The following is a 55,228-nucleotide window of genomic DNA, read 5'->3' as shown; positions in this document are numbered from 1 at the left end:
CCTATAGTGGCTACAGGGTCTTTACTTGGCAACAGGCACCTTTACGGACGCGACAGAATGAGCGACTCCATCCACACCCCGCACAAACACGACCATGACCATGACCATGACCATGATCATGAACCGAAGAAACTCACGCCTGTGCATAACCATGGCGGTTCCTGCTGCGCCGCCAGCCCAGCCCCCGCGCTGGTGCAACTGAGCGAAGCGCCTACCGCTGGCTCGCGCTTGAGCACCTTCCGCATCGAAGCCATGGACTGCCCCACCGAGCAGACGCTGATCCAGAACAAACTGGGCAAGCTCGCCGGCGTGCAGCAGCTGGAATTCAACCTGATCAACCGCATCCTCGGCGTCACCCATGACCTGCCGAACACCGCGCCGATCATCGACGCCATCAAATCCTTAGGCATGCAGGCCGACCCTATCGAAGAAGGCACACCTGCCGCCGAGCCACCGGCCAAGAAACATTGGTGGCCGCTGGCAGTGTCCGGCGTAGGCGCGTTGGGCGCCGAAGTGCTGCACTTTACGGGGGCCGCGCCCACCTGGGTGGTTGCCATTGTGGCGCTGGTATCGATCCTCAGCGGCGGCCTCACCACCTATAAGAAGGGCTGGATTGCCCTGAAAAACCTCAACCTGAACATCAACGCGCTGATGAGCATCGCGGTCACGGGTGCCGTGCTGATCGGCCAGTGGCCCGAAGCGGCGATGGTGATGTTCCTGTTTACCGTGGCCGAGTTGATCGAAGCCAAATCCCTGGACCGTGCGCGCAATGCCATCAGCGGCTTGATGCAAATGGCCCCGGAGCAGGCCACGGTGCAGTTGGCCGATGGTAGCTGGGTCGAAAAAGAAGTCAAAAGCATCGAACTCGGTGCCATCGTTCGGGTAAAACCCGGCGAGCGCATTGGCCTGGACGGTGAAGTCACCGCCGGGCAGTCCACCATCGACCAGGCGCCGATCACCGGCGAAAGCCTGCCGATTGAAAAGACCGTGGGCGATAAAGTCTTCGCGGGCACCATCAACCAGGCCGGCTCCCTGGAATACAAAGTGACGGCGGCCGCGAATAATTCGACCTTGGCGCGCATTATCCACGCCGTGGAACAGGCCCAGGGCGCCCGCGCGCCGACCCAGCGTTTCGTCGACAGCTTCTCGAAAATCTACACCCCGGCGGTGTTCCTGTTTGCCTTGGGCGTAGCGGTGATCCCGCCGCTGTTCATGGCCGGCGCGTGGTTCGACTGGATTTACCGCGCCCTGGTGCTGCTGGTCGTGGCGTGCCCCTGCGCCCTGGTGATTTCCACCCCGGTGACCATCGTCAGTGGCCTCGCTGCCGCCGCGCGCAAAGGCATCCTGATCAAAGGCGGTGTGTACCTGGAGGGCGGCTACAAGCTCGATTACCTCGCGCTGGACAAGACCGGCACCATCACCCACGGCAAGCCGGTGCAAACCGATTACCTGGCGCTGTTCCCCAACGTCGAAGACCGCGCGCCGGCCCTGGCCGCCAGCCTGGCCGGGCGTTCCGACCATCCGGTGTCGCTGGCGATTGCCAATGCGGCTGTGGATAAAAACCTGCCAAGCCACGTTGTGGATAACTTCGAGGCCCTGGCCGGTCGTGGCGTGCGCGGCGATATCAACGGCGAAACCTACCACCTGGGCAACCACCGCCTGGTGGAAGACCTGGGCCTGTGCTCGCCGCAGCTGGAAGAGAAACTCTTCGCCCTGGAGAAACAAGGCAAGTCGGTGGTGCTGCTGCTCGACAAATCCGGCCCGCTGGCGCTGTTCGCCGTGGCCGACACGGTCAAGGACAGCAGCCGCGAAGCCATCGCGCAATTGCATGAGTTGGGCATCAAGACCCTGATGCTCACCGGTGACAACACCCACACCGCCCAGGCGATTGCCGCCCAGGTTGGCATCGACCAGGCCCAGGGCGACCTGCTGCCCACCGATAAACTGCAAGCCATCGAAGCCCTTTACGGCCAAGGCCGCCGCGTGGGCATGGTCGGCGACGGCATCAACGACGCCCCGGCCCTGGCCCGCGCCGAGATCGGTTTTGCCATGGCCGCAGCCGGTACCGACACCGCCATCGAGACCGCCGATGTGGCGCTGATGGACGATGATTTGCGCAAGATTCCGGCATTCATTCGTTTGTCGCGGCAAACGTCGAGTATCCTCAAGCAGAACATCACCCTGGCATTGGTGATCAAGGCGATCTTCCTGGTGGTCACCTTCTTGGGCATGGCCACCATGTGGATGGCGGTGTTCGCCGACATGGGCGTGGCCCTGCTGGTGGTGTTCAATGGCCTGCGCTTGTTGCGCAAATAGACGATGAGAGGGTGGCGTGCTGAGTGCCGAGTTGAAGGCGTTTTTTATGGTCGCGCGTTTGGGCAGCATTACCCAGGCGGCGAAAAAACTCGGCCTGAGCCAGCCCACGGTCACCACCCAGATTCGCAACCTGGAAGGCCAGTACGGCGTTGAGCTGTTCTACCGTGGCGGCCGCCGCCTCACCGTCAGCGACGACGGCGCGCGGTTATTGCCGATGGTCAAGGCGTTGCTGCAGCAGGAAGCGGACATCGAGTTCTTCCTGCGCAACAATGGCCAGGTCCAGGGTGCCCTGCGAATTGCCGCAACGGCGCCGTATTACATCCTCGATCTGGTCAAAGCCTTTCGTGAGCGCCTGCCCCAGGTGGAAGTATCGGTGGAAATCGGCAACTCCCAGCAAGTGCTCGAAGCGCTGGACGACTACCGCGTCGACGTTGCCGCTTCCTCGCAACTGCTGGAAGACCCGCGCCTGATCCGCCGCGTACTCGGCACCGACCCCCTGGTGCTGGCGGTGCATCGCAACCATCCCCTGGCCAAACGGGATCACGTGCCGCTCACCGCATTGGCCGGGCACACCTTATTGATGCGTGAAGCGGGCTCCACCACCCGGCGCCTCACCGAAGAGTTGCTGCAGGGCGCCGGCGTGAGCCATGGGCCGCTGCTGGAAATCGGTAGCCGCGAGTCGATTCGCGAGGCGGTGCTGCGCAATATCGGCATCAGCATCATCGCCCGCCAGGAAGTGCCCCATGACCCGCAGCTGCGCGTGCTGACTATCGAGAATGCGCCGCAGATTCCGGAGTATCTGTATTGCCTCAAGGAGCGCAAAGGCGCGCGGCTGCCGGCGGCGTTTCTGGGGTTGGCGCAGGAAATGTCGCCGCTCTGAGGTTTTGGGGTGGCTTTTGGGGCCTCATCGGGGCAAGCCCCCTCCCACATTTTGACCGCATTCTCATGTTGGAACTCGGTCAACTGTAGGAGGGGGCTTGCCCCCGATAGCGGTACACCCAAATCCACCAATACCACTATCGCCGCGTTTTGCCTTTCTGCCACATCAGGGACGCATTGCCCCCCTAGCATGGCCTTCATCCGTTCGATGAGGTGCCACCATGAACACAGCCCTGACCCAACCCGGCGCGCCGATGAAGGTGCGTGGTATCCAGAAACGCTTCGGCGCCTTCACCGCGTTGGACAACGTGTCCCTGGACGTCGCCGCTGGCGAGCTGGTGTGCCTGCTGGGCCCGTCGGGTTGCGGCAAGACCACCTTGCTGCGCTGCATCGCGGGCCTGGAGCGCCAGGACAGCGGCGAACTTTACTTGGGCAACCGCGACGTTTCCCTACTGCCGCCCCAGGCTCGGGACTACGGCATTCTGTTCCAGTCCTACGCACTGTTTCCCAACCTCAGCGTTGAAGCGAATATCGGCTACGGCCTCACCGGCAGCGGCCGCGATGAAGTGCGCCAGCGTGTCGGCCAGATGCTCGAACTGGTAGGGCTGGTCGGCAGCGAGAAAAAATACCCCGGCCAACTTTCTGGCGGCCAACAGCAACGCGTGGCCCTGGCCCGCGCCCTGGCACCGGCGCCTTCGTTGCTGTTGCTGGATGAGCCGATGTCGGCCCTCGACGCCCGTGTACGCGAGCACCTGTGCACCGAGCTGCGCCAACTGCAACGGCGCCTGGGCATCACCACCTTGATGGTGACCCACAACCAGGACGAAGCCATGCTGATGGCCGACCGTATCGCCGTGATGAACAACGGCAAGGTCGAGCAATACGCCACGCCCCAGGAGATCTACGACCGCCCGGCCACGCCATTCGTGGCAGAGTTTGTCGGCCAGGGTAACTGGCTGCCGTTCAGTCGCAACAGCGCCAGCCACGCCCAGGTGGGCGGGATGAACATGCGCCTGGCCGACGATGCCGGCGTGGCCAGGTCCGGTCGGCTGTTCTGCCGCCCGGAAGCCATCAGCGTCAACCCGCCGGTGCATGAAGAAAACCTGTTCCCGGCCAAAGTGCGCGAGATCACCTTCCTCGGCAACCGCTGCCGCATGAGCTTTGAGCTGGAGCAACTGCCCGGCCATCCGCTGCTGGCCGAGCTGGCCCCGGAGGCCATGCCGCGCCTGGGCGCCCAGGACATCTGGGTAGCCTTGCCGCCGCGCAGCCTGCAGGTGTTTGCCTGAGATGGCCGCGGTGATGACGCTGCCGCGCCAGGTGTCCCGCGCCGAACTCGGTGATCGCATTTTCGTCGTCGGCGGCAAGCTCTTGTGGCTTGTGCTGCTGGGTATCGCCGTATTGCTGCCGTTGTTGGCGATCTTCTGGCGCGGCTTCAGCAGTGAAGCCGGGCAGGGCGGTGGGCTGGTTGCCGCGCGGGAATTGCTCGCCAGCGATAACTTCCACTGGTTGCTCGGCAATAGCCTGAAAGTTTCCCTCAGCGTGGCGGCCATCGTCGTACCGCTGGCTTACCTGTTTGCCTACGCCCTGCAACGCACACTTATCCCCGGTAAGGCCATCTGGCGCGGCCTGTCACTGCTGCCGCTGATGGCGCCGTCGATGTTGCCAGGCATTGCGCTGGTGTACCTGTTCGGTAACCAGGGCCTGTTGCGCGGTTTGCTCTCGGACAATATCTACGGCTTCTGGGGCATTGTTCTCGGGGAGGTGATTTACACCTTCCCACACGCCTTGATGATCTTGCTGTCGGCACTGTCCCTGGCGGATGCGCGCCTGTTCGATGCGGCCTCAAGCATGGGTGCCAGCCCGGCGCGGGCGTTTCGCAGCATTACCTGGCCGGCCACGCGCCAGGCGGTGTTCGCCGCGTTTTGCCTGGTGTTCACCCTCACCATCACCGACTTCGGCGTGCCCGTGGTGGTCGGCGGCGACTATCAAGTATTAGCGCTGGAGGCCTACAAGGCGGTGGTCGGCCAGCAACAATTTGGTCGTGGCGCGTTGATCGGCATGGTGTTGCTGTTGCCAGCGCTGTTCAGCTTTGCGGTGGATGCCTGGTTGCGCCGCCGGCATGGCGACTCCATGAGCGGCCGCGCCCAGGTGTTCCAGCCGGCGCCGTCGCGCACAAGAGACGCCTGCTACCTGGCCCTCGTGCTGCTGATCTGCGCCGTGTTGCTGCTGGTGTTCGGTATGGCGGTGTACTCCTCGCTGGTCAAATTCTGGCCGTACAACCTGTCGCTGTCCCTCAGCCACTACCAGTTTGAAGACACGGCCGGTGGCGGCTGGCTGGCCTACCGCAACAGCCTGACCATGGCCCTGTGCACGGCATTGGTCGGCAGTGTGCTGATCTTCACCGGCGCCTACCTGATGGAAAAGACCCAGGGGCAAAAGAGCCTCAACCTGGCGTTGCGCATGCTCAGCTTTGTGCCGATGGCCGTGCCGGGGTTGGTGCTGGGCCTGGGCTATGTGTTCTTTTTCAACCTCAACGGTAACCCGCTGCATGTGTTCTACGGGACCATGACGTTGCTGGTGGTGTGCACGATTGCTCATTATTTGACCACCGCACAGATGACCGCCACCACCGCGCTGCGCCAACTGGACGCTGAATTCGAAGCCGCTGCCTTGTCCCTCAAAGCACCGCTCTACCGCCATTACTTGAAAGTGACGGTGCCGATCTGCCTGCCGGCGCTGCTGGACATCGTGCGCTACCTGTTTGTGTCGGCGATGACCACCGTGTCCGCCGCGATCTTCCTCTACAGCCCCGACACCATCCTCGCCGCCGTCGCCGTGTTGAACATGGACGACGCCGGCAACGTCGGCGGTGCGGCGGCCATGTCGACCCTGATTCTGTTCACGTCGGCCGGCGTTTCGCTGCTGCTGGCGTGGGCCTCACGTGGCGCGTTGCGCCGCTCCCAAGCCTGGCGCCAGACCGCGCCCGGCCAATAAACATCCCTAAGGAGGTGCTCCATGTTCAAGCCCCTGGCGCTGGTCGCTGCGGTACTCACTGCATTCAGCCTGAATGCCTTCGCCAAGACCGAGCTGACCGTGTACACGGCCCTCGAAGCCGAGCAGTTGAAGAGCTACAAAAAGGCCTTTGAGCAGGCCAACCCTGATGTCGAGATCAAGTGGGTGCGCGATTCCACCGGGATCATCACCGCCAAGCTGCTGGCCGAGAAAGCCCGCCCGCAAGCCGACGTAGTCTGGGGCCTGGCCGCCTCCAGCCTGGCGATCCTCGACCAGCAAGGCATGCTGGATAACTACGCACCCAAGGACCTGGACAAGATCGGCAAGAACTACCGCGACGCCGCCAACCCACCCGCCTGGGTCGGCATGGATGTGTGGGCCGCAACCATCTGCTTCAACACCGTCGAAGCCGAAAAACAGGGCCTGACCAAGCCGGTGAGCTGGCAAGACCTGACCAAGCCTGAGTACAAGGGCAAGATCGTAATGCCCAACCCGGCGTCTTCGGGCACCGGCTTTCTGGACGTGAGCGCTTGGTTGCAAACCTTCGGCGAGAAGCAGGGTTGGCAGTACATGGACGACCTGCACCAGAACATCGGCCAGTACGTTCACTCCGGTTCCAAGCCGTGCAAGCTGGCGGCGTCGGGTGAGTTCCCGATTGGTATTTCGTTTGAATACCCGGCGGTGCAGCTCAAACGCCAAGGCGCACCGCTGGACATCATCCTGCCGAAAGAAGGGCTGGGCTGGGACATCGAAGCCACTGCTGTGATCAAGGGCACCGCCCACGCCGATGCGGCTAAAAAGCTCGCCGACTTCTCCGCCAGCCCTGCCGCGATGGAGTTGTACAAGGAAAACTTTGCCGTGCTCGCCCAGCCGGGGATTGCCAAGCCGCAGACTGAGCTGCCGGCCGATTATGAGCAGCGGTTGATCAAGAATGACTTCTCCTGGGCCTCGAAAAACCGCGATAGCATTTTGACCGAGTGGCGCAAGCGGTATGACGGTAAGTCGGAGAAGGTGGCGGGTCAGTAAATTCTCGGGTTGGGCTGATGGCCTCATCGGGGGCAAGCCCCCTCCCACATTTGAAAGCGTTCGCAGATCAAAGGTGGGAGGGGGCTTGCCCCCGATGGCGGTCTTGAAAACAGGACATCACTTAATGACACAACTGCTGATCATCGGCGCCGGCATCCTCGGCCTCTCCCACGCCTACGCCGCCGCCAAGCGCGGCCTCAAGGTCAAGGTGTTCGAGCGCAGCGCCACGCCGCTCGGCGCCTCGGTGCGCAATTTCGGCCAGGCATTGGTCACCGGGCAACCGCCCGGGCCGATGCTCGACCTGGCACGCCAGAGCCGTGATATCTGGGGCCACTGGGGGCAGGCGGCCGGCATCCAGCTCAAGCGCAATGGCTCCTACCTGTTCGCCCGCACTGAAGCCGAAGAGCATCTGCTCGAAGCTTTCTGCGCCGGCCGCGCTCGGGAGCACGGCTACAACGTCGACCTGCTGCAAGGCGCGGCACTCAAGGATGTGTACGGCGGCCAGTTCCGTCATCACCGCGCCGCGCTGCATGGCAAGGACGATCAGCAGCTGTATTCCCGCGAGGCGATCCCGGCGCTGATCAATTATCTGGCTCAAGAGCTGAAGGTGGAGTTTCATTTCTCCACCCTGGTGCGCGACGTGGAGCCTGGCCAGTTGCACAGCACGGCGGGCAGTTTTCGTGGCGAACAGATCATTGTCTGCTCCGGCCACGACTACCAAACCCTGCTGGCCGAGCAGATAGCCGAACTCAACCCACAGATTTGCCGCCTGCAAATGCTGCGCGCCCGCCCGGCGGTCAACCTGAACCTGCAACATGCCTTGCTCACGGGCCTGAGCTGCGTGCACTACGGCGCCTTCGCCGACCTGCCGCAAGCTGCGCCGGTACAGGCGCAGATCCTGCGTGAGGCACCGCACCTGCATGAACACGGGATTCACCTGCTCATCAGCCCGACGCCCCATGGCGAGTTGATCATTGGCGATTCCCACCATTACGGCAGCGATGCCTCGCCGTTCAACGCCGAGCAGGTCGATGACTGGATGATCGAATTGGCCGAGCAAACCTTGGGCTGCAAGATCCAGGTGGTCGAGCGCTGGCAGGGTGTCTACGGTTCACGTGGGCCGGGGCCGTTTTCATTCCTGCGCGCGGCGCCGGGCGTCAGTGCGGCGTTGATGCACACAGGTGTGGGCATGAGCGTGGGGCCGGCGCTGGCCGAACGCAATATCAGCGCACTGTGGGGAGATGCGTGATGAGCCCGGAACAGGCGATTGCCGAAGTCTTCGGCTTGTATGAGCAGCACGGCACGGCGGATTACATCGGCGAGCCGGTGTCGCAGATCGAACATATGTCCCAGGCCGCGCAGCTTGCCATGGCCGAGGGCTATGACGATGAAGTGGTGCTGGCGGCGTTTTTCCACGATATCGGGCATATCTGCAGCAGGGGCGGTGAGAACATGGGCGGTTATGGGGTGGTCAGCCATGAGCGGCTGGGCGCGGATTACCTGCGCCGCGCGGGCTTCAGCGAACGCATGGCCAAGCTGGTGGAATACCACGTGCAGGCCAAGCGTTACCTGACCTTCAGCCAGCCGGACTATTACGCACGCCTGAGCGAAGCCAGCCGCCGCACCCTGGGTTACCAGGGCGGCGTGATGACGGCCGAGGAGGCCCAGGCCTTTGAGCAAGACCCGCTGTGCCAGCTCAGCTTGCGCATGCGCCACTGGGACGAACAGGCCAAGGCAATGCACGTGCCGGTACTCGACCTCGAAGTGCTCAAGGCCAAGGCCCGGCAGTTGCTCGCAGCCTAGGTTTCGTCGAGGCGCTGGGCCAGGGCTTCGACCTGTTCCTGACGCTCGGCCTGGCTGAGCTTGGCGTGGGGGTTGAGGGACGACCATTGCGGGTGGGCGCGGGCCTTGTGCAGCGCGTCCGGCAGCTTGCCTTCGCGCCAGGTTTTGTCCTGGGGCGTGTCGACCTTGATGCTGTGCATCGCCGCATGGCCGCGCAGGTTCAAGGCCTTGAGCAGCTGGCGTTGGCGCAAGGCGAGCAGGCGCAACACGCTGTCGTCGACGGTCAGCTCGCGCTGGCCCTTGAGTTTGCCGAGCAGGCGGCTGCCGTAACTGCGTGCGGTTTGCAGCGCGCCACCGGCAATGGCACCGGCGATGGCAGCGGCACCAAGGGTCAGGCCGCCGACCAGTAAATCCACCCCGGCCCCGGCGGCGGCGCCTGCGGCGATGCCGCCACCGACGCGTACGCCGAGCTGCTTGAGGGTTTCCGGGTTGAACAGGTCATCGCCCCAACGCCCGTCCAGCAAGGGCAAGTCGCTGGCGGCGGCATCCTGCGCGCGGAAGCCGAACAATTTGAGCAGGGCTTCGACACACTTTTGTTCACGCTGGCGCACAGCCTTGCGCAAGTCGCCGATGGCTTGCTGCTCATCTTCGCTGACCACACTGCGCCGGCACGCAGCGCAGTCGATCAACAGTTCGGCGATCAAGCGCGCGGCGCTTTGCTGGCGGGCCTGGCGCTGGGCCTGCTGATCGAGGATCAGCCGTTCCAGCTGCGGCCGCGCGTTTTCCAGCAGCAGGGCCAGGCTTTCATACAGCCTGCGTTCGCCGTCTTCCGGCGGCGCCACGCTGTCGAAGCGCACCAGTGCGTGCAGGCCCAGGCGCGCCAGGGCTTCGCGCCAGTCCGGCTCGCGGTGGTCGCTGCTGCTGACAAAGTTGAGCACCGGCAGCAATGGCTTGCCGCAACTGGCCAGCACTTGCAACTCGTCGCGGTACTTGGCCAGCACCGGCTCGCGGGCATCGATCACATACAGGCCGGCGTCCGAGGCCAGCAGTTGGCGCAGCACCTTGGCTTCCTGTTCGAAACGCTGGCGCGCTTCGCTGCCTTCCAGGAAACGTGCCAGGCGCGCCGGGCCGTCAAGACGTTCGCCAGGGCGGTCGAGGCGTTCCAGGTAGTCGAGCAGGGCGATGGCATCTTCCAGGCCGGGCGTGTCATACAGCTCCAGCAAGGCATCGCCGTCCACCGACAACCGCGCACCTTCTACATGCCGCGTGGTGCTGGGGCGGTGGGAGACTTCGCCGAAGCCCACATCCCGCGTGAGGGTGCGCAGCAGCGAGGTCTTGCCGACATTGGTGTGGCCGACCACGGCGAGTTTCAGTGGTTTAGTCATGACCGGTCTCCAGCCAATTCAGCGGCGCGCAATCGGCGAAGGGCAGCTCCAGCTGCTGCAGCGCGGCGTGCCAATCACCCAGGCGTTCGGCGTCCAGCGCCTGGCCGGGCGGGGCTTGCAGCAGCCATACGCGGGTGGCCGTGGCGCTGCGCGCGAGTTCGGCGATGAGTGCCAGGCTGCCGCGGTCCGGCGAGCGCCGTGGGTCGCAGGCGATGGCCAGGCGTGCGGGTGGGAAGCGGCTGAGTTGCTCCAGGAGCTTGTTGCGTGACTCGCGGCTGTCGAGGATGCCGGCGTTTTTTACCTTGACGGGTAGTTTGGGCGGCCACGGGTGTTGGTCGTCCAGTTCGATGGCCACCAACAGGGCGCCGTCGCTTTCCAGTTCGCTGACCCCGCCGGTGACGTGATGCAGCTGTTGCGGCGCGGCATCGTTGACCCCCAGGCGCTCACTGCTCGGCATCAGACGTTCGCGCAATTGGCTGTAGCCGGGCAGGTTGAGGTCCAGGCGCAGGGCGGCGCGCCCACGTTGCCAGCGCCACAGGCACAGCAGGGCGAGGACCAGCCGCGGCAGCAGGCCGTACACCAGCAGCACGCCCACCAGCCAGGCGGCCCAGGCTTGGCGGGCGCTTTCGATATTCAGCGCGGCATCGCCGCTGGCGCGGATCATTTCCACCGTCGGCACATTAAACCCAAGCAGGGCGGGCAGGGCGCCGAGGGCCTGGGTCACGGCCACAAAGGTATCGGCGCCGAGGATGGTGGTTTCCCACACAAAGCCGTAGCGGCGCGTGGCGAGTAAGGTAAGCACAATCACCATGGCACTGAGCAACGCCAGCAACCACAGGCTGTTGACCAGCACGCCGACTGCCCAGCGATTGAGTTTCTGGCGCTGCAACAGCAGCAGCAAGGCGGGCGCCAGTTGCGCGGCCTTGGCATCACGCGCGAGTTTCTCGCTGAGCCACAACCACAGGCGCCCCAGGCTGGCGGCGTGTTCGCCGGCAAACACCAGGCCCAGGGCCCAGCTGATCAGCAACATGAGATTCAAGCCGAGCAGGCTGCCCAAGGCCCAGAACACATTGACTGGGGCCAGGCCATTGCCCAGCGCGGCAAAGCCCAGGCCGGCACCACTGACCACGGCGACGATCGCCAACAACACCAGCGCCAGTCGCGCACCTTGCAGCCAGCGGGTGAGGGCGGCGGTGAGGCCATCGCGCTCGGCGAGGTGCAGGGCACGGTGCTGGATGCGCGTGGGCAAGTCGCCGCCGGCCGTGCGGGCCAGGCGGTTGGCTTCGAGGTCTTCCAGAGGGCCGGCGTGTTCTTCACGCAGGCGCACGGTTTCGGTCAGCCAGAGTTTGTGCAGGGGGTTCAGTGCAGTCACGCGCCGTCCTGTTGAGCAAGTGAGTTTGGAGCATAACCGCTGGGTCGTTGCTCTGGTATTCTCGTCGGCATGAAAAAAACTCTCCCTTTAAGCCTGATCGCAGCCCTCGGTGAAAACCGTGTGATCGGCGTCGACAACAGCATGCCCTGGCATTTGCCGGGGGATTTCAAATATTTCAAGGCCACCACGCTCGGCAAGCCGATCATCATGGGGCGCAAGACCTGGGATTCCCTGGGCCGACCGCTGCCGGGGCGCTTGAACCTGGTGGTTAGCCGTCAGACCGACCTGACGCTGGAAGGTGCGGAAGTTTTTCCGTCACTCGACGCGGCGGTTGAGCGGGCTGAGGCCTGGGCGCTGGAGCAGGGCGTGGATGAGCTGATGCTGATCGGCGGCGCGCAGCTGTATGCGCAGGGGCTGGAGCAGGCGGATCGCCTGTATTTGACGCGTGTGGCGTTGAGCCCGGAAGGGGATGCATGGTTTCCGGAGTTTGATATGAACCAGTGGAAGTTGGTGTCGAATCTGGAGAATCCGGCTGAGGGGGATAAGCCGGCTTACAACTTTGAGGTTTGGGAAAAAGCCTAAAAGCATCGGGGGCAAGTCGAACCGTCGCACCGCCCCTCCCACATTTTGACCGAGTTCCAACATGAGAATGCGGTTGAAATGTGGGAGCGGGCTTGCTCGCGAAGGCGATCTAACAGGCGCCGCTAAACCTGCGCTAACTCAGCATGCTCATCCGCATCCAGCAGCGCCTTATCCGTCTGCCCCATGATCTGGCTGGTAATCGCCCCCGCCGTCATCGAACCATTCACGTTCAGCGCCGTACGGCCCATATCAATCAGCGGCTCCACGGAAATCAGCAGCGCCACCAATGACACCGGCAAGCCCATCGCCGGCAGCACGATCAGTGCGGCAAAAGTCGCCCCGCCGCCCACGCCCGCCACACCGGCCGAACTCAGGGTCACAATCGCCACCAGGGTCGCGATCCACAAGGGGTCCAGCGGGTTGATACCCACGGTCGGCGCGACCATCACCGCCAACATCGCCGGGTAAAGCCCCGCGCAACCGTTCTGGCCAATGGTCGCGCCGAACGAGGCGGCGAAACCGGCGATGGATTGCGGGATGCCCAGGCGGCGGGTCTGCGCCTCGATGCTCAGTGGGATGGCCGCTGCGCTGGAGCGGCTGGTGAAGGCAAAGGTCAGCACCGGCCACACCTTGCGGAAGAACCGCAGCGGGTTGATCCCGGCCAGCGACAGCAGCAGCCCGTGCACCACGAACATCAAGCCCAGGGCCAGGTAGGACACCAGGACAAAACTGCCGAGCTTGATGATGTCTTGCAGGTTGGAGCCGGCGACCACTTTGGTCATCAGCGCCAATACGCCGTAGGGCGTGAGCTTCATCACCAGGCGCACCAGGCGCATCACCCAGGCTTGCAGGGTGTCGATGGCGTTGAGCACTTTCTGGCCTTTTTCCACGTCATCCTTGAGCAGTTGCAGTGCGGCAACGCCCAGGAAAGCGGCGAAAATCACCACGCTGATAATCGAGGTGGGCTTGGCCCGGGCCAGGTCGGCAAACGGGTTGGCCGGTACGAACGACAGCAGCAACTGCGGGATATTCAGGTCGGCGACCTTGCCCGCGTAATCGCTCTGGATCACTTGCAGGCGCGCCATTTCCTGGGTGCCGGCCACCAGGCCTTCGGCGGTGAGGCCGAACAGGTTGGTCAGGCCGATACCGATCAGCGCCGCAATCGCGGTGGTGAACAGCAGGGTGCCGATGGTCAGGAAGCTGATTTTGCCCAGGGAGGCGGCATTATGCAGGCGTGCCACGGCGCTGAGGATCGAGGCGAATACCAACGGGATCACGATCATTTGCAGCAGTTGCACGTAACCGTTACCGACCAGGTCGAACCAGCCGATGGAGGCCTTGAGCACCGGGTTGCCGTCGCCGTAAATCGTATGCAGCGCGGTACCAAACAGCACACCCAGCACGAGGGCAAACAGCACCTTCTTGGCGAGGCTCCAGTGAGTCCGGCGGGTTTGTGCCAGGCCCAACAGCAGGGCCACGAACACCAGTAAGTTGAGAATCAGGGGCAGATTCATTGAAGCTCCGTTGAGAAGGCAGCCAATCGCGTGAGCCTGCGATTGCGAACCGGAAATCCTAACAGCTTGAAATATATTGATTTAATACCGATATGGAATGGTGACTGTCGTTTTTGGAATAAGCGATTGACGCTCAGGCATATGCCGTTGGCGGGATCAGGACGCACACGGTCGTGCTCAACGTGGGAACTGTCACAGGGATTTGTTAGCGTCGATATCTTTCACTCAGGGAGACAACGCCTATGAAGCTCGCGCCGAAATTACTGGTATCCGCTGCATTCTGCCTCGGGCTCGCCAGCCAGGCGTTCGCCGCCACCGAGTTGAAACACTGGCCGGCGCCCGCTGCCAAGCAACTCAACGAAATGATCGCCGCCAACGCCAACAAGGGTAACTTCGCGGTCTTCGACATGGATAACACCAGCTACCGCTACGACCTCGAAGAGTCCCTGCTGCCCTACATGGAAAACAAGGGCCTGATCAGCCGCGACAGCATGGACCCGTCCCTGAAGCTGATCCCGTTCAAAGATACGGCCGACCACAAGGAAAGCCTGTTCAGCTACTACTACCGCCTATGCGAAGTGGACGACATGGTCTGCTACCCGTGGGTGGCGCAGATTTTTTCCGGCTTCACCCTCAAGGAGCTCAAGGTCCAGGTCGACGAGCTGATGGCCTCGGGCAAGCCGGTGCCGGTCAGCTATTTCGAAGGCGACGTGGTGAAGAAATCCGAGGTGCAGCCACCCAAGGTCTTCACCGGCCAGGCCGAGCTGTACAACAAACTGATGGAAAACGGCATCGAGGTGTATGTGATGACCGCCGCTTCGGAAGAACTGGTGCGCATGGTCGCCGCCGATCCGAAGTACGGCTACAACGTCAAACCCGAGAACGTCATCGGCGTGACCACCCTGCTCAAGGACCGCAAAACCGGCGAGCTGACCACCGCGCGCAAACAGATCACTGCCGGCAAGTATGACGAGAAGGCCAACCTCGGCCTGGAACTCACCCCGTACCTGTGGACCCCGGCGACCTGGATGGCCGGCAAGCACGCGGCGATCCTCACCTACATCGACGAATGGAAAAAACCGGTGATCGTCGGCGGCGATACCCCGACCAGCGACGGCTACATGCTGTTCCACGATGTGGACGTGGCCAAGGGCGGCATCCACCTGTGGATCAACCGCAAGGATAAATACATGACCCAACTCAACGGCATGATGGCCAAGCACGCCGCGGCGCAGGCCAAGGAAGGCTTGCCGGTGACGGCGGACAAGAACTGGGTGATTGTGAAGCCGGAGGAGATTCAGTAGGACCGAGTTGCCTGTAATCGGGGGCAAGCCCCCTCCCACACTTGACTGTGTTCACAAATCGAAATGTGGGAGGGGCGGTGCGACGATTCGACTTGCCCCCGATGGCGGCCTCAAGAACACCACCAAGCCAATGCAAAAATAGATATCAATTGCGAACCAATCTCATCCTCTGCTAGCGTGCGCACCTCCTGAACCCTCCGTTCTTCTCAAGGTAGTGCTGTGTCCTCCTGGAATTCGCAGATTGCGCGCCTGTTCGCGGAGCAGAAGAAAGCCCTCGAAGCCTTCGTCACCCGTCGCACCGGCAGTGCCCAGGTGGCCGCCGACCTGACCCAGGAATCGTTCCTGCGTCTGGCCCGCCTGGATTCCGGCGAGAAGATCGACAATCTGCCAGCCTTTCTCTTCACCATCGCCAGCAACCTGGTGCGCGATCACCAGCGCCAGGCCATCCGCCGTGAGCGCCTGGACGCCGGCGAGCCGAGTGAGGAACTGCCCTGCGGCAACCCCGGCGCCGACGAACAATTGGCCGCCTACCAACAGGAGCAACTGATGCAGGACGCGATCCTGGCGCTGCCCGAAGCGACTCGGCAGATCTTCCTGCTTTATCATGTCGACGAACTTTCCTACCGCGAGATTGGTGAACGCCTGTCGATCACCCCGCGCAGTGTGGAATACCAATTGCGTCGCGCCTTGATTGAATGCCGCGCCTACATCAAGACGCGGCTTGCCTGCGATGCACAAGGACGTCGGTCATGACTGCCACACCCACTGCCGACGAACTGTTCGCCGAAGCCTCCGGTTGGTATTTCCGCCTGCAGGCCGAGGACGTGACTCCCGCCGAAATGGATGCGTTTGCCGCCTGGCTCGGGCAGGGCCGAGCCCAGGATGATGCCTGGCAGGAAGTGCAGGCCATGCTCGGCGGCCTGCGCGAACCGGCGCGGGTGGTTCGCCGCGCCGAACAGGCTGCCTGGCGCACACCGCTGCGGCGTTGGGCCTGCGCCGCCGCGGTGCTGTTGGCAATAGGCCTCACCGTGCAAAACACCCCCTGGCTTGACCGCCTGCGCGCGGACTACGCCACCGGCACCGGCGAATCACGCACCATCGAACTGACCGACGGCTCCCACCTGCAACTCAATACCGACAGCGCGGTGCAAATCCGCATGAGCGCAGGTGAGCGGCAGATTCGTTTGCTGCGTGGCGAGGGTTTCTTCGAGGTGACCAAGGACCCGGCGCGGCCCTTCGTGGTGCAGTCCGGCGACGGCTGGGTCAAGGTCGTCGGCACCCAGTTCAGCGTAGCGCGACGCGAGGCGCAGACGCGTGTGCAGGTGGCGCAGGGCAAGGTCCAGGTCAGCGCCGGCAGCGGCGCGCCGGTGTACCTGGAGCCGGGGCGGGCGGTGGAGTATCAGGGCCAGCAACTGGCCGAGGTGCATGGCTTCGACCCGGCCAGCGGGTTTGCCTGGCGCCAGCGGCAACTGGTGTTTCGCCAGCAGCCGCTGTCGGAGGTGGTCAGCGAGTTGAATCGCTACTGGCCGGGCAAGACCCTGGTGCTGGGTGACGCGCTGCGCAATCGTGTGGTCTCCGGTGTATTCGAAATCGATAAACCCGAGGCGGTGATCAAGGCGCTGGAGTACACCCTCAACCTGCGCGCCGAGCATTACACCCCGTATTTGCTGGTGCTGCGCGAAGGTAAAGCGTCGTAATCGCAATTATTTGAAAAAACTTTCAGGGTTTTTCCCCAGGCGGTCGTCCTTGATCACTGAGGCGTAAATAGTAAGCACTCTCAAGTAGTGCGGCGCCGATCACCGACTTTTTTGCACCGGGGAGCACCATCCATGGCACACCGATTCGCCGCACGGCCCTTGCTGGCGCTGGCTATTTCCATCGCCAGCGGCATCGCGCCGCTGTACCTGCAAGCCGCCGAGACCACCCAGGCCCAGACCTACCGGTTTGAAATCCCGGGGCAAAGCCTGGACGGTGCGCTGGCGGCGTTTTCGGCGGTGACGCGGGTGCAGGTGTTGGTGTCCGGTGAGTTGACCCAAGGGGTCGTGTCGCCAGGTGTGAGTGGCAACCTCGGCCAGCGCGAGGCGTTGGGCCAGCTGTTGGGCGGTACAGGGTTGAGCGCGGCGTTCATCAATGCCGATACCGTCACCCTGGAAAAACGCGTCGACACAGGTGGCGCTCTCGAAGTCGGCGCCACCACCATCAGCGCCGAACGCATGGGGGCCACCACCGAAGGCAGTGGCTCCTACACCACGGGGGCGGTGACCATCGGCAAGGGCGAACAGAAGCTCAAGGACATCCCGCAGTCGGTCAGCGTCATGACCCGCAAGCAGATGGATGACCAGAACACCACCAAGCTGTCGGAAGTGGTCAAGCGCACGCCTGGCCTGACCGCGACCAAATCCCCTGGCCCCGGCATGTTCATCTTCTCCCGTGGTTTCGAGATCGGCACCCTGCAATACGACGGGGTGGGGCTGCCGCGTAATACCTACGCGCTGGGCAGCTACCTCACCGAAAACATGGCGATCTATGACCGCGTCGAGACCCTGCGTGGCCCGGCCGCCCTGCTGCAAGGCGCCAACAGCCCCGGTGGCACCATGAACCTGGTGCGCAAGCGCGGCCAAGTGGCGCCAACGGTAACCATCACCGCCAAGGCTGGCTCCTGGGACCACTACGGCACCCAGGTCGACGCCGGCGGCCCGCTCAACGCCGAAGGCACCCTGCGCGGCCGCTTTGTGGCGGACTACGACACCACCGACTCCTTTATCGACTATGTCGGCGGCTGGAACCAGACGGTGTATGCCGCCGTCGATTACGACTTCACCCCGGACACCACCGTGGGCGTGGGCATCAGCAACCAAAAAGGCCACACCCGTCCCAACTTCATGTCCCTGCCCCGGTATGCCAATGGCAACGATATCGGCCTGCCGCGCTCGACCTTCGTGGGCGCCAGCTGGAACCGCAGCGTCAACAACCAGACCCAGGTGTTTGCCGACATCGAGCATCGTTTCAATGATGACTGGAAGGTGAAAGCCGCCGTGGTTGCCATGGACGAGCACAACGACGCGACCTACCAGGCGACGTGGGACGAGATCCCCAACCCGGGGACGACAGGCAACGTTCGCTACGTGGACTGGGTCACCGACTTCAATACCAAGAGTCGCGGCGTTGATGTTTACGTCGACGGCAAATTCGAAGGCCTGGGTTTTCGGCAGGAGATGGTACTGGGCGCCAACTATTCCAAACTCACTACGGATGATTTCTGGGCGCGTGCGGCCACGGCGGGTGCGGATATCTTCAACATCGACCACAACCGCGTGCAGCGCGACAGAAACCAGTTATTCCAGGCGGGCAATGCTACCAAGAGCTGGTATGACATTCGTCAGAAAGGGATTTATGGCACTTGGCGCGTCCAACTAGTGGACCCGCTGACGTTGATCCTGGGTGCGCGCACCAGTTGGTATGACTATTCCTACAAGGACGAGAGCGGTTTCCAGGGTGTGTACGGCGAACCTACCAGCAGCACCACGCAAAGCAATGGCCACGTCACGCCGTACGCTGGCCTGGTCTATGCGCTCAATGAACAATGGTCAGCCTACGCCAGCTATACCGACGCCTTTGAGCCACAAACCAGCCTGACCACCTCATTGACCGTGCTCAAGCCCATCGAGGGCCAGAACTACGAGCTGGGCCTGAAGGGCGAACTGGCTGACGGTCGCCTCAATACCTCGTTCGCGGTCTTCCGCTATGACCAGGAAAATCGTGCGGCTCAAGACCTGCAGGGCGGCAAAGTCTGTGGCGGCTGGTACTGCTCGCTCGCCTCCGGCAAGGTTCGCAGCCAGGGCTTCGAAGCCACGTTGAGCGGCGAAGTGTTGCCGGGCCTGCAACTGGTCTCCAGCTACACCTACAACACCACCAAATTCCTCAAGGACGACACCTACGAAGGCAAGATCTTCAGCACCTGGACCCCCAAGCACCTGCTCAAGGTCTGGGGTGATTACCAGTTGCCGGGCGACTGGCACAAAGTCAGCGTCGGCGCCGGCGTGACCGCGCAAAGCAGCACCGAAGCCTATGACCGCAAATTCAGCGTGCCGGGTAATGCGCTATGGGACTCGCGGGTGGCCTACAAGATCAACCAGGAATTCACCGTGGCGGCGAACCTGAACAACCTGTTCGACAAGAAGTACTACATCCCGGCGTATAACGCGACGTGGGGCAGTAACTACTATGGCGATCCGCGCAATGTGATGTTCACCATGACCTACACCCCACAGTTTTAAGCCTCACCCCTGACTCATGTGGGAGGGGGCTTGCCCCCGATGGCGGTGGATCAGTCGGATAGATTTTGACTGACGCTCCCTCATCGGGGGCAAGCCCCCTCCCACAGTTGATCTCTGTGTATTGGAGGTTTTTGGCAGGCAAAAAAAAAGCCCCGCACAGAGCGGGGCTTTTTTATGCGCGCGGCTTACAGACCGTCAAGCATCGCCTTGTTACGCACAGCACCCTTGTCGGCACTGGTGGCCAGCAGGGCGTAGGCTTTCAGCGCAGTGGTCACTTTACGTGGACGCTTCTCAACCGGCTTCCAACCTTTCTTGTCCTGCTCAACCCGGCGTGCGGCCAGTTCTTCGTCGCTGATCAACAGGTTGATCGAGCGGTTCGGAATGTCGATCAGCACTTTGTCGCCATCCTGCACCAGGCCGATTGCGCCGCCGGCTGCCGCTTCAGGCGAAGCGTGGCCGATGGACAGGCCCGACGTGCCGCCGGAGAAACGGCCGTCGGTGAGCAGGGCGCAGGCTTTGCCCAGGCCTTTGGATTTCAGGTAGGACGTGGGGTAGAGCATCTCCTGCATACCCGGGCCGCCTTTCGGGCCTTCGTAGCGGATGATCACGATGTCGCCTTCTTTCACTTCGTCGGCGAGGATGCCGCGAACCGAGCTGTCCTGGCTTTCGTAGATCTTGGCGCGACCTTCGAAGACGTGGATGGATTCATCCACACCGGCGGTTTTCACCACGCAGCCGTCGAGGGCGATGTTGCCGTAGAGCACGGCCAGGCCGCCTTCTTGCGAGTAGGCGTGCTCGACACTGCGGATGCAGCCGTTTTCACGGTCGTCGTCGAGGGTGTCCCAACGGGTCGACTGGCTGAACGCGGTCTGGGTCGGGATGCCCGCCGGGCCGGCCTTGAAGAAGGTGTGCACGGCTTCGTCGTCAGTCTGGGTGATGTCCCACTTGGCGATGCCTTCGGCGATGGACTTGCTGTGCACGGTCGGCAGGTCGGTGTGCAGCAGGCCGCCACGGGCCAGCGAGCCGAGGATCGAGAAGATCCCGCCGGCACGGTGCACGTCTTCCATGTGGTACTTCTGGATGTTCGGCGCGACTTTGCACAGTTGCGGCACGTGGCGGGACAGACGGTCGATGTCGCGCAGGTCGAAATCGATCTCGGCTTCCTGGGCGGCGGCCAGCAGGTGCAGGATGGTGTTGGTGGAACCGCCCATGGCGATGTCCAGGGTCATGGCGTTTTCGAACGCCTTGAAGTTGGCGATATTGCGCGGCAACACCGACTCATCGTTCTCGGTGTAGTAACGCTTGCACAGCTCGACGATGGTGCGGCCGGCCTGCAGGAACAGTTGCTCGCGGTCGCTGTGGGTGGCCAGGGTGGAACCGTTGCCCGGCAAGGCCAGGCCCAAGGCTTCCACCAGGCAGTTCATCGAGTTGGCGGTGAACATGCCGGAGCACGAACCGCAGGTAGGGCAGGCGCTGCGCTCGTATTCCGCGACCTTCTCGTCAGAAGCGCTGGAATCGGCGGCGATGACCATGGCATCCACCAGGTCGAGGCCGTGGGAGGCGAGCTTGGTCTTGCCGGCTTCCATCGGGCCGCCGGAGACGAAGATCACCGGGATGTTCAGGCGCAGGGCAGCCATCAGCATGCCGGGGGTGATCTTGTCGCAGTTGGAGATGCACACGATGGCGTCGGCGCAGTGGGCGTTGACCATGTATTCCACGGAGTCGGCGATGATCTCGCGGCTCGGCAGGGAATACAGCATGCCGTCATGGCCCATGGCGATGCCGTCATCCACGGCGATGGTGTTGAATTCCTTGGCCACGCCGCCGGCGCGTTCGATCTCGCGGGCGACCAGTTGGCCGAGGTCCTTGAGGTGTACGTGGCCCGGTACGAACTGGGTGAACGAGTTGGCAATCGCGATGATCGGCTTCTTGAAGTCGTCATCCTTCATCCCCGTGGCGCGCCACAGTGCGCGCGCGCCGGCCATGTTGCGGCCGTGGGTGGATGTTTTCGAGCGGTAATCTGGCATGGAGCACTCCGGGCGGCTAATCGGTATCAAAAGGGAGTGAGCTTCTATTGACGTCTGGAACACCCGAAAAATGGCCGTGGTGTCCGGAAGTTGCCGCAAACGTTACGGGATCGCCGTGCGCAGTGGCCTTGAGCTCATAAACCCGCCGGGGGATGACTGGCGATGAATAGAGCCGATTCTACACCGCTGGCGGCTGGAGGGAATGGTCGATATGACAAGGCAGAGTCTCGTTGGTCAAACCGCGTTACAGGCAATTGCAGTCCAGTGACATGTTGCTCACGCCGGTAATTCGTGAGCCTTAGCCGCGCCTGCTCGGCGATTGGTGACCAACCCCCAGAGGCTCAGCCCGATGAAACTGACGGCGATGGTCATCAGCAAATGATCGCCCGCCTGGGCCAGCGCTGCGCTGCTGACGGCCGCGGTGAGGAACATGATGCTGTTGCCCGCCGACGCGGCCGTGCCGGCGCTGCTGGAAAACAACCGCATCGCCGCAGAAATCGCGGCCGGGCGAACCAGGGTGACGGCCAGGGCGCTGATCAGCATCGGAATCAGCAGAGTCACGGTGGTGATTGCATCCAGGCTCAGGATCAGCGTTAACAGCACGCCTGCGACGCAGAGCAGGCCGAGGCCCATATTGATTTGTCGGGACAGCGAAATGCGCTTTTGCAGGTACGACGCTGCCACCCCGCCCAGCAGATAGGCAACGCCGTACACCATCAGCACCAGCGCGTATTGGTATTCGGAGAGTTTCAGGGCATCCATGAAAATCAGGGGGGTCACGCTGATCAGCGCGAAATAACAGGCGAATACCAGTGCGGCGATCCACCAGTAACGTAGGAAGTCGCGGTGACTGGCGACGGCTTTCAACGTGCCGAGAATCGACACCGGCACGCGGTGCGGGCTGGCGGATTTGGACGGCAGGATGCACATCGCGTGGATCAACATGCCCAGTGCCATCAACGCAAAGCCGTAGAAGCTGCCTTGCCAGTCGAAGGTGGTTTGCAGCCAGGAGCCGATCAACGGCGACAGCGCGACAAACGAGCCACTCAGCGTCATGTAATAGAGGCGCACGCGGGCGCGGTCTTGTTCGTCGAACAGGTCTTCCACCAGAGCATGGCCCAGTACGAAAAAGCCACAGCCCATGGCCTGTACGCTGCGAAACAGCAGGAAGGTCAGGTAGTCCGACGCCAGTGCGCAACCAATCGCACCAAGGATCGACAGCGTGATGCAGCCGAGCAGCACCTCTTTACGCCCCCATTTATCCGACAGCGGGCCCGCGACCAGTTGCGAGATCGAAAAGACCAGCGTGAACAAACTGATGGACAGCGCGATATCCGCCGAAGGCGTATCGAACCTGGCGGCCAGGGCGGGGAATGAGGGCAGCAGAATATTGATCGGGAAGAAGCTGATCAGCGAGATGCAGGTGATCAGGATGAAGCGGGAAAGGTATGGCCCAGACATTGTTTTTGTTTTCCGGAGTAAAACCAGAAACCGATACTAGTCTGCGAAAAATGGAATTCAATCAAAAGCGTTTTGACACTACACAAAACAACTGTGGGAGGGGGCTTGCTCCCGATAGCGGAGTGTCAGTCGACACTTATGTGACTGATCCACCGCTATCGCGGGCAAGCCCACTCCCACCTTTGATCGGTGTGTTACTTAGCTATTGGGCAACAACCGGCACGTAATGCTCTTGATGTAGCGCGTCTCGGCAATCGCCGGGTGCACCGGGTGGTCCGGGCCCTGGCCGCCACGCTCCAGCATCTGGATATTGCGGTCCAGGTGGCGGGCGCTGGTGAGCAGGATGTTTTGCAGGTCGTCTTCCGGCAGGTGCATGGAGCAGGAGGCGCTGACCAGGATGCCGTCCTTGCTGAGCAGGCGCATGGCTTGCTCGTTGAGGCGGCGGTAGGCGCCTTCGCCGTTTTTCATGTCTTTTTTGCGTTTGATGAAGGCCGGTGGGTCGGCGACGATCACGTCGAAGCGCTCTTCGCTGGCTTTCAGTTCTTTCAACGCTTCAAACACGTCGCCTTCGATGCAGGTCATCTTCTCGGCAAAACCGTTCAGCGCGGCGTTGCGCTCTACGCCGTCGAGGGCGAAGGCGGAGGCGTCGACGCAGAACACTTCACTGGCGCCAAACGCTGCCGCTTGCACGCCCCAGCCGCCGATGTAGCTGTACAGGTCCAGCACGCGCTTGCCTTTGGCATATGGCGCCAGGCGGGCGCGGTTCATACGGTGGTCGTAGAACCAGCCGGTTTTCTGGCCATGGATCACCGGGGCTTCGAATTTCACGCCGTTTTCTTCCAGCGCGACCCATTCCGGCACCAGGCCGAACACAGTTTCGACGTAGCGGTTGAGGCCTTCGGCGTCGCGAGCGGCGGAGTCGTTCTTGAACAGGATGCCGCTCGGCTTGAGCACTTGGGTCAAGGCGGCGATCACGTCTTCCTTATGGGCTTCCATGGTCGCCGAAGCGATCTGCACCACCAGGATGTCGCCGAAACGGTCAACCACCAGGCCTGGCAACAGGTCGGAATCGCCGTAGACCAGGCGGTAGAACGGCTTGTCGAACAGGCGGTCACGCAGGGACAGGGCGACGTTGAGGCGGTGCACCAGCAGCGACTTGTCCAGCGGCAACTTGATGTCGCGCGACAGCAGGCGCGCGCAGATCAGGTTGTTCGGGCTCATGGCCACGATGCCCAGGGTCTTGCCGCCGGCGGCTTCCAGGATGGCTTGGTCGCCCGCCTGGAAACCGTGAAGTGGGGTGGCGGCCACGTCGATTTCGTTGCTGTAGACCCACAGGTGGCCGTTGCGCAAACGACGATCGGCGTTGGCTTTGAGACGCAGGCTTGGCAGGGACATGACGTCGCTCCGGAAAAAAGAGCGGGAGTATACCTGTTGCGGCGCGGTTCATGTGGGAGGGGGCTTGCCCGCGATGCAGGCAACGGGGTGTATCTGACGTACGGCGGTGATGCTATCGGGGGCAAGCCCCCTCCCACATTTAGTCCGATTTCAATCGGGCATTTGGGTGTCGGTCAGGTTTGCTTAGGGGTTAGAATCCCCGCCTAGCCCAGAGTGTGTACTTATGTCCCAAGAACTGTCCGCCGAACAGATCCAACAGGCCCTGCAAGGCATCAGCGTGCCGCCCCAGCCGCAAATCATGGTGGATTTGCAGATGGAGCAGTACATGCCCGACCCGGACCTGGAGGTGATCGCGCGGTTGATCGCCCAGGACCCTGGCCTGTCCGGCGCGCTGCTGAAGATCGTCAACTCGTCATATTACGGGCTGAGCAACAAGATTGCCTCGATCCAGCGCGCGGTGAACCTGCTGGGCAGCCGTTCGATCATCAACCTGATCAACGCCCTGTCGATCAAGGGCGAGATGAGCGATGACACCATCGTCACCCTCAATCGCTTCTGGGACACCGCCCAGGACGTGGCCATGACCTGCCTCACCCTGGCCAAGCGCACCGGCGCCCAGGCCGTGGACGAGGCGTATGCCCTGGGGCTGTTCCACGATTGCGGCGTGCCGCTGATGCTCAAGCGCTTCCCCAACTACATGTCGGTGCTCGAGCAGGCCTACGCCAACGCCGGCCCTGACTGCCGCGTGGTCGACACCGAAAACAACGCGTTCAACACCAACCATGCCGTGGTCGGCTACTACACGGCCAAGTCCTGGCGCCTGCCGGAGCATGTGACCGACGCCATCGCCAACCACCACAACGCCCTGGCGATTTTCAGCGATGAGTCGTCGCGCAATTCACAGCTCAAGAACTTGCTGGCGATCCTGAAGATGGCCGAGCACATCTGCTCGTCCTACCGGGTGCTGGGCAATCAGTCGGTTGACCATGAGTGGAATGCAGTCGGCCATCTGGTGCTGGACTACGTCGGCTTGTCGGAATACGACTTCGAAAGCCTGAAGTTGTCGATCCGCGAGCTGGGCGCGCACTGATCCGCTATTCAAGAGGTACACATGCCTGAGTTACCCGAAGTCGAAACCACCCGGCGCGGAATCGCGCCGCACCTGGAAGGCCAGCGGGTCAGCCGCGTGGTGGTGCGCGAGCGGCGTTTGCGCTGGCCGATCCCGGAAGACCTGGATGTGCGCCTGTCCGGGCAGCGCATCGTGTTGGTGGAGCGGCGGGCCAAGTACCTGTTGATCAATGCCGAAGTGGGCACCTTGATCAGCCATCTGGGTATGTCCGGCAACCTGCGCCTGGTGGAAGCCGGCCTGCCGGCGCTCAAGCATGAGCATGTGGACATCGAACTCGAATCCGGCATGGCCCTGCGCTACACCGATCCTCGGCGTTTTGGCGCGATGCTCTGGAGCCAGGACCCGCACAACCACGAGCTGCTGATTCGCCTGGGGCCGGAGCCGCTGACCGACCTGTTTGATGGCGAGCGCTTGTTCCAGCTGTCCCGTGGCAAGTCGATGGCGGTGAAGCCGTTCATCATGGACAACGCGGTGGTGGTGGGCGTGGGCAATATCTACGCGACGGAGGCGTTGTTTGCCGCAGGGATTGATCCGCGCCGCGCCGCCGGTGGCATTTCACGCGGGCGCTATTTGAAATTGGCGATCGAGATCAAGCGCGTGCTGGCCGCCGCCATCGAGCGCGGCGGCACCACGTTGCGCGATTTTATCGGCGGCGATGGGCAGCCGGGGTACTTCCAGCAGGAGCTGTTCGTCTACGGCCGTGGGGGCGAGGCGTGCAAGGTCTGCGGGGCTGAGCTACGCAATGTGGTGCTGGGGCAGCGGGCGAGTGTGTTTTGCCCTAAGTGTCAGAGCTGATGGGTGTGTGAGGCCTTCACAGCCACTAAAAAGCCTCAAGCCTTACCGGTAATCTTCCGGTACTTATCCATCAACTGCTCTTCAGTCTCAGGATGGGCTTCATCCAGCGGGATGCAATCCACCGGGCACACCTGCTGGCACTGCGGCTCGTCGTAGTGGCCAACACACTGGGTGCACAGGTTGGGGTCGATCACGTAGATCTCTTCGCCTTGAGAAATCGCAGCGTTCGGGCACTCGGGTTCGCAGACGTCGCAATTGATGCAATCGTCGGTGATGATCAGGGACATGGAAACTCCTGCCAGGGCTATCAGCCAGGGCATCTGAAAACTAATGCGCGCAATTGTGCCGCATTGGCGCCCGCAGTGCGAGCCGGTCAGACTTGCGGCCTTCGATTCTGTGGCGAGCGGGCTTGCCCGCGTTGGGGCGCGTAGCGCCCCCAAAAGCCAGACACTGCGGGCTTACCTGAAACTACGCGGTGCCTTGATTGGGGCTGCTTCGCAGCCCAACGCGGGCAAGCCCGCTCGCCACACAAGCAGGGCGAAGAAGCCTTACTTTTTGAAACGCAGCGTCAGCGCATCGGCCACGGCCGGGTGCACGAACTTGGTGATATCTCCGCCCAAAGCAGCGATTTCACGGACCAACGTCGAGGAAATGAACGAATAACGTTCCGACGGCGTGAGGAACAGGCTTTCCACGTCCGGCGCCAGTTGGCGGTTCATGTTGGCCAGCTGGAATTCATATTCGAAGTCCGACACCGCGCGCAGGCCACGCAGGAACACATTGGCGTTCTGCTCTTTGGCGAAGTGCGCCAGCAGCGTCGAAAAGCCCACCACTTCTACGTTAGGCAGATGCTTGGTGACCTCACGCGCCAGCTCCACGCGCTGTTCCAAGGGAAACAGCGGGTTTTTCTTGGGGCTGGCCGCGACCGCGATGATCACATGGTCGAACAAGCGAGAGGCACGTTCGACCAGATCGCCATGGCCTTTGGTAATCGGGTCGAAGGTACCTGGGTACAACACTCGGTTCATCGCGTCGTCCTGGCGGAGTCCGTTGGGGAACCGGATGGTATCGCAGCCATCCCGGTCGGCCAAGTCGACTTATGTAGATACATACCGCTAATCGAGGGTTTTTTCATGCTGTTTTCAGACGTTCGGCCAAGGCTGTCGCCAATTGCGCGGTCAAGCCGTACACCGACAATTGTGGGTTGGCCCCAATGCTGGTGGGAAATAACGAGCCATCGTGGATCGACAGGTTGCGTAACTGGTGATGGCGACCAAGGCTGTCGGCCACTGCGTTTTTCGGCTCTTCGCCCATGGCACAACCGCCCATCACATGGGCGCTGCCCAGGCAGGTGCGGTGCAGTTCCAGGTTCAGGCCGTCGATCAGCGTGCGGGCTTCGCCCAAGGTTTTCACGTAGCGCGCATCATGGTGCAGCGGCTTGACCGACTTTGCGCCCGCCGCGAACTGGATCTCGGCCATGCTGTGGAAAGCCCGGCGCAGGCCGTCCCAGGCGTAGTCCGACACCTGGTAGTCGAGCACCGGCGTGCCGTCGCCGCGCAGTTCCACACTGCCGCCCGGGCTGTCGGGGTGGAAACCGTCGCGCAGCAGGGCGAGCATGGCGTGGGTATTGGGCAGTTGGCTCATATCCAGCGCGTTCTGGGTGCCGTAGCCACCGAGCAACGTACTGGCCAGGGCTGGGTGCAGCGGTGGCGCCTCGAGTTTGTAGGACATCTTGCCGGTGGTGCCATCCTGCCATTGGAAATGGTCGGAGTAGATCGACTGCGGCGCGCCGTAGAACGGGTTGATCACCTCGTCGAACAGCGCTGCGGAGAAATTCACCAGGTGTAAAAAGGTGCGTTTGCCCAGCCGCGAATGCGGGTCTGGAGCGTCCGAGCGCATCAGCAGCGCCGGGCTGTTGATGCCACCGCCCGACAGTACGTAATGCTTGGCTTTTACGCTGATTTTGCGCCCGGTCGGGGCGACGCAAAGGGCGTCCATCGCCACGCATTCCAGGCTGGTGATGCTGTCGCCCTTGTAGACCAGGCGTTCGGCGCGGGCCAGGTAGAGTAGTTCGCCGCCTTTTTCCAGGGTGGAAGGGATAGTGGTCACCAGCATCGACTGCTTGGCATTCACCGGGCAGCCCATGCCGCAATAGCCCAGGTTGAAGCAGCCGCGTACGTTGCGCGGAATCACGTGCCAGCTGTAGCCGAGTTTTTCGCAGCCTTTGCGGATCACATCGTTATTGGCATTCGGCGGCAGGGCCCACGGCGCGATGCCCAGGCGCTGTTCCATTTTTTCGAACCAGGGCGCCATCTCGGCGCTGCTGTGGCCCTTCACCGCGTATTCACTGGCCCAGTGGGAAAGGGTGGCGTCGGGCGTGCGAAAGCTGGAAGTCCAGTTGATCAAGGTGGTACCACCCACCGCGCGGCCTTGCAGGATGGTGATCGCACCGTCCTTGCTCATGCGGCCGATGCCTTCCTGGTAGAGGCTGGTGTAGGCCTCGTCCTCAAGTAGCTTGAAGTCACTGCTGGTCTTGAGCGGGCCTTCTTCGATCAGCAACACCTTGTAGCCGGCGGCGCTGAGGATTTCGGCGGTGGTGCCGCCACCGGCACCGCTGCCGATGATGGCCACGTCGGCTTCCAGGGTCAGGTCATGGTCGAGGGTGGCACCATTGTGGGTTTTCCACCCACGGGCCAGGCCGTCGCGGAACAGATCGGGTACGGGCATAGAAATGCACTCTTGTTGTTATAGGCATCAGTGGCTACGGAGTTGCACCAAAACACTAAATTTTCGGCGGGCCGGGGTAGCCGCAGTGGGCCCAGGCGGCCGGCTGGAAATACCAGGCCATGATCACCAGCTTGAGCAGCGAGCCCTGGCCCATGCGCAACAGGTTCAGGTAGCTGTTTTCCCAGCGCTGCAGGAAGTTGCGGATCTGCTCCGCGCTGGCGTTTTCCCAGCTGCCCCAGATACCGGTCAGCGGGCCACGGGTGATGCCCATGCCCAATACGTCGAACAGTTGCTGGGTGAGCTTGAACATCTCCGGCGAGAGGCGCTGCAGGCTGAAGTCGAGTTTTTTCAGGGTGTCTTCGATCCTCGAGGCCACCTCCTGAGCGCTGGCCACGCCTTCGAGCAACACCGGAATTACCGCGCGCAGAAACGGCAAGTCACTGCTGCGCAACATGGCAAAACCGCTGGCCGGGGTGCTGCTGGAGCATCCGCTGAGGCTGGCGCCCAGCCCGGCGGTGGCCAGGAAGGCACTGGCGCACAGGCCGATTTTCAAGACGCCGCGCCGTGACAGCGCGGGTGAATCCGTAAGGCTAGGGTTCATTGTTATTGTTATCCCGTGGGTGGCGGTTTCAGCGAACAAACAGCTTCTGGATCAACTTCTGGATGGCTTTTCCGTAGGGCGGGTAGATCAACTTCGCCGCGTTCAGGCGCTGTTTCACCAGCACACCCTTGGCTTTGCTGAAGGTGAGGAAGCCTTCGTGGCCGTGGTAGTGGCCCATGCCGGACGGGCCGATTCCGCCAAAGGGCATGTCGTCCTGGGCTACATGCAGCAACGTGTCGTTCAGGCATACGCCGCCGGAATGGGTTTCGTGGAGCACGCGATTCTGTTCGCCCTTGTTGTAGCCGAAGTAATACAGCGCCAGTGGGCGAGGGCGCTGGTTGATGTAGGCAAAGGCCTGGTCGATACCGCGATACGGCACGATCGGCAGCACTGGGCCGAAGATTTCGTCCTGCATCACGGTCATGTCATCGCTGACATTCAGCAACAGGCTGTGGGCCATGCGCCGTGCCTGGCCTCTGTCGTACAGGGGGATCAGGGTTGCGCCCTTGTCGGTGGCGTCCTTGACGTAGGCATTAAGCCGGGCCAGTTGCCGCTCGTTGATGATAGCGGTGTAGTCCGGGTTGTCATTTAAGGTCGGATAGAACCCGCGAATTGCCTGAGTGTAGGCCTCGACGAAACCCTCGACGCGGTCTTCCGGTACCAGCACGTAGTCCGGCGCGACGCAGGTTTGTCCGGCGTTCAAGGCTTTGCCGAAGGCGATGCGTTCGGCGGCGTCCTTGAGTGGCACGTCGGCAGACACGATGGCGGGCGACTTGCCGCCCAACTCCAGAGTCACCGGCGTGAGGTGTTCGGCCGCCGCGCGCATCACATGCTTGCCGATGCTGGTGGCGCCGGTAAACAGCAGGTGATCGAAACGTAGCTTGGAAAACGCCATGCCCACTTCGGCCTCGCCGAGCACCACGCACACCAGGTCTTCGGGGAAGATCTTCGCCAGCAGCGCCTTGAGCAAGGCGCCAGTGGCGGGGGTGGATTCGCTGAGCTTGAGCATCACCCGGTTGCCGGCGGCCAGCGCCCCGACCAATGGTCCGATGGCCAGGTATAGCGGGTAGTTCCAGGGCACGATCACTCCCACCACACCCAGTGGTTGGTAGATCACTTTGGCCGACGCCGGCTGGAAGGCAATGCCTACAGCGCGACGGGAAGGTTTCATCCAGCCTTTGAGGTGTTTGCTCGCATAGTGAATGCCATGCAGGCTCGGCATCAGTTCGGCGAACAGGGTTTCGTCGGCGCTGCGGTGGCTGAAATCCTGGCTGATGGCAGTGATCAGCGCCTGGCGTTCGTCGCTGAGCAATGCGCGCAGGGCCTTGAGCCATTGCTGGCGTTGCCCCGCCGGCGGCATCGGGTTGGCGGTGTAGGCGCGGCGTTGGGCGTCGAACAGGTCCTGGAGTTGATCCAGCGCCTGGGAATCTTGCAGATAGGCAATGTTGGCAGACATGGCGCAGTTCCCGATTGTTATAGGTCTGCGTGGATTTTTAGAGTCATTGCTCTAAATTGTCAAATGCCATTGCAACAACATGCAGATTTAACCTGGCAAGGATAGGCCGTAAGATGCCTCATCACGTGTACAGAAGCTGATTCCCCTATGGCACCACGAGTAAAGACCAGCGAGCGCATTGTGCAAACCAGCCTGGAGCTTTTTAACCAGCAGGGCGAGCGCAGTGTGAGCACCAACCACATTGCCGCCCACATGGAAATTTCGCCGGGCAACCTGTACTACCACTTCCCCAACAAGCAGGCGATCATCGCCGTGCTGTTTCGCGAATACGAAGCCTTGGTGGACAGTTTCCTGCGGCCACCCCAAGGCCGCGCCGCCACCGTTCAAGACAAACGTTTCTACCTGCAGGCCTTGCTGGCCGGCATGTGGCGTTACCGCTTCCTGCACCGCGACCTTGAACACCTGCTGGAAAGCGACCCGGAACTGGCTACCGGTTACCGGCGGTTTTCCCAGCGCTGCCTGATCCAGGGCAACGCCATTTACCAGGGGTTTGTCGATGCCGGCATCCTCAATATGAACTCCGTGCAAACCGAAGCCCTGACCCTCAACGCCTGGATTATCCTCACCTCCTGGGTACGCTTCTTGTGTACCACCAATGAAAACTCCGAACATTTGAGCGCCGAGGCGATCAAGCGCGGGGTGTATCAGGTGCTGGTGCTGGAGGCCGGATTTATCACGCCCCAGGCGAAAGAGGCGGTGGACGCCCTGTTCAAAGAGTTTTACGTGCCGTTGAATCAGGCACTGGAAGAAGTGAAGTAGGCCCTTTCCCGAATCTGTTCACAGGAGTCCGTCATGTCGCTTGCCCAACTGATCAGCCCCCCGCAATTGGCCGAGCGCCAGAAGGCCGGCGGCTTGGTGATCCTGGATTGCCGCTTTGCCTTGGAAGACCCGGACTATGGGCTTTGCAGTTATGCCGAAGGGCATATCGAAGGCGCGCAATATGCCGACCTGGAGCGCCATCTCAGCGGCCCGGTCACCAAGGGCGTGACTGGCCGCCACCCCTTGCCGGCGGCGGGTGCCTTCGCCGAGCAACTGCGAGCTTGGGGCGTCAGCGCCGATACCGAAGTGGTGCTGTACGACGACGGCCCCGGTGCATTTGCCGCCCGGGCCTGGTGGTTGCTGGCCTGGCTGGGCAAGCGCGATGGCGTGTTTATCCTCGACGGCGGCCTCAAGGCCTGGCACGCCGCCGGTTTCCCGCTGAGCCTGGACGCGCCGGTGATCGAGCCGGGCAGCTTTGTCGGAACGCCGGACAATCGCCTGCTGCTGGATGCCGAACACCTGCAAAAACGCCTGGGCCAGCCGGGCATGACCCTGATCGACGCCCGCGCCCAGCCGCGTTTTCGCGGCGAAGTGGAGCCCATCGACCCGGTGGCGGGGCACATTCCCGGCGCGCAGTGCGCGGCGTTCAACGAAAACCTGGGCAGTGACGGGCGTTTTTTGCCAGCGGACCAGCTTAAACAACGTTTCGCCGCCCAATTGCAGGGGCGCTCGCCCGATGAGCTGGTGGCGTATTGCGGTTCTGGCGTGACCGCGTGCCACAACCTGTTCGCCCTGAGCCTGGCGGGTTACCCGTTGGGCAAGCTGTATGCGGGGTCGTGGAGTGAGTGGATTACCGATCCGGCGCGGGAAATTGCGACCGGCGACTGAGCCACCAGACCTGTAAACCCAATCAAAAATCAAATGTGGGAGGGGGCTTGCCCCCGATGAGGGTGTGTCAGATTACTAAATCTATAACTGACCCACCGCCATCGGGGGCAAGCCCCCTCCTACATTTTTAACCGTGTTGTGCCCGTAACCACTGGGGGATTCGCCGCTCCAGGTAATATCCCGGGCGCTTGATAGACCCATCGACAAACCCCACATGCCCGCCCTTGGCCAGCAACTCGAACTCGGTGCAGTCCGACAGCTCGCTGGCCTCGGGCAGGCTGTGGGCGAACACGAACGGGTCATCGGCGGCCTGGATAATCAGGGTCGGCGTGCGGATTTCACCCAGGTAATAGCGACTCGACGCGCGGCGGTAATAGTCCTCGGCACTGAGGAAACCATGCAGCGGCGCGGTCACCCGGCCATCGAAGTCCCAGAATGTGCGCATCTTCTCCAGTGAGCCGAGGCCTTCCAGGGTTTTCAGCCCGTCCGCGCGGCCATCCTGTGCAAAGCGGCTTTGTTTGACGCGGATATACGCGAGCATCTCGCGCATGAAGTGCTTTTGATACACCCGCGAAAAGCCCAGCCCGATGCGATCGGCGCACTGATCCAGGCGAAACGGTACCGACACCGCCGCTGCGCCCTGCAACCCCGATGCCGCGCCGGTTTCCCCCAGGTGCTTGAGCAGTACATTGCCGCCCAGGGAATAACCCACCGCATACAGCGGCGCCAACGGCCGCTTCGCGCGCAGGTGCGCAATCGCCGCAGCCAGGTCTTCACTGGCGCCCGAGTGATAACTGCGCGCCAACAGGTTCGGCTCGCCCGAGCAGCCGCGCCAGTTCAGCGCGGCGCTGGCCCAGCCCTGGGCGGCGAGGACTTTTTGCAGGCCGGCCACGTAGGGCGAGTTGGAGGAGCCCGTCAGACCGTGCAGCACCAGCACCAACGGCGCTTGAGCGTCGTGGGGGCCATGCCAGTCGAGGTCAAGGAAGTCGCCATCTTCCAGCCACAGGCGCTCGCGTTGGCGTTCGATATGCGTAGTGGGGCGCCACAACGGGCCCCACAATGTTTGCAAGTGGGGGTTGCCGAGGCCGAAAGCAGGGGTGAACAGGTCGGCGGAAGGGGTCATGAAGATCTCGGTGATGAGTTACCCAACTGTGGCGAGCGAACTTATTGTGGCGAGCGGGCTTGCCCGCGCTGGGGTGCGAAGCAGCCCCAAAACCAGGCGACTGGGTATGCCTGATGTACTGAGGCGGTCTTGGTGGGGCTGCTGCGCAGCCCAACGCGGGCAAGCCCGCTCGCCACAAAAGCGTGTTTGCCACAACAAGCCCGCTCGCCACAAAAGCGTGCTTGCCACAATAAGCCCTCACTCTACAGAGAGCTCGCGCGGCAGAGGTTTAAGCGGCGCTTTCGACCAAACGGTGCCACAACGCGTAATACACCCGACCGGACTTCTGCTCGCGGTGCAGGCGCCAGCTCCCCGGCAGGCCGAGGGTGGAGGGTGCCGTCTCGCTTTCAGTGTAGATCCACGCATCCGGCGCCAGCCACTGGCGTTCTTCCAGCAGCGTGCACACGGTTGGCAACAGGTTCTGGTTGAACGGCGGGTCGAGGAACACCACGTCGTAGGCGCTGGCCGCCTGGGTTTCCAGGTAGCGCAATGCGTCGGCGGTTTGTACCTGGCCGGTGGTGCAACGTAGGGTGCCCAAGTGTTCCTTGAGGCTGGAAACCGCCACGTTGCTGGCGTCCAGCGCCTGGCCCATGGCGGCGCCACGGGACAGCGCCTCCAGGAACAGCGCGCCACTGCCGGCAAACGGGTCGAGTACCTTGGCCCCGCCGATGTACGGCGCCAGCCAGTTGAACAGGGTTTCACGCACGCGATCCGGCGTCGGGCGCAGGCCGACGACGTCGGGGAAGCTCAGCTTGCGGCTGCCCCATTCGCCACCAATGATGCGCAGTTGACCCACGCCATTGTGTACGTTGTGGACAGGTTTTTTTGGGCGAGATGAACTGGCCATTAATGCTCCGGAACCCCGAGCGGCTGCTCGGCAGGTTTATCAGTGGGGGGCGGTAGTGGCTTTTGCGCAGTCGTCGGGCCGGCGGTCACGATGACCATCTTGTCGGCGCTCAAGTGTTTGTTCAATGCAGCCTTGACCTGTTCTACAGTCAGGGCCTGGGATTGTTTCATGAAATCCTCAAGATAGCTCAGCGGCAGGTTATAGAAACCCATCGCGCCCAGCTGCCCGACGATATCCGCGTTGCTTGCGGTAGAGAGCGGGAAGCTGCCCGCCAGCTCGCGCTTGGCGTCGTCCAGTTCCTTTTGCGTCGGGCCGGTCTTGAGGTAGTCGGCCAGTACGTCCTCGACCAGGCGCAGCGTGCCGCCGCTCATTTCGGCGCGGGTCTGCAGGTTGATCATGAACGGGCCGCGCACCTGCATCGGTGAGAAACCGGAGTAGACGCCGTAGGTCAGGCCGCGTTTTTCGCGTACTTCGCTCATCAAACGGGTGCCGAAGCCACCGCCGCCGAGGATCTGGTTGCCCAGGGACAAGGCCGCGTAGTCCGGGTCGGCGCGGTCGATGCCCAGTTGCGCGAACAGCAAATGCGTCTGCTTGGACGGGAACTCGATGTGGCTGAGGCCGGCTTTTGGCTCGGTCGGCTGGGCAATCTTGGCCAGCGCCGGGCCTTTTGGCAGCGCCGCCGAGACTTTGGCCGTCATCGCCTCAGCTTCGGCGCGGGTGAGGTCCCCAACCACGGCGATCACCGCATTGCCCGCTGCATAAGCCTTGGCGTGGAATGCCTGCAATTGCGCGAGGTTGATCTTCGGCACGCTGTCGGGCGTACCTTCGCTCGGGTGCGCATAAGGGTGGTCGCCGTACAGGCGCTTGAACAGCTCCAGGCTGGCCAGCTTGGCCGGGCTTTGTTTCTGGTATTCAAAACCGGCGAGGATCTGGTTCTTGATCCGTGCCAGGGAGTCGGCAGGGAAGGTGGGCTTGCCGATCACGTCGTCAAACAGTGCAAGCGCTGCGTCGCGTTTGTCGCTGGCGCTCAGGCTGCGCAGGGACACCAGGGCCATGTCGCGGTAGGCGCCATTGCCAAAGTCGGCGCCCAGGCCTTCAAAACCGCTGGCGATCTGGCTCACATCCTTGCCCGGCACACCTTCGTTGAGCATGGCGTTGGTCATCAGGGCCAGGCCGGGCACGTCGCCGTCCTGGCTGCTGCCGGCGGCGAACAGGATGCGCATGTCGAACATCGGCAGTTCATGGGCTTCAACGAACAACACCTTGGCGCCTTCGGCGGTGGTCCAGGTTTGCACGTCGAGTTTGCGGTTGGTCGGCGCCTTGCCGTCCAGTTCTGCCAGGGATTGCAGCTTGTTGGCTGATTCGGCCTTGTCCAGCGCCTGGCTGGCAACGGAGTCACTCGGGCGCAGGAGATACACGGCACTCGCCGCAATCAGGGTGACGACGACCAAACCGGGGAAGATCAGGCGGCTGCTTTTGCGATCACTCATGAGCGGTCTCCTCAGGCAGAACATGGGCGACGCTCAGACGTTCGCGGGTGAAATAGGTGCGCGCGGCCTTCTGGATATCTTCCGGGGTCACGCTTTGCAGGTCGGCCAGCTCGCTGTCCATGAGCTTCCAGGACAGGCCGACGGTTTCCAGGGAGCCAATGGCCGTGGCCTGGCTGGTGATGGAGTCACGCTGGTAGACCAGGCCGGCAATGACCTGGGCGCGGATACGCTCCAGCTCCTCGGCGGTCGGTGGCTTGGCTTTCAACTCTTCCAGCAGGCGCCACAGGCCAGCTTCGGCTTGGGCGACGGTCTTTTTCTTCTGCTGGTTCGGCGTGGCCGTCAGCATGAACAGCGTGTCGCCACGGGTATAGGCGTCGTAGTTGGTGGAAGCGGCGGACACCAGTTCCTCACCGCGCTCCAGCTGCTCCGAAATTCGTGCGCTGTAGCCGCCGTCCAGCAGGGCCGAGATCAGGCGCAGGGCTTGTACCGAGCGTTTATCTTCTGCGGTGGCCAGGCCTGGCACGTTAAAGCCCAGGATCACGCTCGGCAGTTGGGTCTGCACATGCAGGGTCAGCTGGCGCTCGCCAGGCTCGGCCAGCTCCATCGGGATCTTGGCCGGTGGCACATCACGCTTGGGGATCGGGCCGAAGTAGCGCTGGGCCAGGGTTTTCACCTCGTCCGGGGTCACGTCGCCGACCACCACCAGGGTGGCGTTGTTGGGCACGTACCAGGATTGGTACCAGTGGCGCAGTTCTTCGACCTTCATGCGGTCCAGGTCGGCCATCCAGCCGATGGTCGGCGTGTGGTAGCCGCTGGCCGGGTAGGCCATGGCCTTGAAGCGCTCGTAGGCCTTGGACATGGGGTTGTCGTCGGTGCGCAGGCGGCGTTCTTCCTTGATGACCTCGATTTCACGGCTGAACTCGTCGGCCGGCAGGCGCAGGCTGGCCATGCGGTCGGCTTCGAGTTCAAAGGCCACGCCCAGGCGGTCACGGGCCAATACCTGGTAGTAGGCGGTGTAGTCGTCGCTGGTGAAGGCGTTTTCTTCGGCGCCCAGGTCGCGCAGGATCAGCGAGGCTTCGCCTGGGCCGACCTTGGCGCTGCCCTTGAACATCATGTGCTCCAGGGCGTGGGACAAACCGGTCTGGCCCGGGGTTTCGTAGCTCGAACCGACCTTGTACCAGACCTGGGAAACCACCACTGGCGCGCGATGGTCTTCGCGTACGACCACCTTGAGGCCGTTATCCAGGGTGAATTCATGGGTGGGTTGTGGGTCGGCAGCCAAGGCTGTGAGAGGCAGACAAACTGTGCTGAACAGCAGGCCTGCGGCGCGGCGGGCTAGAGCATTCATTCGTTTTTAAACCTGTTGAGCTGCCCGCTTGGTCTTAGCGTCGGCGGGCGAGGAGGTGCTAGGATACTGATCCGACCTAGGGACGGCCACTATGGCTGTCTTGTTAAGGCTCTATTTAGGCCTTACAAAATGTTGCGCATGAACGAGCTGGCTAAAATACAGTCTGTTACGCATCGAATTTTATTTACCGACGCGCCCCTTTGGCGCGTCGCTACCTTGAGATAGCCGTCTCCATGTTTGGTTCCAACGACGACAAGAAGACCCCAGCTGCGGCTGGCGAGAAGAAAGGCCTGTTCGGATGGCTGCGCAAAAAGCCGCAGGAAACCGTTGCCGAACAGCCGCAGGTTCAAGCTGAACCGACCCCCGAGCCTATAGTAGAAGCCGAACCGGTTGCCGAAACGCCGGCGCCGGTAGTGTTGCCGATGGCTGAGCCGGTATTGCAGCCGGTTGCCGAGCCAGAGCCTGAGCCAGAGCCAGCCCCTGAGCCCGAGCACAAGCCGTGGCCGGAACTGCCGGTGGCCGAAGAGCCTGTGGCACTGGTTGAAGATGTGCAGGCTGAACATGTGGCGCCGCCGATCCCAGCGGTGGTTGAGCCGGTTGCAGCGCCGCCAGTGGTGGAAGTGCCAGTGCCGGTTGTGGTCGCTGCTCCTGCCGTTATCGAGCCAGAGCCCGTCGTCGCCCCCGCCGAAACCAGCAAATCGGGCTTCTTCGCCCGCCTCAAACAGGGCCTGAGCAAGACCAGCGCCAGCATCGGCGAAGGCATGGCCAGCCTGTTCCTGGGCAAGAAGGTCATCGATGACGAACTGCTGGAAGACATCGAAACCAGCCTGCTGACCGCCGACGTGGGCGTCGAAGCCACCGCCGTGATCATCCAGAGCCTCACGCAGAAGGTCGCGCGCAAGCAGCTGACCGACGCCGACGCGCTGTACAAATCCCTGCAGGCCGAGCTGGCCGCAATGCTCAAGCCGGTGGAAGCGCCGCTGGTGATCACGCCGAACAAGCCTTTCGTGATTCTGGTGGTGGGCGTCAACGGCGCCGGCAAGACCACCACCATCGGCAAGCTGGCCAAGAAGCTGCAGTCGGAGGGCAAGAAAGTCATGCTCGCCGCCGGCGACACCTTCCGTGCCGCTGCCGTGGAGCAACTTCAAGTCTGGGGTGAGCGCAACAAGATCCCGGTGATCGCCCAGCACACCGGCGCCGATTCCGCTTCGGTGATTTTCGACGCCGTGCAAGCCGCCAAGGCGCGCAATATCGATGTGTTGATCGCCGATACCGCCGGTCGCCTGCACACCAAAGACAATTTGATGGAAGAGCTGAAGAAGGTCCGCCGCGTGATCGGCAAGCTGGATGCCGACGCCCCGCACGAAGTGCTGCTGGTGCTCGATGCCGGCACCGGCCAGAACGCCATCAGCCAGGCCAAACAATTCAACCAGACGGTGCAACTGACCGGCCTGGCATTGACTAAGCTCGACGGCACGGCCAAAGGCGGGGTGATTTTCGCCCTGGCCAAACAGTTCGGGTTGCCGATTCGTTATATCGGCGTCGGTGAAGGCATTGACGACCTGCGCACCTTTGAAGCCGAACCCTTTGTACAGGCACTCTTTGCCGAGCGGGAGCGTTCATGATTCGATTCGAACAGGTCGGTAAACGCTATGCCAACGGGCATGTGGGCTTGCATGAGCTGAGCTTTCGAGTGCGTCGTGGCGAGTTCTTGTTTGTCACCGGCCATTCGGGTGCCGGCAAAAGTACCCTGCTGCGCCTGCTGCTGGCCATGGAACGCCCGACCACCGGCAAATTGCTGCTGGCGGGGCAGGACCTGGCCACCATCAGCAATGCGCAGATCCCGTACCTGCGCCGCCAGATCGGCGTAGTTTTCCAGAACCACCAGTTGCTGTTCGATCGCACGGTGTTCAACAACATCGCCCTGCCGTTGCAGATTCTCGGGCTGTCCAAGGCCGAAATCGTCAAGCGTGTGGATTCGGCCCTGGAACGTGTGGCGCTGTCGGACAAGACCGACCTCTACCCCGGCGACCTGTCCACCGGCCAGCAACAGCGCGTCGGCATTGCCCGTGCCATCGTCCACCGCCCGGCCTTGCTGCTGGCGGACGAACCCACCGGTAACCTCGACCCGCGCCTGGCGGCCGAGATCATGGGCGTGTTCGAAGACATCAACCGCCTGGGCACCAGTGTGCTGATCGCCAGCCACGACCTGGCGCTGATCGCGCGTATGCGCCATCGCATGCTCACGCTGCAACGCGGCCGCCTGATCGGTGACGGGGAGGCTGGCGTATGAGTGCCACACGCAGCCCTAAAGTCTCCGAGCGCGTCGCGCCGAAACCGGCCGACCCGCAGCCGCAGAAGAAAAAACACGACGACGATGACGGCCCGGACTTCAGCACCCTGCTGCGCGCCTGGGTTGAAAGCCATCGCGCCAGCCTGCTCGACAGCCTGCGCCGTCTGGGCAAACAGCCGATCGGCAGCTTTTTCACCTGCCTGGTCATGGCCGTGGCCTTGAGCCTGCCGATGGGTTTGTCGCTGCTGCTTAATAATGTGGAACGCCTGGGCGGTTCCTGGCAGCGCGCGGCGCAGATTTCCCTGTACCTGAACCTGGATGCCAGCGCCAAAGACGGCGAGGCCCTGCGCGACGACATCAAGAACCTGCCGGGCGTGGCGGATGCCGAGTACATCAGCCGCGATCAGGCCCTTGAAGAGTTCCAGCAGCAGTCCGGCCTGGGCGAGGCGCTTAAAGAGCTGCCGCAGAACCCGCTGCCGGGCGTGGTGCTGGTGACGCCGAATGAAGTCGATAAGCCAGCGCTGGAAGCCCTGCGACAAAAACTCGCAGAGATGCCCAAGGTGCAACAGGCGCAGCTTGATCTAGTCTGGGTAGAGCGCCTGGCGGCGATCCTCAAGCTGGGCGACCGCTTTGTGTTCGGCCTGACGGTGCTGTTGGTGTCTGCATTACTTTTGGTGATAGGTAATACCATTCGTCTTCATATTGAAAACCGCCGCACCGAGATAGAAGTGATTAAACTTGTCGGCGGCACAGACAGCTATGTGCGTCGGCCTTTTCTGTATATGGGCGCGCTTTATGGCTTCGGCGCAGGGATTTTGTCCTGGGGCGTGCTGGCATTTGGCCTGGACTGGCTGAACGACGCGGTAGTCGGGCTTGCCGGCTTGTACGGCAGTGATTTCGCCCTCGCGGGTGTACCGGTAGCCGATGGTCTTAGCCTCTTGCTTGGCGCGGTCTTGTTGGGGTATATCGGTGCTTGGATTGCGGTCGCACGGCATTTACGCGAGCTGGCACCGAAGTAGTTAATGTCTGGGTAATGTGGTTTCGTTTGTATTGACCGTATCAGTGGTTTAGGGAACTTGTCCTACGGTTCCCGGTCAATTTTCGCAGTGCTGAACTGCACGAGTTATGTGAGTCGGAGGTTTTTTCGTATGACCACTTCTTTGCAACCTGCTTATGCCTTGGTCCCGGGTGCGAACCTGGAAGCCTATGTGCACACGGTCAACAGCATTCCATTGCTGACGCCCGAGCAGGAGCGTGAACTGGCCGAGAGTCTCTACTATGAGCAGGATTTGGGGGCGGCTCGGCAGATGGTGCTCGCCCACCTGCGTTTTGTCGTACATATCGCCCGTAGCTATAGCGGCTACGGCCTGGCCCAGGCTGACCTGATCCAGGAAGGCAACGTTGGCCTGATGAAGGCTGTAAAGCGCTTCAACCCTGAAATGGGCGTGCGCCTGGTGTCGTTTGCCGTGCACTGGATCAAGGCGGAAATCCACGAGTTCATCCTGCGTAACTGGCGCATCGTGAAAGTGGCGACCACCAAGGCCCAGCGCAAGCTGTTCTTCAACCTGCGCAGCCAGAAAAAACGCCTGGCGTGGCTCAACAACGAGGAAGTCCACCGCGTGGCCGAAAGCCTCGGCGTGGAGCCCCGTGAAGTGCGCGAGATGGAAAGCCGCCTGACTGGCCATGACATGGCCTTCGACCCGGCCGCCGAAGCGGACGACGACAGCGCCTTCCAATCGCCGGCCAACTACCTGGAAGACCACCGGTACGACCCGGCGCGTCAACTGGAAGACGCTGATTGGAGCGATAACTCCAACCACAACCTGCACGAAGCGCTGGAAGTGCTCGACGACCGCAGCCGTGACATCCTCTACCAGCGCTGGCTGGCAGAAGAAAAAGCCACGCTGCACGACCTGGCGCAGAAGTACAACGTGTCGGCCGAGCGGATTCGTCAGCTTGAGAAAAGCGCGATGAACAAGCTGAAATTGTCGATCGCCGCCTGATCCAGCGGGCAACACTGGGGCAAAAATGTGGGAGGGGGCTTGCCCCCGATAGCAGGGTATCAGTCACTAAATACAGTGATTGGCCCACCGCTATCGGGGGCAAGCCCCCTCCCACATTTGTTTCTATGTTGTGTCATTCGGACCAAGGGGCTTTGCGGGAGTTGTTCAGCTCAAGCAGATACCCATCGCCACCGAGTTGACTCATCTGCTGACGAATCCACGCCGCGCGCCTTGCCACGTACGCCGTTGGATGGCTCGCACTCCATACCCGTGGGTTAGGCAGTACCGCCGCCAGATAACTGGCCTGCTGCCGCGAAAGACCCTTGGCACTCACCCCAAAGTGATGCCGCGCCGCCGCTTCGGCACCGAACACGCCTTCATCCCACTCCACGCTGTTGAGGTACACCTCAAGAATCCGCTGCTTGGGCCACAGCACCTCGATCAACCCGGTAAACCACGCTTCCAGGCCCTTGCGCAGGTAGCTGCGGCCGGCCCACAGGAACAGGTTTTTCGACACCTGCTGGCTCAAGGTGCTGGCGCCGCGAATAGAGCCGCCGCGCTCGTTGTGCAGGATCGCCGCCTGGATGGCGCCGAAATCAAAGCCCCAATGCTGCGGGAAGCGCTGGTCTTCACCGGCCATCACCGCCACTTTGAGCTCGTCGGAGATCTCGTCCCACGGCACCCAGGTGCGCTGCAGGTCAATGGGCTCGCCATCGAACCAGGATTCGACTTTGCGCTCCACCATCAATGCGGTGAACGGCGGCGGGACGACACGAAACAGCATCACCAGCAGCACACTGCCGATGGCGAACCATTTCATGACGTTGAGAAAGCGTTTGAAGAGGAGACGCAGCATAGAGATGGCTTGGCCGAACCCGTTGAGCGGGCCATTATACAGACCCTGCCCACTGAGTCTGACTGGAGTTCCTCATGCTGCGTAGCTTTCTGCTGCTGGCCGCCTTTTTCGGCTTCACCGGTGTCGCCCTTGGGGCCTTTGCCGCCCATGGCCTGAAAAATCGCCTGAGCGCCGAGTACCTGGCGATCTTCCACACCGGCGTGACCTACCAACTGGTGCACACCCTGGCGCTGTTCGGTGTGGCGCTGCTGGCGGCACATATTCCTGGCCGAATGGTCACGTGGGCCGGTATCTCCTTTGTCGTCGGCATCCTGCTGTTCTCCGGCAGCTTGTATGCGCTGACCATGACCGGTATCAGCAAACTCGGGATCATCACGCCGTTTGGTGGGCTGGCGTTCCTGTTGGGCTGGTTCTTCCTCGGCCTCACTGCCTGGCGCTTGCAGTCAGCCTGACCAAGGGGCTTGGGCCCGCTACGCCAATCGGGCTAGAATGCGGGCCCCTAAAAACGATGGCGGCCCGTGGCATGCGCATTCAGTTGAACGGCGAATCCTTTGAACTGCCCGACGGTGAAACCGTTGCGGCCCTGCTGACCCGTCTGGATCTGACCGGGCGTCGCGTCGCAGTAGAACTCAATCTGGATATCGTCCCGCGTAGCCTGCACGCCGAAACCGCCCTCACCGAAGGTGACCAGGTCGAAGTGGTCCACGCCATCGGCGGCGGCTAGTCGCCTACCCCGGATTCTGCAGAACCTCACCCCATTACGAGGATTTCCCATGAGCATCGTTCGTAGCGACAAGCCTTTCGTCCTGGCCGGTCGTACCTACCAGTCCCGTCTGCTGGTCGGCACCGGCAAGTACCGCGACATGGAAGAAACCCGTCTGGCCATCGAAGCCTCGGGTGCCGAGATCGTCACCTTTGCCGTGCGCCGCACCAACCTTGGCCAGATCGAAGGCGAGCCGAACCTGCTCGAAGTGCTGTCACCGGACCGCTACACCTTCCTGCCGAACACTGCTGGTTGCTACGACGCCATCGAAGCTGTGCGCACCTGCCGCCTGGCCCGTGAGCTGCTCGACGGCCACAACCTGGTGAAGCTGGAAGTGCTGGCTGACCAGAAAACCCTGTTCCCCAACGTGATCGAAACCCTCAAGGCCGCTGAAACACTGGTCAAGGAAGGCTTCGACGTGATGGTCTACACCAGCGATGACCCGATCATCGCCCGTCAATTGGCGGAAATCGGCTGCATCGCGGTCATGCCGCTGGCCGGTCTGATCGGTTCGGGCCTGGGCATCTGCAACCCGTACAACCTGCAGATCATCCTCGAAGAAGCCAAGATCCCGGTGCTGGTGGATGCGGGCGTGGGCACTGCCTCCGACGCAACCATCGCCATGGAGCTGGGCTGCGACGCGGTGCTGATGAACTCGGCCATCGCCCATGCCCAGCAACCGATCCTGATGGCTGAAGCCATGAACCACGCGATCGTCGCAGGCCGCCTGGCCTACCTCGCCGGTCGCATGCCGAAAAAACTCTACGCCAGCGCCTCCTCGCCGCTGGATGGTCTGATCAAGTAAGAGCCATTGATGACTGAATCAAACGAAACGCCGAACACCCTGGAAGAAGGCGACGAGTCCAAGCACCGCCGCATCAAGAGCTTTGTGATGCGCGCCGGTCGCATGACCGAAGGCCAGCAAAAGGGCCTGGAACAAGGTACGCCGTTGTTCGTGTTGCCCCTGGCCGACGCGCCGGTGGACTACGACCAGGTGTTCGGCCGTTCGGCCCCGCGCTCCCTGGAAATCGGCTTCGGCATGGGCCATTCCCTGCTGGAAATGGCCGCTGCTGCGCCGGACCAGGACTTTATCGGCGTGGAAGTTCACCGCCCAGGTGTCGGCGCGCTACTTAACGGCGTGCTGACCCAGGGCCTGACCAACCTGCGCGTGTATGACTGCGACGCGATCGAAGTGCTCAACCGCTGCATCGCCGACAACAGCCTCGACCGCCTGATGCTGTTCTTCCCGGACCCATGGCACAAATCCCGCCACCACAAGCGCCGCATCGTCCAGGCTTCCTTCGCGGAACTGGTGCGCAGCAAGCTGAAAGTGGGCGGCATCCTGCACATGGCCACCGACTGGGAACCGTATGCGGAATACATGCTGGAAGTGATGGATGTGGCCCCCGGCTACCGCAACCTGGCGGAAGACGGCAAGTGCGTGCCGCGCCCGGCCGAGCGCCCGATCACCAAGTTTGAGCGTCGTGGTGAGCGTTTGGGGCATGGGGTGTGGGATTTGAAGTTTGAGAAGCTGGATTAATCAGCCATCAGCTTTGAAATGCGATAAAAAATGTGGGAGCGGGCTTGCTCGCGAATGCGGAGTGTCAGTCACTGAAGATGTCGACTGATCCACCGCATTCGCGAGCAAGCCCGCTCCCACATTTGTATCTGTGTTGGCTGGGGTCAGCGGCGGTCTGCGACTACACCAATCAACACCAGCACCACCACCAACACCGGTGCCAGGCTGTAGTTATTGAACTGGCTCAACCCCCGCACAATCCACGGCGTGGCGTAGATCAACGCGGCGCCGCTGCCGATCATGCACACCAGCGCCATCAGTGGTACGCGCAACGCGCCGGCGACGCTGCCCAGGCGCGCTTCGACCCAGCCTTTGATATCGGCACCGAACAGCACCAGCAGGCAGCCGACAAGGGCCAAGGAGATTTCCGACAGGTTGCTACGGCTCCAGCGGGATACGGTGGCGAGCAGGTCGAGTACCAAATCCATTCGATTTCCTTAGAGCGATCAGCTCAAAAACTTCTGCAACAGGTCATTGAGAAACAGTTGCCCACGGTCGGTGGCCGCCAGGCGTGACGGTTCGACCTGCATTAAGCCGCTTTGTTCTGCCTCGCGCCGCGCTTCATCGAGGCTTGCCAGCTCGAGGCCGGTGCGTTCGGCGTAGAGCCTGGCGTCGACGCCTTCGGTAAGGCGCAGGGCGTTCATCAGGAACTCGAACGGCAACTCTTCGTTGGTCAGCTCTTTGGCACCGGCCTGAAAGCTTTTGGCCGGGTTGAGGTAATCCTTCGGCGCGCGGGTCTTCCAGGTGCGCACAATGCGCCCGTCCGGGTGGCTGAGCTTGCCGTGGGCGCCGGCGCCGATGCCGATAAAGTCGCCAAAGCTCCAGTAATTCAGATTGTGCCGTGCCGGGCGACCCGGTTGGGCATAGGCCGAGACTTCATATTGCGCGTAGCCGTGTTCGGCGAGCAGCGCCTGGCCGGCTTCCTGGATGTCCCACAGGGTGTCATCTTCCGGCAGCGCGGGCGGCTGGTTCCAGAACACGGTGTTGGGTTCCAGGGTCAGCTGGTACCAGGACAAGTGTGTCGGCTTGAGCGCGATGGCCTGGCGCAGGTCGCTCAGGGCGTCGTCCAGGGATTGATCGGGCAAACCGTGCATCAGGTCCAGGTTGAAGTTGTCGAACCCGGCCTGGCGCGCCATGCCGGCGGCGCGTACAGCCTCATCGCCATTGTGGATACGCCCCAAGGCCTCAAGCTTCTGCTGCTGGAAGCTCTGGATACCGATGGACAGGCGATTGATCCCCAGCTTGCGGTACGCCACGAACTTCTCTTGCTCGAAGGTGCCGGGGTTGGCTTCCAGGGTGATCTCGATGTCAGCGGCAAACGCGATACGCGCTTCCACGCCCTTGAGCAGGCGGCCCAGCGCGGTCGCGCTGAAGAGGCTCGGCGTGCCGCCGCCGAAGAAGATCGAACTCAGCTCGCGCCCGTAAACCGCGTGCAGGTCTTGATCAAGGTCGGCCAGCAATGCGTCCACATACTCTTCTTCCGGCAGCACTTTGCTGGCGGTGTGGGAGTTGAAGTCGCAATAAGGACATTTGCGCACGCACCACGGGATGTGGATATACAGCGCCAGGGGCGGCAGCACAGGCAGGGCCGCCCGAGGTGTTTGCGCGCCGCCGTGGATCAGCGGCTGCGCAGAGGTGTTCTGGGTCATTTCAGGCTCAGGCGTTGGCGCAGCAAATCCATTGCGCGGGCGCGGTGGCTGATCTGGTTCTTGTCGGCCGGGCTCAGTTCGGCGCTGGAGACATTGCGCTCCGGCACCCAGAACAGCGGGTCATAGCCAAAGCCATGCTCGCCGCTGGCCGCGTGCAGGATACGCCCGTGCCACAGGCCTTCGCAGAGGATCGGCAGCGGGTCATCGGCATGGCGCACCAAGGCCAGCACGCAGACGAACTGCGCGCCGCGCAGCGCGTCCGGAACGTCCTTGAGTGCGTCGAGCAGCTTGGCGTTGTTGGCCGCGTCGCCCTTGCCGTCGGCATAGCGCGCCGAATAGATACCCGGCGCACCGCCGAGGAAGTCCACCGCCAGGCCCGAGTCGTCCGCCAAGGCTGGCAGGCCCGAGATGCGTGCAGCATTGCGCGCCTTGAGGATGGCGTTCTCGACGAACGACAGGCCGGTTTCCTCTGGTTCTACCTGGCTGAACTCGCCAATCGAGCGCAATTGCACGGACTCGCCGAGCATGGCCTGGAGTTCTTTGAGTTTGCCGGCGTTATGGCTGGCCAGTACGAGTTGTGTCAGGTTCATTTGTCGGCCGGGAAAAGTTCTTGGACGAAACTGAAACCGTGGGCCTTGCCGCCGGTTTCAACGTTGATGGTAAACGTCCGGTATTCCTGCTGCGGCACGGAGTAGGGCGCGAGGTAATAGATCGCACCTTTCTCGGTGATCTGCTTGAACGTGAGAATCTCGCTCTTGCCGCTCAGGTCCTTGATGGTACCAGTCACTTGCGCCGCCACCGGGGTTACGCCCTTGACCACGGACACGTTGATCAAACCCTTGTTCTTGCTGCGCACCACGCCGACGGCCTGGGCCGTTTCCGGCTGCAGGAAGCTGGACGTGAAGGTGTTGTAGTGCACGGTGATATCGCCGAATTCTTTCTGGCGATTACCGTCGATAGCGTCCGCGGCCACGGCGCTGGCGCCCAGGCAGGCGGTGAGTAGAAAAACAGCCAGGCGACTCATGATCGTCCTCCTTGAAAATAGTTAGACGGCAATCTTGTGATCGGTCAGGCCAGGGCTGCTGACCCGGTAAATGCCGATTTCACCCAACAGGTTGGGCCATAGCTTACTCGCCCAGCCGTGGCGGTGCTGTTGATCGACAGCAAGGCGGTTGATCACCTTGGCTTCACGCTTGCCACACAGGGCTTCGAAGTCTTCGAAGGTGCAGAAGTGGATATTCGGCGTGTTGTACCAGGTGTAGGGCAGGAAGTCCGATACCGGCATGCGGCCCTTGGTGGCCAGGTACCAGCGGCAGCGCCAGTGCCCGAAGTTGGGGAACGTGATGATGCACTGGCGGCCTACGCGCAGCATTTCGTCGAGGATCCGGTCGGGGTAGTGCACGGCTTGCAGGGCCTGGGTCATCACCACGATATCGAAGCTGTTGCTGGCAAAGTTGCCCAGGCCCTTGTCCAGGTCCTGCTCGATCACGTTGATGCCCTTGGCCACGCATTGGGCGATGTTGTCCGGGTCGTTTTCCAGGCCATAGCCGGTGACTTGCTTGTTGTCGCGCAGCCAGCTCAGCAGTTCGCCATCGCCGCAGCCCAGGTCGAGCACGCGGCTGCCGGCGGGGATCCAGTCTTGGATGATGTCCAGGTCGGCTCTCATGGCGTTCTCACAGAGTTATGCGGTTCATGTAGTTGCTGAAAGCCTGCAAGTAGCGCGGGATCGGGATCAGGAAGGCGTCGTGGCCTTGCGGTGCATCGATCTCCAGGTAGCAGACGTCTTTGCGGGCGGCCATCAGCGCATCCACCAGTTCACGCGAGCGGGCCGGCGAGAAGCGCCAGTCGGTGGTGAACGACATCACGCAGAACTTGGCCGTGGCGCCCTCGAAGGTTTTCGCCAGGTCGTCATTGTGGTTGGCGGCCGGGTCGAAGTAGTCCAGCGCCTTGGTCATCAGCAGGTAGGTGTTGGCGTCGAAACGGCCGGAGAACTCCTCGCCCTGATAACGCAGGTAGCTTTCGACCTGGAACTCGACGCTGTGGAAGTCGTAGTTGAGCTTTTCGCTCTTGAGCCCACGGCCGAATTTCTCGCCCATGGAGTCATCGGACAGGTAGGTGATATGCCCGACCATCCGCGCCAGCATCAAGCCGCGCTTGGGGATCACGCCCGCTTCCTGGAACGAACCGCCGTGGAACTCGGGGTCGGTGAGGATGGCCTGGCGCGCTACTTCGTTGAACGCGATGTTCTGCGCCGACAGTTTTGGCGCCGAGGCGATGGCCAGGCAATGGCGCACGCGGTCCGGGTAGGTGATGGTCCATTGCAGGGCTTGCATACCGCCGAGGCTGCCGCCGATCACGGCGGCCCATTGGTTGATGCCCAACAGGTCGGCGAGGCGGGCCTGGCTGTGCACCCAGTCTTCTACGGTCAGCACCGGGAAGTCGGCGCCGAACGGCTTGCCGGTTTCCGGGTTGAGACTGCTCGGGCCGGTGGAGCCGTTGCAGCCACCGAGGTTGTTCAGGCTGACCACAAAGAACTTGTTGGTGTCGATGGGCTTGCCGGGGCCGATGCAGCTGTCCCACCAGCCGGGCTTGCGCTCGTCAACACTGTGGAAGCCGGCGGCATGATGATGGCCGGACAGGGCGTGGCAGATCAGCACGGCGTTGCTCGCCGTGGCGTTCAGTTGGCCGTAGGTTTCATAGATCAGGTCATAGGCAGGCAGCGAACGGCCGCAGGCCAGGGCCAGGGGTTCGCTGAAGTGCGCCACTTGGGGCACAACCAGTCCAACAGAATCGGGGGGGAAGGCAGCTGGCATCGACCCTGCTCTCGTTTAAATGAGGCGTAAGTCTAAAGAGCGGGGACCCCAGCGGCAAGCAAAGGCCTGCACGGATTCAATTCAATACACAGATACAAAATGTGGGAGGGGGGCAAGCCTCCTCCCACACATGCCTGCTCTGTGAATCAGATCAAGCCGAACAGCTCTTTTGGCATGAACGCATAGAACGCCAGGCGTGGGATCACCCAGCTTTGCAGCAGCTGGATCGCGATAAACGCGAAGATCGGCGAGATATCCAGGCCGCCCAGGTTGGGGATCAGGCGACGGAACGGCGCCAGCACCGGCTCGGTGATCTGGGACACCAGCTCGGCGCCCGGGCTGCGGCTACCCGGTGCGACCCACGAGAGGATCACGCTGATGATCATCGACCAGAAAATGATCTTCAAGAACAGCGAGAAGATCCCGATCAGCGCCCACGGCAACAGCAGCACCGTGAAGGCCTGGTAGCCATTGAGCATCAGGATCACCGCGAACAGCAGGATCTGCAGCAGCAGTGCCAGCACCAGCGACGACATGTCCAGCCCGAACAGGCTCGGGATCACCCGGCGCAGGGGCTTGAGCAGCGGCTGGGTGGCCTTGACCACGAACTGGCACAGCGGGTTGTAGAAGTTCGCCCGCACCAGTTGCAGGATAAAGCGCATCAGCACGATCAGCAGGTACAGGCTGCCCAGGGTCTGGATGATGAAGATGGCAGCGTCATTGATTCCGAGCATTATTGATTCCTTCGTAAGGTAGGACTATTTGCCCAGCTGCTCGGCCATTTCGGCCGAACGATGTGCCGCGGCACCCAAGGCTTTTTCCACCAGGGCTTCAAAGCCCCCGGCCTGGAACGATTCGATGGCAGCCTGCGTGGTGCCGCCCGGAGAGGTCACGCGACGGCGCAATTCGGCAGCGTCCACGTCGCTGGCGACGGCCATTTTGGCAGCGCCCAGGGCGGTCTGCTCGGCCAGTTGCTCGGCGATCTCATGGGACAGGCCCAGTTTCACGCCGGCGGCGGTCATGGCTTCGATCAGCAGGAAGAAGTACGCCGGGCCGCTGCCGGACACCGCGGTAACAGCGTCCAGTTGCTGCTCCTGTTCCAGCCACAGGGCGATGCCCACGGCGGACAGCAGCTCCTGGGCCTGGTCGCGCTGGGCGGCGCTGACCTCGGCGGTGGCGTATAGGCCGCTCACCCCTTGGCGCAGCAGCGACGGGGTGTTGGGCATGCAACGTACGATCGGCTGCGCGCCGAGCCAGGTGTTCATGCTGGCGCAGGTGATGCCGGCGGCGATGGACACCACCAGTTGCTGCGGCTGCAGGCTCGGGCGCAGGCTTTCGCACACGGCTTTCATGGCCTGCGGCTTGACCGCCAGCACGATCACGTCGACGCCCTGGATGGCGTCGGCGTTGTCGGCAAAGGTTTCAATACCGTGCTCGGCGCTGACACGGGCGCGGGTATCGGCGCCCGGGTCGCTGGCGCGGATCTGCGCGGCGTCCAGGCCCTTGGCCCGCAAGCCACCGATCAGGCTGGCCGCCATGTTACCGGCGCCGATAAAGGCAATACGCGTGTTGCTCATGACAGGTCCTTATTCAGATGGATGTCAGCCATTTCATGGCTGGCCGTAGTCGCGGGCGCCAAACAGGGCGGTACCAATCCGTACCCAGGTGGCGCCTTGGGCGATGGCCGACTCAAGGTCGTGGCTCATGCCCATGGAAAGTGTGTCCAGCGGCAGATTCAAACTGGCTTGCAGGTCGCGAACGGTAGCGAACGCTGCGTCTTGCTGGGTCCGATCTTCAGTCGGCTCAGGGATCGCCATCAGGCCGCGCAGCTTCAAGCGCGGTAAGGCGCTGATCGCGTCGGCCAGGGCCGGCAGGTCGGTGGGTGTACAGCCGGACTTGCTGGCCTCGCCACTGACGTTCACCTGGATGCAGATATTCAGCGGTGGCAGGTCGGCCGGGCGTTGTTCGGACAGGCGTTGTGCAATTTTGAGGCGGTCCACGGAATGCACCCAAGCGAAGTTCTCGGCGATAGCGCGCGTCTTGTTCGATTGAATGGGGCCGATGAAGTGCCAACTCAAGGGCAGGTCGGTTAATTCGGCCTGTTTGCCCAAGGCCTCCTGCAGGTAGTTTTCGCCAAACTCCAGCTGCCCGGCGGCATAGGCTTCGCGAACGGCTTGCGCGGGTTTGGTCTTACTCACGGCCAGCAGGTGGATGCTGCTTGCGTCACGTTGCACGGCGTCGGCTGCGGCGCGGATGCGCTGGCTAACCTGGCCGATGTTGTCTGCTATCGTCGACATTCAAGATGCGCCCGTGGATATGGAGTCCGCGGCATTCTACTGGAAATGGAAAGCCCTATGGATATCACTGAATTGCTGGTGGCCGGCGTGCGCCGTGGCGCCTCCGACCTGCACCTGTCGGCCGGGCTGGCGCCGATGCTGAGGATTGATGGCGAGGTCTGGCCCCTGGATTGGCCCGTGCTTTCACCCCCGCAAGTGGCGGACTTATTGAGCCCGTTGCTCAAGCAGCACCAGCAAAAGGATTTCGAAACATCTCTTGAAACGGATTTTTCCTTCGAACTGCCAGGGGTGGCGCGGTTCCGGGCGAATGTGTTCCAGCAGGATCGCGGCATGGGCGCGGTGTTTCGCACCATTCCCGCTGCGGTCCAGAGCCTGGAAAGCCTCGGCCTCGGGGAGGTGTTCCGGCGTATCGCCCAGTTGCCGCGCGGCCTGGTGCTGGTGACTGGGCCCACCGGCTGCGGCAAGTCCACCACCCTGGCGGCGATGATCGACTTTCTCAATCAGCATCGGCGCCAGCACATCCTCACCCTGGAAGACCCCATCGAATTTATCCACACGCCGAAAACCGCGCTGATCAACCAGCGCCAGGTGTACCGCGACACCCATAGTTTTTCCGCTGCGCTGCGCTCGGCATTGCGCGAAGACCCGGATGTAATCCTGGTGGGCGAACTGCGCGACCTCGAAACCATCCGCTTGGCGTTGACGGCGGCTGAGACCGGGCATCTGGTATTCGGCACTCTGCACACCACGTCGGCGGCAAAGACCGTGGATCGGCTGGTGGACGTGTTCCCAGCAGGGGAAAAGGCCATGGTGCGCACGATGCTGTCGGAATCGTTGCAGGCGGTGGTGTCCCAGGTGCTGATAAAGAGGGTGGGCGGCGGGCGGGTGGCGGCCCATGAAATCATGTTGGGCACCCCGGCCATTCGCAATCTGATCCGCGAAGACAAGGCCGCGCAGATGGTCTCGGCGATTCAGACGGGTGGGGCGCTGGGGATGAAGACGTTGGATATGAGTTTGAAGGCGTTGGTTGGGCAGGGGCTGGTCAGCCTGGAGGATGCGCGAGGGCAGGCGAGGGTGCCTACAGATATATGAGGTCTTGAAATATAAGGAGATCAAAATGTGGGATGGGGCAAGCCCCCTCCCACATTTACTGCATTCCAGCTTTAAATCAGCGTTGAACGACCCGCAAGGTATTCTGCTCTTTCGGCAAAACCCGCTTGGCAATCACGTAGTTCTTATCCCAGAACGGCTTTTTCAGCGTGTCGATGCTCACCGACTTCCCACGACGCGGCGCGTGGATAAAGCGGTCGTTGCCCAGGTAGATGGCAACGTGGTTGACCTGGCGGCTCTTGAGTTTGAAGAACAACAGGTCGCCCGGTTTCAGGTCCTTGCGATCAACCTTCTGACCGTGGCCGGCGGCCATGGCGTTGGAGGTACGCGGTAAATCCACGGCGGCGACGTCGTTGAACGCATATTTCACCAAGCCGCTGCAGTCGAACCCTTTACTTGGGCTACTGCCGCCCCAACGATAAGGAGTACCCAGCACGTTCACAGCGCGGCTGAGGACGGTGCTGCTTTGCTTGGTGTTCACCGCCATCAGGGCCGGGTTTGCTTTACCGTGGGCCTTGCTCAGTTGAGTCGGGCGGTTGACGGTCAGCTTTACCGATTTGGCCGTGCTGGGTGTGCTGTGGACTTTAGGGGTGAAACCGTTGACGTTAGGAAGTCGTTGCTCACGATTGGTGGCGTGGGCGGCCAGTGGCATTAATAGGCAAATGGTTAGCCATGTCTTGAAAAATGGTCGCATTAGGCGTGGCTCTTATGGGTTTGCGCGCAACTTTATAACAGCTTTTTGTGTCGTTCTCAGGCCGTTTGTCGACTGAACCTTGACGTCAAAATCAGGAAAAACGCGACGAATCGTCACAATTGTCCTACACAAGTCAGGTGGCATAAGGCTTTCAGGGCAGGGAAGATACCATTTGCCGTACGTCGGGCGCCTGTAAAAAAGTCACAAAGAAAGTGAAAAAATTTATCTATCGAGGCAAAAGAGGTACGCGATGAACACCTATCAACAGATTGGCCAGCAGCAAGACACCCACAGCAAGGTGATCGGTTACCTGCTCTGGATTTTCGGTTTTACCGGCGCACATCGCTTCTATTACGGCAAACCCGTGACCGGTACGATCTGGTTTTTCACCTTCGGCCTGCTGGGTATCGGCTGGCTGATCGACCTGTTCCTGATCCCGGCCATGGACCGTGAAGCCGACCTGCGTTTTACCGCCGGGCCCATCGAATACAACGTGGCCTGGATCCTGTTGGCGTTCCTGGGGGTATTCGGCGTACACCGCATGTACCAGGGCAAGTGGATCAGTGGCCTGATCTACCTGCTGACCGGTGGTTTGTTCCTGGTGGGGGTGCTGTATGACTTCTGGACATTGAATACGCAGATCTCGATCCGCAATGCCGAGCGTAATAACGGACGTTGAGTTTCTCAAGCCACACAGAAAACCAAATGTGGGAGCGGGCTTGCTCGCGAAGGCGGTGGATCAGTCTATTAATCTGTTGACTGACACTCCGCCTTCGCGAGCAAGCCCGCTCCCACAGTTACTGTGTCCACTCTAGATCAGCGTCAGGCCTGGTAGCTGATGCGGCCGTCTACCAAGGTATACCGCACCGTCGCCGGCAGGCTATGGCCGATGAACGGGCAGTTTTCACCCTTGGACAGCCACTGCTCCCCGGCAACCGTGGAGCTGGCCGGGTCAAACAGCACCAGGTCCGCCGCCGCACCCACCGCCAATTTACCCGCTGGCAGGCGCAAGGCTTGGGCTGGGCCGGCGCTGAGGCGTGCCAGCAGCGTCGGCAAGTCCAGCAAGCCATCTTCCACCAACGTCATTGCCAGCGGCAGCAATAGCTCTACGCTGCTGATGCCGGGCTCGGTCGCACCAAACGGCGCCAGCTTGGCATCGCGCTCATGGGGCTGGTGATGGCTGGAAATCGCCGACACCACACCTGACTTCACTGCCGCGCGCAAACCCTCGCGGTCGGCCAGGGTGCGCAGCGGCGGCTGCACGTGGTACAGGCTGGAGAAGTCGATCAGTGCCTCATCCGTCAGGATCAGCTGATACAGCGCGACATCTGCCGTCACCGGCAAGCCACGGGCCTGGGCCTGGGCGATCAGGGCCACGCCCCGTGCGCTGGTGAGCTGGCTGAAGTGCGCGCGTACGCCACTTTGTTCCACCAGCAGCAGGTCACGGGCCAGGGCCACGGTTTCGGCGGTTTCCGGGATGCCCGGCAGGCCCAGGAAGCTGGCCACGGCGCCTTCATGGGCCAGGCCGCCTTCGGCAAGGTCGCGATCCTGAGAATGGAAGATCACCGTCAAATCGA

53 protein-coding genes (1 of these 53 running past the window's edge) are annotated in these 55,228 nt (G+C 62.1%); 26 read left to right on the top strand and 27 right to left on the bottom strand.

All coding sequences use genetic code 11. The features are described 5' to 3' along the window. Positions 1 to 57 precede the first annotated feature (57 nt). From CXQ82_RS29535 to CXQ82_RS29505, 7 genes are all read left to right on the top strand, one after another. The gene (locus CXQ82_RS29535; protein ID WP_101273452.1) at positions 58 to 2,316 is read left to right on the top strand and encodes a heavy metal translocating P-type ATPase; all 2,259 of its coding nucleotides are present in this window, start codon (positions 58 to 60) and stop codon (positions 2,314 to 2,316) included. A gap of 16 nt (positions 2,317 to 2,332) precedes the next feature. Continuing rightward, positions 2,333 to 3,196 carry a LysR family transcriptional regulator gene (locus CXQ82_RS29530; RefSeq protein WP_101273451.1) on the top strand — a complete coding sequence of 288 codons (864 nt, stop codon included), beginning with the start codon at positions 2,333 to 2,335 and terminating at the stop codon, positions 3,194 to 3,196. Positions 3,197 to 3,416: 220 nt separating this feature from the next. Further along, on the top strand, positions 3,417 to 4,481 hold the full coding sequence (locus tag CXQ82_RS29525; RefSeq protein WP_101273450.1) for a putative 2-aminoethylphosphonate ABC transporter ATP-binding protein: 1,065 nt from the start codon (positions 3,417 to 3,419) through the stop codon (positions 4,479 to 4,481). Position 4,482: 1 nt separating this feature from the next. Further along, positions 4,483 to 6,189, top strand: coding sequence for a putative 2-aminoethylphosphonate ABC transporter permease subunit (locus tag CXQ82_RS29520; protein WP_101273449.1), 1,707 nt, complete (start codon positions 4,483 to 4,485; stop codon positions 6,187 to 6,189). 21 nt (positions 6,190 to 6,210) lie between these two features. Then, complete coding sequence (locus CXQ82_RS29515; RefSeq protein WP_101273448.1) at positions 6,211 to 7,233, top strand: putative 2-aminoethylphosphonate ABC transporter substrate-binding protein; 1,023 nt, start codon at positions 6,211 to 6,213, stop codon at positions 7,231 to 7,233. A 124-nt stretch (positions 7,234 to 7,357) separates the two neighbouring features. Beyond that, complete coding sequence (locus CXQ82_RS29510; RefSeq protein ID WP_101273447.1) at positions 7,358 to 8,482, top strand: TIGR03364 family FAD-dependent oxidoreductase; 1,125 nt, start codon at positions 7,358 to 7,360, stop codon at positions 8,480 to 8,482. Then, positions 8,482 to 9,036, top strand: a complete 555-nt coding sequence (locus tag CXQ82_RS29505; protein WP_101273446.1) for a phosphonate degradation HD-domain oxygenase — start codon at positions 8,482 to 8,484, stop codon at positions 9,034 to 9,036. Before CXQ82_RS29510 ends, CXQ82_RS29505 begins: the two co-directional genes overlap by 1 nt. Here the strand turns inward: CXQ82_RS29505 and CXQ82_RS29500 are convergent. Further along, entirely contained in the window at positions 9,033 to 10,400 is a 1,368-nt protein-coding gene (locus CXQ82_RS29500) for a DUF3482 domain-containing protein (RefSeq protein WP_101273445.1), read from the bottom strand. The genes CXQ82_RS29505 and CXQ82_RS29500 overlap by 4 nt on opposite strands. Next, positions 10,393 to 11,772, bottom strand: a complete 1,380-nt coding sequence (locus CXQ82_RS29495; RefSeq protein WP_101273444.1) for a DUF2868 domain-containing protein — start codon at positions 11,770 to 11,772, stop codon at positions 10,393 to 10,395. Before CXQ82_RS29495 ends, CXQ82_RS29500 begins: the two co-directional genes overlap by 8 nt. A 69-nt stretch (positions 11,773 to 11,841) precedes the next feature. Between CXQ82_RS29495 and CXQ82_RS29490 the strand changes: the two genes are divergently transcribed. After that, on the top strand, positions 11,842 to 12,354 hold the full coding sequence (locus CXQ82_RS29490; RefSeq protein WP_101273443.1) for a dihydrofolate reductase: 513 nt from the start codon (positions 11,842 to 11,844) through the stop codon (positions 12,352 to 12,354). 122 nt (positions 12,355 to 12,476) lie between these two features. Here the strand turns inward: CXQ82_RS29490 and CXQ82_RS29485 are convergent, their stop codons facing one another. Next, positions 12,477 to 13,868, bottom strand: coding sequence for an L-cystine transporter (locus CXQ82_RS29485; RefSeq protein WP_101273442.1), 1,392 nt, complete (start codon positions 13,866 to 13,868; stop codon positions 12,477 to 12,479). Positions 13,869 to 14,110: 242 nt separating this feature from the next. Between CXQ82_RS29485 and CXQ82_RS29480 the strand changes: the two genes are divergently transcribed. The 4 genes from CXQ82_RS29480 to CXQ82_RS29465 all read left to right on the top strand — a co-directional run bounded on the left by CXQ82_RS29480 (position 14,111) and on the right by CXQ82_RS29465 (position 19,449). Further along, a complete protein-coding gene (locus CXQ82_RS29480) occupies positions 14,111 to 15,172 on the top strand; it encodes a phosphorylcholine phosphatase (RefSeq protein WP_101273441.1) in 1,062 nt (353 codons plus the stop codon). Between the two features lie 219 nt (positions 15,173 to 15,391). Beyond that, on the top strand, positions 15,392 to 15,925 hold the full coding sequence (locus CXQ82_RS29475; RefSeq protein WP_101273440.1) for an RNA polymerase sigma factor: 534 nt from the start codon (positions 15,392 to 15,394) through the stop codon (positions 15,923 to 15,925). Continuing rightward, on the top strand, positions 15,922 to 16,869 hold the full coding sequence (locus CXQ82_RS29470; protein WP_101273439.1) for a FecR family protein: 948 nt from the start codon (positions 15,922 to 15,924) through the stop codon (positions 16,867 to 16,869). Before CXQ82_RS29475 ends, CXQ82_RS29470 begins: the two co-directional genes overlap by 4 nt. 132 nt (positions 16,870 to 17,001) lie before the next feature. Continuing rightward, entirely contained in the window at positions 17,002 to 19,449 is a 2,448-nt protein-coding gene (locus CXQ82_RS29465; protein WP_101273438.1) for a TonB-dependent siderophore receptor, read from the top strand. Between the two features lie 185 nt (positions 19,450 to 19,634). Here the strand turns inward: CXQ82_RS29465 and ilvD are convergent, their stop codons facing one another. The 3 genes from ilvD to CXQ82_RS29450 all read right to left on the bottom strand — a co-directional run bounded on the left by ilvD (position 19,635) and on the right by CXQ82_RS29450 (position 24,332). Continuing rightward, positions 19,635 to 21,476, bottom strand: coding sequence for a dihydroxy-acid dehydratase (gene ilvD / locus CXQ82_RS29460; protein WP_010167756.1), 1,842 nt, complete (start codon positions 21,474 to 21,476; stop codon positions 19,635 to 19,637). A gap of 276 nt (positions 21,477 to 21,752) precedes the next feature. Then, positions 21,753 to 22,937, bottom strand: a complete 1,185-nt coding sequence (locus CXQ82_RS29455; protein ID WP_101273437.1) for an MFS transporter — start codon at positions 22,935 to 22,937, stop codon at positions 21,753 to 21,755. A gap of 198 nt (positions 22,938 to 23,135) precedes the next feature. Then, entirely contained in the window at positions 23,136 to 24,332 is a 1,197-nt protein-coding gene (locus tag CXQ82_RS29450) for a class I SAM-dependent rRNA methyltransferase (protein WP_101273436.1), read from the bottom strand. Between the two features lie 277 nt (positions 24,333 to 24,609). On the opposite strand from CXQ82_RS29450, the gene CXQ82_RS29445 reads away from it, so the two are divergent. Together CXQ82_RS29445 and mutM are read left to right on the top strand one after the other, a co-directional pair. Further along, entirely contained in the window at positions 24,610 to 25,422 is an 813-nt protein-coding gene (locus CXQ82_RS29445) for an HDOD domain-containing protein (protein WP_177409970.1), read from the top strand. A 21-nt stretch (positions 25,423 to 25,443) separates the two neighbouring features. Next, positions 25,444 to 26,256, top strand: coding sequence for a bifunctional DNA-formamidopyrimidine glycosylase/DNA-(apurinic or apyrimidinic site) lyase (mutM, locus tag CXQ82_RS29440; RefSeq protein WP_101273434.1), 813 nt, complete (start codon positions 25,444 to 25,446; stop codon positions 26,254 to 26,256). 35 nt (positions 26,257 to 26,291) lie between these two features. Here the strand turns inward: mutM and CXQ82_RS29435 are convergent, their stop codons facing one another. The 5 genes from CXQ82_RS29435 to CXQ82_RS29415 all read right to left on the bottom strand — a co-directional run bounded on the left by CXQ82_RS29435 (position 26,292) and on the right by CXQ82_RS29415 (position 31,040). Continuing rightward, the gene (locus tag CXQ82_RS29435; protein WP_017734768.1) at positions 26,292 to 26,543 is read right to left on the bottom strand and encodes a YfhL family 4Fe-4S dicluster ferredoxin; all 252 of its coding nucleotides are present in this window, start codon (positions 26,541 to 26,543) and stop codon (positions 26,292 to 26,294) included. 261 nt (positions 26,544 to 26,804) lie between these two features. Beyond that, entirely contained in the window at positions 26,805 to 27,284 is a 480-nt protein-coding gene (gene coaD, locus CXQ82_RS29430; protein WP_003176711.1) for a pantetheine-phosphate adenylyltransferase, read from the bottom strand. Positions 27,285 to 27,387: 103 nt separating this feature from the next. Continuing rightward, positions 27,388 to 28,983 (bottom strand): GMC family oxidoreductase, encoded by a 1,596-nt coding sequence (locus tag CXQ82_RS29425; RefSeq protein WP_101273433.1) that lies wholly within the window; start codon positions 28,981 to 28,983, stop codon positions 27,388 to 27,390. A 55-nt stretch (positions 28,984 to 29,038) separates the two neighbouring features. Further along, complete coding sequence (locus CXQ82_RS29420; RefSeq protein WP_101273432.1) at positions 29,039 to 29,584, bottom strand: twin-arginine translocation pathway signal protein; 546 nt, start codon at positions 29,582 to 29,584, stop codon at positions 29,039 to 29,041. A 28-nt stretch (positions 29,585 to 29,612) separates the two neighbouring features. Further along, the gene (locus CXQ82_RS29415) at positions 29,613 to 31,040 is read right to left on the bottom strand and encodes a coniferyl aldehyde dehydrogenase (protein WP_101273431.1); all 1,428 of its coding nucleotides are present in this window, start codon (positions 31,038 to 31,040) and stop codon (positions 29,613 to 29,615) included. 147 nt (positions 31,041 to 31,187) lie between these two features. Between CXQ82_RS29415 and CXQ82_RS29410 the strand changes: the two genes are divergently transcribed. Both CXQ82_RS29410 and CXQ82_RS29405 read left to right on the top strand, forming a co-directional pair. Continuing rightward, complete coding sequence (locus tag CXQ82_RS29410; protein WP_101273430.1) at positions 31,188 to 31,859, top strand: TetR/AcrR family transcriptional regulator; 672 nt, start codon at positions 31,188 to 31,190, stop codon at positions 31,857 to 31,859. Positions 31,860 to 31,892: 33 nt separating this feature from the next. Then, positions 31,893 to 32,747 carry a sulfurtransferase gene (locus tag CXQ82_RS29405; RefSeq protein ID WP_101273429.1) on the top strand — a complete coding sequence of 285 codons (855 nt, stop codon included), beginning with the start codon at positions 31,893 to 31,895 and terminating at the stop codon, positions 32,745 to 32,747. A gap of 127 nt (positions 32,748 to 32,874) precedes the next feature. Here CXQ82_RS29405 and CXQ82_RS29400 read toward each other — a convergent pair whose 3' ends face one another. The 4 genes from CXQ82_RS29400 to CXQ82_RS29385 form a co-directional block, all read right to left on the bottom strand. Further along, positions 32,875 to 33,870, bottom strand: a complete 996-nt coding sequence (locus CXQ82_RS29400) for a hydrolase (protein WP_101273428.1) — start codon at positions 33,868 to 33,870, stop codon at positions 32,875 to 32,877. A 268-nt stretch (positions 33,871 to 34,138) separates the two neighbouring features. Beyond that, positions 34,139 to 34,756 (bottom strand): 16S rRNA (guanine(966)-N(2))-methyltransferase RsmD, encoded by a 618-nt coding sequence (gene rsmD / locus CXQ82_RS29395; RefSeq protein ID WP_101273427.1) that lies wholly within the window; start codon positions 34,754 to 34,756, stop codon positions 34,139 to 34,141. Continuing rightward, the gene (locus CXQ82_RS29390; RefSeq protein WP_101273426.1) at positions 34,756 to 36,246 is read right to left on the bottom strand and encodes a pitrilysin family protein; all 1,491 of its coding nucleotides are present in this window, start codon (positions 36,244 to 36,246) and stop codon (positions 34,756 to 34,758) included. The genes rsmD and CXQ82_RS29390 overlap by 1 nt, the downstream gene beginning before the upstream one ends. Continuing rightward, positions 36,239 to 37,594, bottom strand: coding sequence for a pitrilysin family protein (locus CXQ82_RS29385; protein WP_101273425.1), 1,356 nt, complete (start codon positions 37,592 to 37,594; stop codon positions 36,239 to 36,241). The genes CXQ82_RS29390 and CXQ82_RS29385 overlap by 8 nt, the downstream gene beginning before the upstream one ends. Before the next feature lie 233 nt (positions 37,595 to 37,827). On the opposite strand from CXQ82_RS29385, the gene ftsY reads away from it, so the two are divergent. From ftsY to rpoH, 4 genes are all read left to right on the top strand, one after another. After that, positions 37,828 to 39,219, top strand: coding sequence for a signal recognition particle-docking protein FtsY (ftsY, locus tag CXQ82_RS29380; protein WP_101273424.1), 1,392 nt, complete (start codon positions 37,828 to 37,830; stop codon positions 39,217 to 39,219). Then, entirely contained in the window at positions 39,216 to 39,887 is a 672-nt protein-coding gene (gene ftsE, locus CXQ82_RS29375) for a cell division ATP-binding protein FtsE (protein WP_017737950.1), read from the top strand. The genes ftsY and ftsE overlap by 4 nt, the downstream gene beginning before the upstream one ends. Next, positions 39,884 to 40,906: a permease-like cell division protein FtsX gene (ftsX, locus tag CXQ82_RS29370; protein ID WP_101273423.1), complete on the top strand. Its 1,023-nt coding sequence runs from the start codon at positions 39,884 to 39,886 to the stop codon at positions 40,904 to 40,906. The genes ftsE and ftsX overlap by 4 nt, the downstream gene beginning before the upstream one ends. A gap of 129 nt (positions 40,907 to 41,035) precedes the next feature. Further along, positions 41,036 to 41,890 (top strand): RNA polymerase sigma factor RpoH, encoded by an 855-nt coding sequence (gene rpoH / locus CXQ82_RS29365; protein WP_003176698.1) that lies wholly within the window; start codon positions 41,036 to 41,038, stop codon positions 41,888 to 41,890. Between the two features lie 133 nt (positions 41,891 to 42,023). Here the strand turns inward: rpoH and mtgA are convergent, their stop codons facing one another. After that, entirely contained in the window at positions 42,024 to 42,746 is a 723-nt protein-coding gene (mtgA, locus tag CXQ82_RS29360; RefSeq protein WP_101273422.1) for a monofunctional biosynthetic peptidoglycan transglycosylase, read from the bottom strand. 74 nt (positions 42,747 to 42,820) lie between these two features. Here mtgA and CXQ82_RS29355 point away from each other — a divergent pair, with 74 nt between their 5' ends. The 4 genes from CXQ82_RS29355 to trmB all read left to right on the top strand — a co-directional run bounded on the left by CXQ82_RS29355 (position 42,821) and on the right by trmB (position 45,049). Continuing rightward, a complete protein-coding gene (locus CXQ82_RS29355) occupies positions 42,821 to 43,198 on the top strand; it encodes a DUF423 domain-containing protein (RefSeq protein ID WP_101273421.1) in 378 nt (125 codons plus the stop codon). Positions 43,199 to 43,269: 71 nt separating this feature from the next. Then, on the top strand, positions 43,270 to 43,470 hold the full coding sequence (gene thiS, locus CXQ82_RS29350; protein ID WP_015886354.1) for a sulfur carrier protein ThiS: 201 nt from the start codon (positions 43,270 to 43,272) through the stop codon (positions 43,468 to 43,470). Positions 43,471 to 43,519: 49 nt separating this feature from the next. Further along, positions 43,520 to 44,314: a thiazole synthase gene (locus CXQ82_RS29345; RefSeq protein ID WP_058426547.1), complete on the top strand. Its 795-nt coding sequence runs from the start codon at positions 43,520 to 43,522 to the stop codon at positions 44,312 to 44,314. A gap of 9 nt (positions 44,315 to 44,323) precedes the next feature. Further along, positions 44,324 to 45,049, top strand: coding sequence for a tRNA (guanosine(46)-N7)-methyltransferase TrmB (gene trmB / locus CXQ82_RS29340; RefSeq protein WP_101273420.1), 726 nt, complete (start codon positions 44,324 to 44,326; stop codon positions 45,047 to 45,049). 143 nt (positions 45,050 to 45,192) lie between these two features. Here the strand turns inward: trmB and CXQ82_RS29330 are convergent, their stop codons facing one another. From CXQ82_RS29330 to CXQ82_RS29290, 9 genes are all read right to left on the bottom strand, one after another. Next, complete coding sequence (locus CXQ82_RS29330; RefSeq protein WP_078739576.1) at positions 45,193 to 45,516, bottom strand: DUF3392 domain-containing protein; 324 nt, start codon at positions 45,514 to 45,516, stop codon at positions 45,193 to 45,195. Positions 45,517 to 45,534: 18 nt separating this feature from the next. Further along, positions 45,535 to 46,737, bottom strand: coding sequence for a radical SAM family heme chaperone HemW (gene hemW, locus CXQ82_RS29325; RefSeq protein ID WP_101273419.1), 1,203 nt, complete (start codon positions 46,735 to 46,737; stop codon positions 45,535 to 45,537). Continuing rightward, positions 46,734 to 47,327 carry an RdgB/HAM1 family non-canonical purine NTP pyrophosphatase gene (rdgB, locus tag CXQ82_RS29320; RefSeq protein ID WP_101273418.1) on the bottom strand — a complete coding sequence of 198 codons (594 nt, stop codon included), beginning with the start codon at positions 47,325 to 47,327 and terminating at the stop codon, positions 46,734 to 46,736. The genes hemW and rdgB overlap by 4 nt, the downstream gene beginning before the upstream one ends. Beyond that, entirely contained in the window at positions 47,324 to 47,761 is a 438-nt protein-coding gene (locus tag CXQ82_RS29315) for a DUF4426 domain-containing protein (RefSeq protein WP_101273417.1), read from the bottom strand. The genes rdgB and CXQ82_RS29315 overlap by 4 nt, the downstream gene beginning before the upstream one ends. A gap of 21 nt (positions 47,762 to 47,782) precedes the next feature. After that, positions 47,783 to 48,403: a methionine biosynthesis protein MetW gene (gene metW, locus CXQ82_RS29310; RefSeq protein WP_101273416.1), complete on the bottom strand. Its 621-nt coding sequence runs from the start codon at positions 48,401 to 48,403 to the stop codon at positions 47,783 to 47,785. 7 nt (positions 48,404 to 48,410) lie between these two features. Beyond that, positions 48,411 to 49,550: a homoserine O-acetyltransferase gene (locus CXQ82_RS29305; RefSeq protein ID WP_101273415.1), complete on the bottom strand. Its 1,140-nt coding sequence runs from the start codon at positions 49,548 to 49,550 to the stop codon at positions 48,411 to 48,413. A gap of 146 nt (positions 49,551 to 49,696) precedes the next feature. After that, positions 49,697 to 50,284, bottom strand: a complete 588-nt coding sequence (locus CXQ82_RS29300; RefSeq protein ID WP_101273414.1) for a YggT family protein — start codon at positions 50,282 to 50,284, stop codon at positions 49,697 to 49,699. 24 nt (positions 50,285 to 50,308) lie between these two features. Continuing rightward, the gene (proC, locus tag CXQ82_RS29295) at positions 50,309 to 51,127 is read right to left on the bottom strand and encodes a pyrroline-5-carboxylate reductase (protein ID WP_101273413.1); all 819 of its coding nucleotides are present in this window, start codon (positions 51,125 to 51,127) and stop codon (positions 50,309 to 50,311) included. A gap of 33 nt (positions 51,128 to 51,160) precedes the next feature. Next, positions 51,161 to 51,847 carry a YggS family pyridoxal phosphate-dependent enzyme gene (locus tag CXQ82_RS29290; protein ID WP_101273412.1) on the bottom strand — a complete coding sequence of 229 codons (687 nt, stop codon included), beginning with the start codon at positions 51,845 to 51,847 and terminating at the stop codon, positions 51,161 to 51,163. Positions 51,848 to 51,904: 57 nt separating this feature from the next. Between CXQ82_RS29290 and CXQ82_RS29285 the strand changes: the two genes are divergently transcribed. Continuing rightward, entirely contained in the window at positions 51,905 to 52,939 is a 1,035-nt protein-coding gene (locus CXQ82_RS29285) for a type IV pilus twitching motility protein PilT (protein ID WP_101273411.1), read from the top strand. Positions 52,940 to 53,015: 76 nt separating this feature from the next. Here the strand turns inward: CXQ82_RS29285 and CXQ82_RS29280 are convergent, their stop codons facing one another. Beyond that, the gene (locus CXQ82_RS29280) at positions 53,016 to 53,651 is read right to left on the bottom strand and encodes a C40 family peptidase (RefSeq protein WP_101273410.1); all 636 of its coding nucleotides are present in this window, start codon (positions 53,649 to 53,651) and stop codon (positions 53,016 to 53,018) included. Between the two features lie 250 nt (positions 53,652 to 53,901). On the opposite strand from CXQ82_RS29280, the gene CXQ82_RS29275 reads away from it, so the two are divergent. Continuing rightward, on the top strand, positions 53,902 to 54,330 hold the full coding sequence (locus CXQ82_RS29275; RefSeq protein WP_101273409.1) for a TM2 domain-containing protein: 429 nt from the start codon (positions 53,902 to 53,904) through the stop codon (positions 54,328 to 54,330). Between the two features lie 143 nt (positions 54,331 to 54,473). On the opposite strand, the gene CXQ82_RS29270 is transcribed toward CXQ82_RS29275, so the two are convergent. Then, positions 54,474 to 55,228 carry the 3' portion of a dihydroorotase gene (locus tag CXQ82_RS29270; protein ID WP_101273408.1) on the bottom strand. 517 nt of this gene lie beyond the right edge of the window, so 755 of the gene's 1,272 nt are visible here — the last part of the coding sequence; its start codon lies off the right edge, out of view; the stop codon is at positions 54,474 to 54,476.

Origin of the sequence: Pseudomonas sp. S09G 359 (assembly GCF_002843605.1) — a bacterium.
Taxonomy (GTDB): domain Bacteria; phylum Pseudomonadota; class Gammaproteobacteria; order Pseudomonadales; family Pseudomonadaceae; genus Aquipseudomonas.
The sequence above is the reverse complement of the archived record's forward strand: the minus strand, read 5'-3'. Positions and strand labels throughout refer to the sequence as shown.

Bases quoted from the DNA above. Each gene is read 5' to 3' on its own strand.
- CXQ82_RS29535 (WP_101273452.1), top strand. From the start codon at position 58: ATGAGCGACTCCATCCACACCCCGCACAAACACGACCATGACCATGAC.
- CXQ82_RS29525 (WP_101273450.1), top strand. From the start codon at position 3,417: ATGAACACAGCCCTGACCCAACCCGGCGCGCCGATGAAGGTGCGTGGT.
- CXQ82_RS29520 (WP_101273449.1), top strand. From the start codon at position 4,483: ATGGCCGCGGTGATGACGCTGCCGCGCCAGGTGTCCCGCGCCGAACTC.
- CXQ82_RS29515 (WP_101273448.1), top strand. From the start codon at position 6,211: ATGTTCAAGCCCCTGGCGCTGGTCGCTGCGGTACTCACTGCATTCAGC.
- CXQ82_RS29510 (WP_101273447.1), top strand. From the start codon at position 7,358: ATGACACAACTGCTGATCATCGGCGCCGGCATCCTCGGCCTCTCCCAC.
- CXQ82_RS29505 (WP_101273446.1), top strand. From the start codon at position 8,482: ATGAGCCCGGAACAGGCGATTGCCGAAGTCTTCGGCTTGTATGAGCAG.
- CXQ82_RS29500 (WP_101273445.1), bottom strand. From the start codon at position 10,400: ATGACTAAACCACTGAAACTCGCCGTGGTCGGCCACACCAATGTCGGC.
- CXQ82_RS29490 (WP_101273443.1), top strand. From the start codon at position 11,842: ATGAAAAAAACTCTCCCTTTAAGCCTGATCGCAGCCCTCGGTGAAAAC.
- CXQ82_RS29485 (WP_101273442.1), bottom strand. From the start codon at position 13,868: ATGAATCTGCCCCTGATTCTCAACTTACTGGTGTTCGTGGCCCTGCTG.
- CXQ82_RS29480 (WP_101273441.1), top strand. From the start codon at position 14,111: ATGAAGCTCGCGCCGAAATTACTGGTATCCGCTGCATTCTGCCTCGGG.
- CXQ82_RS29470 (WP_101273439.1), top strand. From the start codon at position 15,922: ATGACTGCCACACCCACTGCCGACGAACTGTTCGCCGAAGCCTCCGGT.
- CXQ82_RS29465 (WP_101273438.1), top strand. From the start codon at position 17,002: ATGGCACACCGATTCGCCGCACGGCCCTTGCTGGCGCTGGCTATTTCC.
- ilvD (WP_010167756.1), bottom strand. From the start codon at position 21,476: ATGCCAGATTACCGCTCGAAAACATCCACCCACGGCCGCAACATGGCC.
- CXQ82_RS29455 (WP_101273437.1), bottom strand. From the start codon at position 22,937: ATGTCTGGGCCATACCTTTCCCGCTTCATCCTGATCACCTGCATCTCG.
- CXQ82_RS29450 (WP_101273436.1), bottom strand. From the start codon at position 24,332: ATGTCCCTGCCAAGCCTGCGTCTCAAAGCCAACGCCGATCGTCGTTTG.
- mutM (WP_101273434.1), top strand. From the start codon at position 25,444: ATGCCTGAGTTACCCGAAGTCGAAACCACCCGGCGCGGAATCGCGCCG.
- CXQ82_RS29435 (WP_017734768.1), bottom strand. From the start codon at position 26,543: ATGTCCCTGATCATCACCGACGATTGCATCAATTGCGACGTCTGCGAA.
- coaD (WP_003176711.1), bottom strand. From the start codon at position 27,284: ATGAACCGAGTGTTGTACCCAGGTACCTTCGACCCGATTACCAAAGGC.
- CXQ82_RS29425 (WP_101273433.1), bottom strand. From the start codon at position 28,983: ATGCCCGTACCCGATCTGTTCCGCGACGGCCTGGCCCGTGGGTGGAAA.
- CXQ82_RS29420 (WP_101273432.1), bottom strand. From the start codon at position 29,584: ATGAACCCTAGCCTTACGGATTCACCCGCGCTGTCACGGCGCGGCGTC.
- CXQ82_RS29415 (WP_101273431.1), bottom strand. From the start codon at position 31,040: ATGTCTGCCAACATTGCCTATCTGCAAGATTCCCAGGCGCTGGATCAA.
- CXQ82_RS29410 (WP_101273430.1), top strand. From the start codon at position 31,188: ATGGCACCACGAGTAAAGACCAGCGAGCGCATTGTGCAAACCAGCCTG.
- CXQ82_RS29405 (WP_101273429.1), top strand. From the start codon at position 31,893: ATGTCGCTTGCCCAACTGATCAGCCCCCCGCAATTGGCCGAGCGCCAG.
- CXQ82_RS29400 (WP_101273428.1), bottom strand. From the start codon at position 33,870: ATGACCCCTTCCGCCGACCTGTTCACCCCTGCTTTCGGCCTCGGCAAC.
- rsmD (WP_101273427.1), bottom strand. From the start codon at position 34,756: ATGGCCAGTTCATCTCGCCCAAAAAAACCTGTCCACAACGTACACAAT.
- CXQ82_RS29390 (WP_101273426.1), bottom strand. From the start codon at position 36,246: ATGAGTGATCGCAAAAGCAGCCGCCTGATCTTCCCCGGTTTGGTCGTC.
- CXQ82_RS29385 (WP_101273425.1), bottom strand. From the start codon at position 37,594: ATGAATGCTCTAGCCCGCCGCGCCGCAGGCCTGCTGTTCAGCACAGTT.
- ftsY (WP_101273424.1), top strand. From the start codon at position 37,828: ATGTTTGGTTCCAACGACGACAAGAAGACCCCAGCTGCGGCTGGCGAG.
- ftsE (WP_017737950.1), top strand. From the start codon at position 39,216: ATGATTCGATTCGAACAGGTCGGTAAACGCTATGCCAACGGGCATGTG.
- ftsX (WP_101273423.1), top strand. From the start codon at position 39,884: ATGAGTGCCACACGCAGCCCTAAAGTCTCCGAGCGCGTCGCGCCGAAA.
- rpoH (WP_003176698.1), top strand. From the start codon at position 41,036: ATGACCACTTCTTTGCAACCTGCTTATGCCTTGGTCCCGGGTGCGAAC.
- mtgA (WP_101273422.1), bottom strand. From the start codon at position 42,746: ATGCTGCGTCTCCTCTTCAAACGCTTTCTCAACGTCATGAAATGGTTC.
- CXQ82_RS29355 (WP_101273421.1), top strand. From the start codon at position 42,821: ATGCTGCGTAGCTTTCTGCTGCTGGCCGCCTTTTTCGGCTTCACCGGT.
- thiS (WP_015886354.1), top strand. From the start codon at position 43,270: ATGCGCATTCAGTTGAACGGCGAATCCTTTGAACTGCCCGACGGTGAA.
- CXQ82_RS29345 (WP_058426547.1), top strand. From the start codon at position 43,520: ATGAGCATCGTTCGTAGCGACAAGCCTTTCGTCCTGGCCGGTCGTACC.
- trmB (WP_101273420.1), top strand. From the start codon at position 44,324: ATGACTGAATCAAACGAAACGCCGAACACCCTGGAAGAAGGCGACGAG.
- CXQ82_RS29330 (WP_078739576.1), bottom strand. From the start codon at position 45,516: ATGGATTTGGTACTCGACCTGCTCGCCACCGTATCCCGCTGGAGCCGT.
- hemW (WP_101273419.1), bottom strand. From the start codon at position 46,737: ATGACCCAGAACACCTCTGCGCAGCCGCTGATCCACGGCGGCGCGCAA.
- rdgB (WP_101273418.1), bottom strand. From the start codon at position 47,327: ATGAACCTGACACAACTCGTACTGGCCAGCCATAACGCCGGCAAACTC.
- CXQ82_RS29315 (WP_101273417.1), bottom strand. From the start codon at position 47,761: ATGAGTCGCCTGGCTGTTTTTCTACTCACCGCCTGCCTGGGCGCCAGC.
- metW (WP_101273416.1), bottom strand. From the start codon at position 48,403: ATGAGAGCCGACCTGGACATCATCCAAGACTGGATCCCCGCCGGCAGC.
- CXQ82_RS29305 (WP_101273415.1), bottom strand. From the start codon at position 49,550: ATGCCAGCTGCCTTCCCCCCCGATTCTGTTGGACTGGTTGTGCCCCAA.
- CXQ82_RS29300 (WP_101273414.1), bottom strand. From the start codon at position 50,284: ATGCTCGGAATCAATGACGCTGCCATCTTCATCATCCAGACCCTGGGC.
- proC (WP_101273413.1), bottom strand. From the start codon at position 51,127: ATGAGCAACACGCGTATTGCCTTTATCGGCGCCGGTAACATGGCGGCC.
- CXQ82_RS29290 (WP_101273412.1), bottom strand. From the start codon at position 51,847: ATGTCGACGATAGCAGACAACATCGGCCAGGTTAGCCAGCGCATCCGC.
- CXQ82_RS29285 (WP_101273411.1), top strand. From the start codon at position 51,905: ATGGATATCACTGAATTGCTGGTGGCCGGCGTGCGCCGTGGCGCCTCC.
- CXQ82_RS29280 (WP_101273410.1), bottom strand. From the start codon at position 53,651: ATGCGACCATTTTTCAAGACATGGCTAACCATTTGCCTATTAATGCCA.
- CXQ82_RS29275 (WP_101273409.1), top strand. From the start codon at position 53,902: ATGAACACCTATCAACAGATTGGCCAGCAGCAAGACACCCACAGCAAG.